This is a genomic window from Nocardia sp. BSTN01 (genome assembly GCF_015354405.1).
Classification (GTDB): domain Bacteria; phylum Actinomycetota; class Actinomycetes; order Mycobacteriales; family Mycobacteriaceae; genus Nocardia.
Genome location: NZ_JADKYP010000044.1, coordinates 1 through 55660 on the forward strand (window position 1 = coordinate 1; position 55660 = coordinate 55660).

Sequence of the window (55660 nt, forward strand, 5' to 3'; positions counted from 1 at the left end):
CATCACCACACCGGCGAGCGCGATGATCCACATCCACGACGCGGCCATCTCGCTGTAGAGCCGGCCGGTATCGCCGAGATGCAGGTTGCGGTGCAGCACATCGATCCAGGTGCGCAGGGGCAGCGCACCCGTGCTGCCGTAGACGACACTGTCGCCCACGGAGGTCGCGGTCGCCGGGTCGACGAAGACCGCGCGCCGCTCGGATTCCCCGAGGCTCGGATCGGTGAAGATCACGCGCGTGGTGTCGCCCGCGTGCTGGGCCGGGTCGACCGCGACCAGCTTCAGCGTCGGTTCAGCGGCCACACCCGCCGCGATCTGCTCCGACAGCGGCCGCGCCGGACCCGTCGAATCGACGTGCAGCAGGTCGCGATTCACGATCGACTCGATGCTGGGCGCGACCGCGTACAGTGCCCCGGTCACCGCCGCGATCAGGATGAACGGCGCGACGAAGAGGCCGGCGTAGAAGTGCAGCCGCATGGCCAGCGCCTGTACGGCCCGCGAGGGGCCCGACCGAGCGGGTCGCGACCGGTCCGAGCCGGGTGGTGATTCGTGCGCCGCGTCGGGCGGCGACTGCTCCGGCTGCGGCGGCTCGGTGCCCGCGGCCGGAATATCGGTGATGCTCACTGGTAGTGCTCCTGTTTCGAGGGCACCCACATTGTTGTGCGCGACATCGCCTCGCCGGAGTCCGGCCGACCGCACCGGCTGAGATGAATCAGCTGCGGTGCCACCGGATCGGCCGCGCGTGGTCCTGGAGTTCCGCCGCACTGGGACTGTGGCGGTACTGCGGGCCGCGGGCCATCGGCAGTGCGCTGCCGGCCGCTGACGCGTTGCGCGCACCGGCGCCGTTCGGAGGCGCCGAATCAGCGCGGGCCGACCGGGGATCGAAGGCGGCGTCGGAGCCCGACGCCGGCGATCTGCTGCCCGGACCTGCGCGGCAAGCGCCCGAGACGGTGCACCGACCGTCCGAAACTCGGTGTCGGCGAGGATGATTCGCGAATGTGGGTGTTGAGATGTCTCAGCAGTACGCAGGGAGCGGCGGTCCGCGGGTGCGGAAGGTTTCGGTGGGGAAGATCCGCAGGATCACCCGGTCTCGGTGGACGCTGCGGGGAAGAATCGGTTCGTCGATCGCCGGGAGGCTCACCGGGATCGGCAGGACACGCGCGACCGCGGTACCGATCCGGTAGGCGGCCTCGGCGCCGAGAATGACGACGGCGGCGCAGACCGCGCCGACCAGGTGGGCAACCAGCATGGCCGGTGTCCACAGCGGCATATCGGGCATCTGCGCCATATCGGCCGACATCACGAGGTGGCCGATCAGCTGGCCGCCCCACAGCGCCGTGACCAGTCCGACGGCGGTGGTACGCAGCGGTGCCAGCCCCGCGACGAGCGCGCCGACCACCGTGGAGGCGGCCACCAGCAGCATCAGCGTGCTGGACTGCACCGGCATCCCGCCCGCCGCCCAACCGTGCGCGGCGATCGACAGGGCTCCCGACACGGATCCGGCCGACGCGCCCCGCAACCGCGCCACCGCGGCCCGACGCGTACGCGTCGACACCTGGGCGCGGGCCGATACGCGGCCGGACGGGGGAAACACGAGCTGAATGATAGCTGACCGCTTCGAAGCCAATTCACAGATACGTCGAACTCATTCCGCGTGGAAGCTCCGCGGAAACGCCATCGGCCCGGGAGTCGCACTCCCGGGCCGATGCGTGCCGGACGACTCAGTCGGCGGTGACGTCCATTTCCGTCAGCGGCTTGCGCAGCAGCTTGCCGGTGGCGTTGCGGGGCAGCTCGTCGAGGAAGATCACCTCGCGCGGCACCTTGTAGCGCGCCAGGTTCGCCTTGACGTAGTCCTTGATCTCCTGAGCGTCGCGGGTGGAATCGGGACCGGGAACGACGAAGGCGCGCAGGCGCTTGCCGAATTCCTTGTCGTCGACGCCGACGACCGCGGCCTCCTGCACGTCGGCGCGGTCGGCGATGAGGTGCTCGACCTCCTGCGGGAAGACGTTCTCGCCGCCGGAGACGATCATGTCGTCGTCGCGGCCGTCGATGAACAGCAGCCCGTTCTCGTCGAAGTGCCCGACGTCGCCGCTGGACATCATGCCGTCGATGGTCTCTTTGGTGCGGCCGTCGGTGTAGGCCTTGAACGAGTGCGCGTTCTCGATGAAGATCGTGCCGGTGACGTTCGGTTCGGTGATGCGCTTGCGGTTCTCGTCGAACAGCGCCAGCCGGATGCCGAGCGGCGGACGGCCCGCGGTGCTCGGCGACTTGCGCAGATCCTCCGGGCTCGCGACGGTGATCAGCGCGCATTCGGTGGAGCCGTACACGTTGTAGAGCACGTCACCGAAGTAGTCCAGGCTGCGCGTCACCACGTCCGGCGGAATCGCCGAGCCGGCGGCGAAGATCATCCGCAGCGAGGACATGTCGTACTTGGCGAGCGTCTCGGGCGGCAGGTCCAGCATGCGCTGCAACATGGTGGGCACCACCACCAGCGACTCCGCCTTGTACTTGTCGATGTTGGCGAGCGTCTTCTCCGGTTCGAAACGCCGCTGCTGGAAGATCATCCGGTTGCCCAGCGAGAGCCCGAGGGTGAACTGCGACAGTCCGGTGGCGTGGAAGACCGGCGCCGCGACGACCATGGAACCGTTGCGCGGCAACGGAATTCGGTCCAGGAACTGCGCGGAGATGAACGGGCTCACCTTGTCGCGCGGCGCGCCCTTCGGGGTGCCCGTGGTGCCGGAGGTCAGGATGACCATGCCGCCCGGCTTCGCCGGCGCGGCCACCGCGTCGGGGGAGTGGCCCGCGCGCAGCGAATCCACGGTCGGGATCGCGGGATCGACGTTGTCGGACTCGTCCACCCAGGTCAGGATGCGGGGGATCTCGTCGGGGATGGCGCTCATCAGGTCGAAGAACTCGCTGTCGTGCAGCACCAGTTTCACCTGCTCGCGCGTGGCGACGTCGGCGAACTGCGGCTTCGCGAAGCCGGTGTTCATCAACACCGCGCGCACACCGAGCTTGCCGGTGGCGGCCAGGCTCAGCACCATGCCGCGGTGGTCGCGCGCCAGCAGCGCCACCACATCACCCTCGCGCAGCCCGTGCGCCGCCAGGCCGCGCGCCAGCTGGTTGGACTGCTCGTTGACCTCGGCGAAGGTCAGCTCGCCCCGCTCGTCCAGCAGCGCCGCGGACTTCGGATTGGTCTTCGCGGCGTGCATGATCACGCCCGCGAAGGGTCCGAATTTGGTGACGTTGAGCGCCGAGCTGACCGCATGGTCCGGTCGCAGCGGGCTGAACAGCCCGCGTTTGCGCATGACGTTGACCCCCAGAGCCAGATCTCCGGCCTTTCGGAGGGCAGTGCTTGCTGACGGAAGGACAGCTGACATAGGTACAACCTTCCGCGGATTCCGCCAGGCAGGCGGGACCGCAACATCGAGATCCAGTGCCTGCTAACCCTAGCAAGCAGGGGTGCGTGAATGTGGTTCGCGTCTCTGTAACCGACGGTACCGTACAACTGGTCGGGTGACCGCTTAGGTGATCTGGTATTCCACCAATTCCCGGCGCAGCAGCTTGCCGGTGGCGTTACGCGGCAAATCGTCGAGGAACACCACGTCACGCGGCACTTTGTAGCGGGCGAGGGTGCCCTTGACGTAAGCCTTGATCTCGTCGGGATCCAGGGTGACACCCGGCTCGGGCACGACGAAAGCGCGCAGGCGCTTGCCGAATTCCACGTCGTCCACGCCGACCACCGCCGCGTCGAAGATGTCCGCCCGCTCCAGCAGCAGGTTCTCGACCTCCTGCGGGAAGACGTTCTCGCCGCCGGAGACGATCATGTCGTCGTCGCGGCCGTCGACGAACAGCAGTCCGTGTTCGTCGAAGTGGCCGACGTCGCCGGAGGACATATAGCCGTCGATGATCTGCTTGTGCCGTCCGTCGGTATACCCGCCGAACGGCGCGCCGGAGCGAATGAAGATGCGCCCCTTGACATTCGCGCCGTGTACGCGGTTGTCGTTCCCGTCGAACAGCACCACTTCGCATGTGATGGGCGCGCGGCCGGCGGTACCGGGAGCGATGGCCAGATCCGCCGGCTGGGCCACCGTCGCCACCGCGCATTCGGTGGAGCCGTACAGGTTGTAGAGCACCGGGCCGAACGCCTCGGCGGCACGCACCGACAGCTCCGGAGACAGCGCCGAACCGGCCAACACGATGGATTTCAGTGAGGACAGGTCGTAACGCTCGCGCACCGCCGGATCGAGTTCGACCATGCGATGCAGCATCGTCGGCACCGCTACCAGCAGGTCGACATCGTGTTCGGCGATCAGGGCCAGGGTGCGCTCGGCGTCGAAGCGTCGCATCATCACCGTCGTCGCGCCGAGAGCGGTGGCGACCAGCCAGGTGGCCTGGCCGGTGCTGTGGAAGATCGGCGAGACGATGAGCATCGTGCCCTGCGGCGGGAACGGGATCCGATCCGCGATCTGCGCCGAGGAGATCGGCGAAACCGCCTCGCGGGGAGCGCCTTTCGGCAGGCCCGTGGTGCCGCTGGTGAGGATCACGAAGCCACCCGGCTTGGCCGGCAGCGGCAGCTCGTTCGGCGGGTGGGCGGCGATCAGTTCCTCGATCGTTATTGCGCCCGTGGGCAATTCGGCGCCGTCGTCGACCCAGGTGATCACCCGCGGCAGTTCCGGCGGCAGCGCGTCGAGCAGGCCGACGAATTCGCTGTCGTGCAGCACCACCTTCACGTGCTCGCGTTCGCAGACCTGCGCGAACTGCGGTTTCGCGAAGCCGGTGTTCATCAGCGCCAGTCGCGCACCGGCCTTCCCGGCCGCCGCCATCGCCAGCAGCAGTCCGCGGTGATCGCGCGCGAGAATGCCGATCACTGTTCCTGCTTCGACACCGAGCGACTGCAACCCGCGCGCCAGCCGCGTGGAATTGTCGTCGAGTTCGCGGAACGTCATACTGCCGTGCTCGTCGACCAGCGCCGTCCGCTGCGGCCACATCCGCGCGGCATGGCGCACCATCGTCGCCTGCGGCCCGAGCCGGCGCCCCTCCTTCGCCGACAACACCGTCTCACCCAGATTGCGCGGATCGATGAACCCGCGCTCCCGCAGCACATTCAACGCCCGCACCGCCTCGGTCACCTCGACCGCCTTGCGCGCAACCCCGTGCAGAACCGACCCGATATCGACGCCCACGTCAACCACCTCCACACGACCCGACCGCGTGCTGGGGACGGTAGCAGCCGCAAGTGTGACGTGGTACACACTTCCGGTCAACAGCTGGCCTCGATTGTGGGTCCTACAATCCCCGCGTGGCAGCACCGGACGACTTCAGCGATCGCACGGCTCGCACCGCTGAGCTGGTTACCCGATTGCACGAGATCGTCGCGGAACTCGAGGTACTGCACAACGGGCGGAAGTTCACACCCGATGGTCACCTCGTAGGCTCGATCGCCGAGGCTCTGTTCGATATCACTTTGCAGCCACCATCGACCGCCGGACATGACGCTGTCGCCGGGGACGGTCGCGCGGTCGAAATCAAAGGGACGTACGGCCGGGCGGCGGTCGCGATCCGGATGACATCGCACGCCGCCGCCGAGGCATTGATCGTATTGGCCCTCTCGCGGGACCCCGCTGTGCCGCACGAGGTGGTCTACAACGGTCCGCTGCGTACAGTTGCCGGCGCGATCGGACGGCCTGGATCGAATGGCCAGGCACGACTTTCACTGAACCGGTTGCGAACAATGAACGGCACTGTGCCCTCCGGAGAGCGAATACCTCACCGCCGCAGGAATATCGACGCCGATGAGTGATTCGGCAGCACGCGACGAACGACGATTCGGTTCCGGCGAGACCGCGAATTCCGCTGCCGATTCGGCCGATCAAGACCTGAGCGTAAGCACGAAAAGCCGGTGCGGGTCGTGAACCCACACCGGCTTTTCGTTGTCCCGCGACCTACTTCAGCTGTGCGGCCTCCGCCTGCCCGTTATGGCCTGCCCTTCTCGCGTAGAGGCTCCGGGGTCAAGGGTCGGCGGATGCCCATTACGTAGTGACGGGTGGTGCCCTCGAGGCTGGAGGGGCGCGGGAAGACAATGCAGGCCGACACCACCAGGGTCACGTGGCCGATGGACACGCATATCGGCAGAGGATCGTAGAGCTGTCCGGCGTTCGGTATTGGTCTTCTGACCAGCAGAGATGCGGGATGTGCGCGTAACGATGCCTGGTGCAGACTCCGATGATTCAAGTGGGGGCAAAAAGAATCCATTTTGAAGGAGATGAGGACAATGGGTTCATTCGGACTCGACCTGGGTGTCGGATTCACTGCGGCTGTGAAGTGGATCGAGCTGATGTTCGGCATCGATCTTGGCGTCCACTGACGGCTCGTCACAGGCCATTGACCGCCGGTCGAGCGACTGCCGGCGGTCAGTCCTTTGAGGCGGGCGCTCTCCTTCGGAACAGCGTGTCCGGGAACGAAAGAACCGGTGCGAGTCACGAAGCGGACCCTCACCGGTTTTCCGTTCTCCCGCAACTACTTCAGCTGCGCACTGCTCAGTTCCAGCACGCGCCGGGCCACGATCAGCTGCTGAATCTGCTGGGTGCCTTCGAAGATGTCGAGGATCTTCGAGTCGCGGCTCCACTTCTCCAGCAGGGTGCGCTGGGAGTAGCCCACCGCGCCGGCGAGTTCGACGGCCTTCAAGGTGACGTCGGTGCCCATGCGGCCGGCCTTGGCCTTGGACATGGAGGCTTCGAGGGAGTTGGGCTTCTTGTTGTCGGCCATCCACGCCGCGCGCAGGGCGAGCAGGTAGGCGGCTTCCCAATCCGATTCCATCCGAAGGAATTCCGCGGCGGCGGCGGTCTGGTTGTTGGCGGGGATGTCGTAGGAGATCTCCACGCCGGACTCCTCGAGGATGGTACGCAGTTCCTCGAGGGCGGCGCGGCCGACGCCGATGGCCATCGCGGCCACCAGCGGGCGGGTGTTGTCGAAGGTCTGCATGACCCCGGCAAAACCCTTCTCCACGTTGACTTCCGGGCTGCCGAGGATGTTGTCGGCCGGAATGCGGCAGTCCTCGAGGCGCAGTTCGGCGGTGTCGGAGGCCTTGATGCCGAGCTTGTGCTCGAGGCGAGCGACGGTGAGGCCCTTGGCATCTCGCGGCACCACGAACGACTTGATGGCCGCGCGGCCCTTGGACTTGTCGACCGAGGCCCACACCACGATGTGGGTGGCGCGGGAGCCGGCGGTCACGAAGATCTTGGTGCCGTTGAGAACCCACTCGTCACCGTCGAGCACCGCGGTGGTCGACACGGCCGCGGAGTCCGAACCGAAGGACGGTTCGGTGATGGCCATCGCCGCCCACACCTTGCCGAAACGCTCGAGCTGTTCGTCGGTGGCGACCGCGGCGATGGCCGCGTTGCCGAGCCCCTGATAGGGGATCGACAGCATCAAACCGACGTCGCCCCAGCAGGTTTCGAGCGCATTGAGCAGTGCGGACATGTTGCCGCCGTTGCTGTTGCCGAGCAGTTCGGTGGAGTGGCTGTCGGCGGCCTCCGCACCGGATTTGGCCTTGCGGCCGCCGGTGGCGCCGGAGATGTCCTGGGTGCCGGAGTCGGCCAGGCCCTCCACCATGGCGGCCATGGTGTCGAGCTCCACCGGGTACTCGTGCTCGGCCAGGTCGTATTTGCGCGAGATGGGGCGGAAGATCTCGGCGGCGACCTGGTGGGCCTGGTTGGCGCTGGCCCGCAGCTTCTTGGGGAGTTCGAGATTGATCATCGGAATGTCTCCATCAATACGGTTCAGGGGGTCGAGGAGACCCGGATCAGATCAGGACCACACCTTCGGCGACGCCGATCGCCCGCAGATCGCGGTACCAGCGCTCGACCGGGTGTTCCTTGGTGTAGCCGTGACCGCCGAGCAGCTGCACGCCGTCCAGGCCGATCTGCATGCCCTTGTCGGTGGCGAACTTGCGGGCCAGCGCCGCCTCCCGGGAGAAGGACAGCCCCTGCTCCGCGCGTGACGCACCCCGCAGAGTCACGAGCCGCAGGCCGTCGAGTTCGATGGCGATATTGGCGACCATGAACGCCACCGCCTGCCGGTTCGCGATCGGCTCACCGAACGCCTCGCGCTCCTTCACGTACGGCTTGACGTAGTCCAGCACGGCCTGGCCGGTGCCGACCGCGAGCGATGCCCAGCCCAGGCGGGCCAGCCGCACGGCATCGGCGTACTCCTCGGCGCGCTGGGCGGCGTCGCCGTCACCCAGGATGGCCTCGGCCGGAACCGCGACGTTGTCCAGGATCAGCCGGCCCAGGCCGGCGGCGCGCAGGCCCATGCTCGGATCGGCCTCGATCACCACACCCGGCGTATCCGATTCGATGATGAAAAGTGCGGGGCGGCCGTCGATTTCGGCGCCGACGAGGAACAGCTCGGCGTCGGCCGCCGCCGGAACCAGGCTCTTGACGCCGTTGATCCGGTAGCCGCTGGGGGAGCGGGTGGCCTTGGTCTGCAGCGCGAACGGATCGAACAGTGCCCTCGGCTCGCTGATCACGACCGAGGCCTGCGGCACGTTCTCACCCGTGAAGGCGCCCAGGTAGGTCTGCTGCTGTGCGTCCGAACCCCACTGCGACAGCGCGACGGCCACACCCGACGGGGCCAGGATCGGCAGGGTCAGGCCCATATCTCCGTGCGCCAGCGCCTCGGCGACCAGCGAGTTGGTGACGGCGCCACGCTCGGTGGCCGCACCCTCGAGTTCCTCGGGCACGTTGATCAGCGTGATGCCCAGTTCGGCGGCGCGCTCGAGCAGATCCTTGGGCGCCTGGGCCGCGCCGTCGGCCTCGTAGGCCGCCGGGCGCAGGATCTCCGCGGCGAACTCGCGCACCGTCTCGACGATCATCTGCTGTTCGTCGGTCGGGGTGAGGTCGAAGTAGTCCTTGCTGCGGGACTCGTTGGCGGGCAAGCGCTTCGGCTTACCACCACCGGATACCTTGCCGAATGCGCGGGTCGCGGCGCCGAGCGTACGGAAGCCGGTCTTGGTGCCCTCGTAGGTCAGCCGTTCGATGGGCTTGCGCAGGTTGTACTTCTCGGCCAGTTCGGAACCGGTAATGGTCGTCATGACCCGCATGGCCGCGCCCATCCAGTCGCGCTTGACCGGGTTGAGGCCGACAGCGGAATCCGGACGTCGCTTCGTTGCGGTGTCTCGAGTGCTCATAGTCACCAGTCTTCTCGGGTGTGGGTTTCGGGTGATCGGTCCCAGGATCTTACTTTCGAGTAAGTCTATCTTACTCCAGAGTAAGAACGCAGTCGAGAGGCTGCGGATATCGCCGTGATCTCGATCCCATCGCCGCCTCGGCAACCGCCCCGCACAAGCAGGGCAATTGACCAGGACGGCCACCGAGTACCCAGGTGAGGAGGAGGCGAACGCGCACACGGTCGAACGGCGAACGCCGCATCGGCCGGAGCTTCGGCGCAATGCGGCGTTCGGTTCGGTGGGCTGTTGGATTCCAGGAGTTGTTCGAGAAAGGCGGGCGGACCGTGCCGACGTGGCACGGGTGCCGGGCGGCCGTCCTCAGGGACGCAGCGCGGCGAGTACCGAGTCGTGCAGCAACCCGTTGGTGGCGACCGCGCTACCGTGATGCGGTCCGGGGGTTCCGTCCAGGGCGGTGAAGCGGCCGCCGGCCTCGCGCACCAGCACATCGAGGGGCGCCAGATCCCACAGCGAGACCTCCGGCTCGGTGGCGATATCGACCGCGCCCTCGGCGAGCAGGCAGTAGCCGAAGAAGTCGCCGTAGCCGCGGGTGCGCCACACCTGATCGGTCAGTTCGATCAACTGGTCACGCAGGCCCAGGTCCCGCCAGCCGGACAGGCTGGAGATCGCGAGACTGGCCGAATTCAGGCCGCCGACCTCGGACACCGTGAGCGGCTTCGGTTCCCCGGCCTCGAAGCGGGTCCACGCGCCGGAACCCGTTGCGGCCCACCAGCGTCGGCTCAACGCGGGCGCGCTGACGACGCCGACGACCGGAACGCCGTCCTGCAGCAGCGCGATCAGGCTGGCCCACACCGGAACTCCGCGCACGAAGTTCTTGGTGCCGTCGATCGGGTCGATCACCCACTGCCGTCCGATGAATTCGGCCTCACCGCCGAACTCCTCACCCAGCACGGCATCGTGCGGGCGGCGCTCGATGAGGATTTCGCGCAGCGCCCGCTCCACCGCCAGATCCGCATCCGAGACGGGAGTCAGATCCGGTTTGCTGTTCACCTTCAGGTCGAGGGCGCCGAAACGATCACGGGTGATCGCATCGGCCGCATCGGCCAACAGCAGGGCAAGTTCGAGATCGCCGGCATGATCGCTCACACGGCAACCGTAATCGGCGCATCCGATCGGAGCCATTCGGCCTCGCGGCGGCCCACTTACTGCTGCGGATTCCAGACCGCGGGCCAATCCTTCCCGCGGAAGGCCGCATCGATACCGCCGTCGCAGAAGATCACCGAGCCGACGAAGAAGCCGGCCTTGTCCGACAGCAGGAAGGCCGCGAGGTCGGCGATCTCCTCCGGGCGTCCCGGCCGCCCGATCGGGGTCATGGCGAGGAACTGTTTCATCCCCTCGCCGGTGAGCGCGTCCTTGCTGCCCTCCTGGGTCATCGGGGTGTCGATGATGCCGGGCGCGATGGCGTTGAGTCGGATGCCGTCGGCGATGTATTCCGCCGATTTGGTACGGGCGTACCAGGCCAGGGCCGCTTTCGTCGCCGGATAGGCCTGGATCGCGCCCAGGTCGCCGAACGATTCGGCGATGCCGCGGGCCCCTTCCTCATCGCCGGCCAGGCAGGCGTCGGCCAGCTCCACCGGCCAGAGCGGTTGTGTCGTCGTGGAATTCGACGACACCAGTACCACCGACGCGCTGCCGGATTCGCGCAGCAGCGGCCGCAGCCCCTCCAGCAGCGCGATCGCGCCGAAATAGTTCACCGACACCACGAGCCCACCGGGACGCCCCGTCGCGGCCGCGACCCCGGCGAAGGGCAGGAATCCGTCCAGCCGGCCTTCGCTGATCCGGGTAACCTCGGCGACCGCATGCGCCCGGCCCTCGGCCGTGGCCAGGTCGGCGGTCACTTCGGTGTCGCGCAGATCGACACCGATCACCCGGTGCCCTTCTTTCTCCAGGTGTGCGGCGACGGCCGCCCCGATCCCCGACGCGCTCCCGGTTACGGCGATGGTCCCCATCGACCCTCCTGTTTCGGCTGGATGAAACCGCGAATCCGACTTCGAAATCGAGGCTAGTGGCCGACTCCGGTCGCGTGGCGTTCCGTTCCGCTGAGCGGGCCTGCCGGACTGCGTGCGGCCGGCCCGCGGGACGGCAGCGGCGCCGATTCGTCGGTATTAGGGGTTCCATCGGCGCTGAACTAATCGTGCAAACCGCGCCGCATCAGGCGGTTTTCGCGTTTTTCCGTCGAGGTTTGCACGATTGGTTCACCCTTCGCGGGCTTCGAGCCCGCGTCAGCCGTTGTTCACGCCGCGACCCGCGCCGCGGCCAAAGCATTCGCCCACCAGTGCAATTGGTCGAGCATTCCCGCTGCCGCCGCCTCGGACTCGCTCGGCGCGGTCCACCCTCCCTCGGCGTCGAACTGCTGGTAGTACCGCGGGAAGGACACGTAGTCCCGGATCGTGTGCGCGTTCAGCTCGGCGAACACCTGCCGCAGATGCGCGATGGCGCTCAGCCCGCCACTCGCCCCGCTGTAGCCCACGAAGCCGATCGCCTTGCGGTCCCACTGCGTGTAGTGCCAGTCGATCGCGGTTTTGATCGATGCCGGGTAACTGTTGTTGATATCCGGCGTGACGACGACCATTGCGTCGGCGGCGTCCAAACGCGCGGTGAGATCGAGCATTCCGGCCGGACGCTGCGGATTCGGTTCGATCCGCGGTGAGACGGCCGGCAGTGCGACGGGCAGCTCGGCGTCGGCGAGATCGATCAGGTCGACCTCGAAGCCGTCGTGCCGCCGGGCCTGCTCGGCGAACCACTCACCGACCACCGGCCCGAAGCGGCCCTCCCGGACGCTGGCGATGACAACTGCGAGCCGCAGTGTGCTGCTGGACATTTCGGATCTCCTTCGGAAAGTGTCGTTCGCTGTCGTCGACTCTGCCGTCCGGGCGCGCGGCCAGGGAGCCCGCTGTGAGGGTGGTAGTGAGAGGGATACCCTCGGCGCGCCCGGCGCTGTTAGCGTCGATCTGTGAGCGATAACGAGCTGGGGCTTTTCCTGCGTACGCGGCGGGAGGCGGTCAGCCCCGCCGAGGTCGGGCTCTCGGCCGGACCACGCCGCCGCACTCCGGGCCTGCGCCGCGCCGAACTCGCGACACTCGCCGGAGTCAGCGTCGAATATCTGATCCGGTTGGAACAGGGCCGCGACCGGCATCCGTCGACGGGGGTGCTGTCCGCACTGGCCGATGCCCTCCGGTTGAGCCCGAGCGAACGCGTGCAGCTGCATCGGCTGGTCAAGGCCGCCGACCCGGGATTCAGCTGCACCGGCGGCGCGCTGCCCAATCGCCTGGTCCGGCCCGCGGTGCAAGCGATTCTGGACCGTCTCGCCCCGGCGCCCGCGGCCGTCTTCAACCGGCTCGGTGAGATCCTGAGCTGCACCGATGGCTACCGTGCGCTGGTCGGCGGTACCGGCTTGCTCGACCACGGCCTGCCCGCGGGCTACCCACGCTGGCTGTTCACCGATCCGCGGGCCCGCGTCGTGTACCCGGAGTGGGATCGTCGTGCCGACCTCGCGGTGGCGAATCTGAAGGCCGGTCCCTTCCGCTCGGATCCGACCATCGCCGCGCTCGCCGATGAGTTGACGCTGCTGGCGGGTGCGGAATTCACCCGTCGCGTCGCCGACATCGCCGGACTGCCCGATACCAGCGGCATCAGCCGGATGGACCATCCCGAGGCCGGCCCGCTGCGGCTGGCCTACGAACGGCTGGACCTGTCCGCCGACGACGACCAGTACATCCAGGTCCAGCTGCCCGCCGACGACGCGACCGCCGCGGTCCTCGACGCGCTGCTGGGCCGCCGCCCGGGTGGACTGCGCGCGGTATCGGGCTGAGCCGCGCTGCCGGCGCCTCGCCGCATTTCACCGCCACCTGCGCGAGCGGTAGATTGGACAACCGTGCATCCTGACGTTTCCGCTGATCTCGCCGAACTCGACACCACGTTGAAGACTGTCGAGTCGGTACTCGATGTCGACGAGCTGCGTCGTCGCATCGACGAACTCGAACATCAGGCCGCCGACCCGGAGCTGTGGAACAACCAGGAACACGCCCAGCAGGTGACCAGCGAGCTGTCGCACGCCCAGGGTGAGCTGCGTCGCGTCACCGAGTTGCGGCAGCGGCTCGACGATCTGCCGGTGCTCTACGAACTCGCCGAAGAGGAAGAGGGCGAGGCCCGCACGTCCGCGCTGGCCGATGCCGACGCCGAACGCGCCGCGCTGCACGCCGACGTCGAGGCGATGGAGGTCCGCACCCTGCTCTCGGGCGAATATGACAAGCGCGAGGCGCTGGTCAACATCCGTTCGGGCGCGGGCGGGGTGGACGCCGCCGACTGGGCGCAGATGCTGATGCGTATGTACGTGCGCTGGGCCGAGCGCCACAAGTACCCGGTCGAGATCTACGACACCTCCTACGCCGAGGAGGCCGGCATCAAGAGCGCCACCTTCGCGGTGAAGGTGCCCTACGCCTACGGCACCCTCTCGGTGGAGATGGGAACCCACCGCCTGGTGCGGATCAGCCCCTTCGACAACCAGGGCCGGCGCCAGACCTCCTTCGCCGAGGTCGAGGTGCTGCCGGTGGTGGAGGGCACCGACCACATCGAGGTCCCGGAATCGGAGATCCGCGTCGACGTGTATCGCTCGTCGGGCCCGGGTGGTCAGAGCGTCAACACCACCGACTCGGCGGTGCGGATCACCCATATCCCGACCGGCATCGTGGTGACCTGCCAGAACGAGAAGTCGCAGCTGCAGAACAAGATCTCGGCCATGCGCGTGTTGCAGGCGAAACTGCTCGAGCGCAAACGCCAGGAGGAGCGCGCCGAGATGGATGCGCTCAAGACCACCGAGGGCGCCTCCTGGGGTAATCAGATGCGCTCGTACGTGCTGCACCCGTATCAGATGGTCAAGGACCTGCGCACCAACTTCGAGGTGAACAATCCGTCCTCGGTTCTCGACGGTGATATCGACGGCTTCATCGAAGAGGGAATCCGCTGGCGGATGAGCCAGGACGGGTGAGCCCCGCCTATCACGGCACAATCACGGCATATCGGTCGGTGGGCGGTCGTAGTAACCTGTCTGGCGTGTGTTCGGGCGGCAGAACGGCTTGTGTCGGTGCACGGTTGATACCGGAAAGGATGCGCCGATGACGACGACTCTCGCGGCCGGAACCGGGGCGGAATTCACCTCGTGGCTGCGCGGCAGCGGCCTCGAGATCGTGCTGCTGATCGTGGGCGCGATGCTGTTCAGCCGCTTCGCCACCTTCGTGCGCGACCGGATCACCCGCCGCATCGACTCCGGCTTCCAGAGCAGCGATTCGCTGGTGCGCACCGAGGCCGCCAAACATCGGCACGCGCTGGCCCAGGTCATCACCTGGGTGGTGCTGGTGATCGTGTACTTCCTGGTATCGCTGGAAGTGTTGCGGCGCTTGGGCTTCCAGCTCAGCGGACTGGTCGCGCCGGCGGCGGTGCTCGGTGCCGCGCTCGGTTTCGGCGCCCAGCGCATCGTGCAGGACCTGCTCGCCGGATTCTTCCTGATCACCGAGCGCCAGTACGGATTCGGCGATGTGGTGCGCATCGCGGTCACCGGGCAGTCCGAGCCGGCCGAAGGTACCGTGGAGGACGTCACGCTGCGGATCACCACGCTGCGCAATCCCGACGGGGAGGTCATCACGGTGCCCAACGGGCAGATCGTGAAAGTGACCAATCTGTCGAAGGATTGGGCCCGTGCGGCGATCGATGTGCCGGTGCCCGCCACCGCCGACATCACCAAGGTCAACGAGATCCTGCACGAGGTGGGCGCCAAGGCATTTCAGGATCGCCATTTGAAATCGCTACTGCTGGACGAACCTACGGTGATGGGTCTGGAAGATCTCACCGTCGATCAGATGAACATCCGGATGGTGGCTCGCACACTGCCGGGTAAACAATTCGACGTCGGACGTGAGTTGCGCGTGCGTGTCGCCGCGGCGCTGCGTCGGGAGGGTTTGAGTGAAACCGCGTAAATCGACCGCGATCCTGCTCAGTGTCTGGGTCGCGACGCTCGTGTTGTATCTGTTCGTGAAACCGGCCACGCCGGATCATTCCGGTTTCAACATCGCGAATACCGTTTCCGGTTCCGCGCTGACGACCGCGCCCGCCCGCTGACCTCTCTGTGACAAGTCGCATGCCGCGGAGTGGGCCGAAGTGTGCCATGACTTCGCTGGCTACACTGGCACCTCGTGATCACCCTGCGGAACGTCACCAAGTCTTATAAAACCTCGACGAGACCCGCGCTGGACAATGTTTCGGTCGAGGTCGACAAGGGCGAGTTCGTCTTCATTATCGGACCGTCCGGGTCGGGTAAATCGACGTTCATGCAACTGTTGCTGAAAGAGGTCAAGCCGACCACCGGCGAAGTGCATGTCGCCGATTTCCGGGTCGACCGGTTGCCGGGACGGCGGGTGCCCAAGCTGCGCCAGCGCATCGGCTGCGTCTTCCAGGATTTCCGGTTGCTGCAGCAGAAGACGGTCGAACAGAACGTGGCATTCGCGCTCGAGGTGATCGGCAAGAATCGCAAATTCATCAATCGGGCGGTGCCGGAGGCGCTGGACCTGGTGGGTTTGTCCGGTAAGGCGGATCGCCTGCCGACCGAGCTGTCCGGCGGTGAACAGCAGCGGGTCGCGATCGCACGCGCGTTCGTCAACCGGCCGCTGGTGCTGCTCGCCGACGAACCCACCGGCAACCTGGACCCCGACACCAGTCAGGACATCATGATGTTGCTGGAACGCATCAACCGCACGGGCACCACGGTGCTGATGGCCACCCACGACAACCACATCGTCGACGCCATGCGCCGGCGCGTGGTCGAACTCGATCGCGGGCGCCTGGTCCGCGACGAGGCCACCGGCGTGTACGGGGTGGGCCGGTAATGCGCGCGAGCTTCCTGTTCGGTGAGGTCTTCAACGGCCTACGCCGCAACGTCACCATGACCATCGCGATGATCCTCACCACCGCGGTCTCGCTCACCATGCTCGGCGGCGGCATGCTGGCCGTCCGGATGGCCGACAAGACCGAGCAGTACTTCCTGGACCGGCTCGAGGTGCGGCTGTACCTGACCGAAGACGTCTCGGCCAACGATCCGGACTGCTCGCAGGATCCGTGCAAGGCGCTGATGTCGTCGCTCAAATCCGAGCCCGGCGTGGAATCGGTGCAGTACCTCAATCGCGAGGAGGCGGTCCGGGAGGCGAAGGAGAAGACCTTCAAGGACCAGCCCGAGCTGGCCAAATACGTCAGCGAGTCGCCGCTGCCGGCCTCGCTACGCGTCAAGATGACCGACGCCGCCCAGTACCCGCGCATCTTCAAGGACTTCCAGGGCAAGCCCGGCGTCGGATTCGTGCGCAACGACAAGGACATCGTCGACCGGCTGGTGAGCCTGTTCGACGGCCTGCGCAACGCGGCCTTCGGCCTGGCCGTGCTGCAGGCCCTGGCCGCCCTGCTGCTGATCGCGAATATGGTGCAGATCGCGGCGTTCACCCGCCGGGAGGAAGTCGGCATCATGCGCCTGGTCGGTGCGACGCGCTGGTACACCCAGCTGCCGTTCCTGCTCGAGGCGGTGGTCGCGGCGCTGGCCGGGTCGGTGCTGGCGGTGATCGGACTGATGGTCGCGCGACCGCTGGTCATCGACCGGGCCCTCGGCGATCTGTTCGCCTCGAAGGTCTTCCCGCGCATCACCGGCGACGACATCGCGGTGGTGGCGCTGACCGTGGTGCCGGTGGGCATCGTGTTCGCCGCGCTGACGGCCTACGGCACGCTGCGCTACTACGTGCGCGAATAGGGTCGTTCCGGGTTCCAGCCGGAGCAGAGCAGGTCGATGGCTTCGATGCGGTCGCCCGCGACGGCGAAGATGTGTTGTTCCGCGATCCGTGCGGGCGCGTCGGTGTCGACCGGCCACATGCGGACCAGATACCGCAGATACACCTTGTCGCCGACCCGGCCGGTCTCGCAGCTGAGCACCTCGAACGCGTCCGGGCCGCCGAACCAGTGCCGGAACCGGCTCACCGCCGCGTCGGCGGTGTCGGTGTCGAAGGGGCCCGGCGGAATCAGCCCGCGCATGCGGACGTCCGGAGCGAGGCAGCGCGACAGTGCGGTGAAGTCGCGGGCGGTCAGTGCGTCGAGGAAGCGGCCCGCTACCGGCCGATCCGTGGTGAGGGTGAGGGTGGGGGTGATCGTGGTCATATCTTTTTGTACGACCGCGGGGCTGTCCGCACATCGGGCGAACGACCGATCTTGCGAGACGGGTGCGCGGCGATCGGCGCTCAGTCCGCGCCCACCAGGCCGTGGCGCATGGCGAACATCGCCGCGGCGCCCCGGGTGGTGACGCCGATCTTCGTGTAGATGTGCTCGATGTGGGTGCCCGCCGTGCGCGGTGTGATGGACAACTGCGCCGCGATCTGTTTGTTCGACCGTCCTCGCACCAGCAGTTGAAGCACCTCGATCTCCCGCGCGGTCAGGCCGGCGACCTGCTGGACGCGGCGCGGCGCCCGCTGTCCGGCGGCTTCCAGAACACCGCGCACCGCGTCGGAGTCGAGCCGACCCGCGGCGACCTCGTCTCGCAGGATCGCGCAGCGCTGATCGAGGGCCATCGCCGCGCGATGGGGCCGGTCCTCGCCGAGCGCCTGAAATGTGTCGGCGGCCGCGATCAACCGCGCCGACGGCGGAATCGCCGCACCCGATACGCCGCGCGGATAGCCGGAACCGTCCATCCGTTCATGACACAGACCCGCCACCGTGCCGAGCCGGCGCAGCCGCGCACACCGCGACAACACGCGCTCGGTGAGATAGGGAACCATCCGGACCCGTTCGAATTCCGCCGGTGACAGCGCGGTCGTCTTGTTCCAGATGCCGGTGGAGACGCCGGTGACGCCGAGTCTGGACACCAGTGCCGCTCGCGTCACCTCCGCCGCCTCCTCGCCGGCCATCCCGCAGCGCAGCGCGGCGGCGCCGGCCAGTGCGGCGGTCGCGCGGGTGTGGCCCAGGAACCACGGCGACTTCAGGTCGGCGTAGTCGGCGAAAATTTCCAGCACCTCGGTCAACTCCGCGTCGGGCACCCAGCGATCCAGTGCGGCGCAACCGTCGATGACGGCACTCCAGGCATCGACGGCGTCGACGTCGTCGAGCACCTCGGGCCGTTGCTCGCACAGCGCCACCAGCTCCGGATCGAATTCGGTGCCGCTGCGCGAACGCAGCATCTCGACGGCCGCGGCGGGGCCGGCGAACCGGCAGTAGACCTCGGCGTCGTCGGCGATCTGCACCACCCGCATCACCCTCGTGATCCGCGCACCCGCGATCCCGTCCGGCACGCCTTTGCCGTCCCAACGCTCGAACGCCTGTGGCAGCGCGGCGCAGACCTCGTCCTGCAACCGCAACCGATCCGCGATATCGGCCGTCGTCTGACAGTGGGTCACGAAGGAATGCATCGCGTCCCGGAACCCGCTGGTCAGAAAGGCGCCGGTCAGCGCCATCCGTCGCATCGGCGACAACCCCGGCCCGATATGGCCGAGCAGAAACCCCATCATCGGCAGCCCGGCCTTGTCGACCCGATAGCTGTCCGCCCGGATCACCCGATCGTCACCGAACCAGTGCGCCATCTCGTGCGAATCCGCGACACACCCCACCCACGCGAGCAGCGACACATAGAACGCGGCCGCCTGCTCCGCACCGGAGAACCCGGCGGCCTTCGCCAGCCGCGTGGCGATCACCGTCTGCCGCAGCACATGCTCCTCCGGCTGCCCCAGACCGAGATCCGTGGCCAGCGACAGCGAGGCGACCAACTCGGCCAGCCGCAACCCGACCGGCGGTGTGTCCATAGAGTAATTGTGCTGTACTTTTGGCCTCCGCTTCGCTGCGGCGGGGTGCACGGTCTCGGAGGGCGCTCGTATTCGGGTCGGGTGGACGTCTACCGCGCGGGAGATCGGAGTGGCTGAGGCTTTGCCGTCCGGTGGGATCTTCGTGGACGGGGTGCAGCTGTGGATTGGGGGTTCGGATCGTCGGTGGGGGTCCGTAGGATGGCTGGCGTGAATTCCCCGGAGACGCTCGAGACGGCCGACGCTTCGTCGCGCACTGTGGAAACCGATGCGGCGCAACAGGTTCTGCAGCGCGTATTCGGGTACGACAGTTTCCGGGGATTACAGCGCGAGATCGTCGAGCAGGTCGTCTCCGGTGGTGATGCGCTCGTGCTGATGCCCACCGGCGGCGGCAAGTCGCTGTGTTATCAGATTCCGGCGCTGGTGCGGCCCGGGGTGGGTGTCGTCATCTCACCGTTGATCGCGCTGATGCAGGACCAGGTCGACGCGCTGACCGCGCTCGGGGTGCGGGCCGGATTCCTGAACTCCACCCAATACCCGGACGAGCGGCGCACGGTCGAGGCACAGTTCGTCGCGGGCGAGCTGGACGTGTTGTATCTGGCGCCGGAGCGGTTGAAGCTCGAATCGACCGCGGATTTGCTCGATCGCGGCAAGGTGTCGGTCTTCGCCATCGACGAGGCGCACTGTGTCTCGCAGTGGGGCCACGACTTCCGGCCCGACTACCTGGCGCTGTCGGTACTGCACGAACGCTGGCCGGACGTGCCGCGGATCGCACTGACCGCCACCGCCACCGAGGCCACCCGGCGTGAGATCGCCGAACGGCTCGACCTCACCGGGGCGAAGCATTTCGTCGCGGGATTCGACCGGCCCAATATCCAGTACCGGATCGAGCCGAAGAATCGCGCCGATCAGCAGCTGCTGTCCTTCATCCGCACCGAACACCCGGGGGAGGCGGGCATCGTCTACTGCCTGTCCCGCAATTCGGTGGAGCGCACCGCGGAATTCCTGTGCCGCAACGGAATCGAGGCGGTGCCCTATCACGCCGGCCTGGACGCGCGCACCCGTGCCACCAATCAGGCCAGATTCCTGCGCGAGGACGGCCTGATCGTCGTCGCGACCATCGCCTTCGGCATGGGCATCGACAAACCCGACGTGCGGTTCGTGGCACATCTGGATCTGCCCAAGTCGGTGGAGGGCTACTACCAGGAGACCGGCCGCGCCGGTCGTGACGGCCTGCCGTCCACCGCCTGGATGGTCTACGGACTCAATGATGTTGTGCAGCAACGCAAGATGATCGACTCCTCGGAGGGCGACGCGGCGCACCGGCGGCAGTTGCAACTACATCTGGACGCGATGCTCGCGCTGTGCGAGACCGTGCAGTGCCGTCGCACCCAGCTGCTCAACTACTTCGGCCAGTCCGGTGACACCTGCGGCAACTGCGACACCTGCCTGAATCCGCCGGAATCCTGGGACGGCACTGTCGCCGCGCAGAAGGTGCTCTCAACGGTGCTGCGGCTCAGGCGCGAACGCGGGCAGAGCTTCGGCGCCGGACATATCGTCGACATCCTGCTCGGGAAGTCGAACCCGAAAGTGTTGCAGCACAAGCACAACGAGTTGAAGGTCTTCGGCGTCGGCACCGATCTGCGCGATACCGAATGGCGCGGCGTGATTCGCCAGTTGCTCGCCCAGGGCCTGCTCGCGGTGCACGGTGAATACGGCGTGCTGACCCTCACCGAGGCCAGCGACGAGGTGCTGTTCAAGAAGCGCACGGTCCACATGCGCCGCGAGCCGGAACGAGTGAAGCCGCCGCGCGCCGCCAAGGCGAAGGCGTCCCGCCTCGCCGCGGCCGAGCTGGCGCCCGCGGCGGCGGATCTGTTCGAGCAGCTTCGCGCGTGGCGTGCCTCGGTCGCCAAGGAGCAGGGCGTTCCCGCCTACGTCGTCTTCCACGACGCCACCCTGCGCGATATCGCCGGCCGAGCGCCTTCGAGCCTGGCCGAACTCGGCGGCATCAGCGGCATCGGTGAGAACAAACTCGCGAAGTACGGCGAGGGTGTTCTCGAGGTGGTCGCGGGATTCGCGGCATCCGGTGCGGGCGGCTCCGACGGGGCTCCCGCGGAGGCAACGGTCTCGCGTCCGAACCGAGCCGAGCGACCGGGTGACCCGCGCGGTTCTTCCCCCGCAGCCGCGTCGAGGCCCCGAGCACACACCGAGCGGTCTCGTGGCCCGGTGACGGGGTCGAGGTTCGAGCCCGCGGCACCGGCAGCCCCGAGCGATTCGGTGAACTGGGACATTCCCGACGATTTCGAGCCCCCGCCGGACGACTTCTACTGAACCGCCCGGTGAGCCGGCCTGCCCGCTCACCAGCGCGGTCGGTTGTTGCCGAGTCCGCGCGGGCCGTGTAGACCGCCACGCCGCCTTGGGGGTGATTCCCGTTCCACGTTTATCCCTCCGCCCGGCGCGGGTAACCGTCTCGCCGTGACGCATGGCCAGGGCGGAGTGACCGAGAGCAACGGGTTGCCGGGAAACCACGACACAACTGCGGACGCCGATTCGACCGTGGCCGCCACGCCGGATCCTTCGCGGCTCGGCGTGCGGCCCCTGGGCCGGATCGGCATGCCCCGGCGGCTGCGACGGGCCCGTACCGGTATGCGGCCGTCGACGGTGGCACTGCTTACCGTCTGGATTGCCGTTTTGGCGCTCTATCTGGCGGTGCGACCGGGCGGATAGCGGTAGCGTGCCGCTATGTCCCACGACCATCACGACGACCGCTCCGATCAGTCGTCGGATTCCGGCCCCGGCGGCGATCCCCCGGACGCCGCGAAACCCGGACCTCGCCGCAGCCGAGCGGATTCGGTCGAGGCCGGGTGGCTGCGCCCGCACGCGAGCCCGCTGGGTCGCCCGCGGGTGACGACCGTGATGCTGCTGCTCGCGTGGATCGCCCTACTGATTCTGTACCTGCAGGTCCGGCCCGGCGGCTGACCGCGCCTCAGCGGTCGGCGCCGACTCGCTCCCACATCATGGCTTCGTGCCAGCCGTAGCGTTGAAAGGCCCAGTCCTGCACGGTCTTTGCGACGAGTTCGAAGGCGGGGGAGTGCGGGGTTCCCCAGCGTGCGGTGTCGCGCACGCTGGCGCGGAACTGCATACCCGGCCCGCCCCCGCCGTACTCGACGATATAGCCGCGACCGTCGTCGGGATCGATGCGCCGATCCATCTCGACGCGCAGATAGTGTTGGGCCGCAGGCGAACCCGGGCGTTCGACGACGAGTTGGGGTTCTCGATAATCCAACTCGGCCAGGAGATCGTGTAGTTGCGCATCGGTCGGGTCGTCGAGTACACGATCCGAGGCGGTGCTCACTCTGAATCTGGGTACCGTTGTCACGCAACCATTTTGCGCGCTCGCACGGCGAAGGGCACACAGAATCGGTTCCCGGCGGTGGGGATGTCCGCATTCGTCCGCAGCCGACGTCCTCCGGTGCGGTGTGTTCTCTCCTGCGGCGCCGGCCTCCCGGCGGCCGGTGCCGGTTGCCGGATGTCAGCCGATCGTGAGCCGGATCACGGCATGTTCTCGGCCGGAATTTCGTTTTCCTTCTATTCGGCGGCCGTGTAAACCGGACAGGTCCGTACGCTCAGCGGGCATCGAGGCACAATGACAGCGTGGAGCGCCGCCGAGCTGCGCGGAGTCGAGGGAAAGGTGTACATGAAGGAGAAGGGGCGCAAGGTCATCGCCACCAACCGCAAGGCGCGGCACAACTACACGATCCTCGACACCTTCGAGGCGGGGATCGCGCTGGTCGGTACCGAGGTGAAGAGCCTGCGGGAGGGTAAGGCGTCGCTGGTGGACGCCTACGCCACCATCGACGACGGTGAGGTGTGGCTGCGTGGCCTGCACATTCCCGAATACGGGCACGGCACCTGGACCAACCACGCCCCGCGCCGCACCCGGAAACTGTTGCTGCACCGCCGCGAGATCGACAAGCTCACCGGCAAGACCAAGGAGAGCTCGCAGACCCTCGTCCCGCTGTCGATGTACTTCACCGACGGCAAGGTGAAGGTCGAACTGGCGCTGGCCAAGGGTAAGCAGGACTACGACAAGCGCCACGACCTGGCCCGCCGCACCGCGGAGCGCGAGGTGACGCGCGAACTCGGCCGGCGGGTGAAAGGCATGCGCTGACCGGCGGGAATGTATGAAGGCGAAGTGATGTTAATATGAACAGCCCGGCCCACCAGCCGGGTGTTCGACTGAGTTGACTACGGGGCTGATCGGTTTCGACTGCGTACGTCGATTCAGGGGAAGCGTGTCGGTGCAGGCAGGAGACCACCGTAAGCGTCGCTGTAACCCAATAAGCGCCGATTCTCATCAGCGCGACTACGCTCTCGCTGCCTAAGCAGTAGAGCGTGTCTGTCAGTCCGGGTTTGCTCTCGGCCCGGGTACTGGCATCAGCTAGAGAGCTTCACCGTCCGGCTCGGTCGCGGAGTCGTACGGGACAACAAACAGCGACTGGGATCGTCATCTCGGCTTGTTCGCGTGACCGAGAGATCCGAGTAGAGGCCCAGCGAACTGCACACGGAGAAGCCCTGAAGAAGCGGCGGAGGACCCGGGTTCAATTCCCGGCAGCTCCACCAAGGCCCCTCACCTGAGCCCCAGGTGAGGGGCTTTTTCCGTCGCTGCGGCTCGTGTCGCGGAACCTGGGGACATCTCGAGAAGCGATGGCTCGGCTGTCGGTGGTGGCTATGAAGCGTTGTGCCGGTCGGGTGGCGCGGGAAGCAGTGGACGCATGAAGGTGCGCTCGTAGCGCAGCACGCATCCGCTGTCGTCTCTGATGCGATCGACCAGGTCCATCCAGCGACGCGCGAAGCGTTCGAAGGCGTCGATCCCGGCCGGATCGATCACGTATTCCACAACGCAGGTGATCATGACCGAGGGGTAACCGGCATGCCGAGGGGCCACACCGAACGTCGCGAACGCAGTTTCGGCTTGCGTCTGTCCACGAGGGTAGAACTGAGGTCGTGACGCGGTATGCATTTGAGCAGGGGGCCGGCGCTCTTGTCGCGAGTTGGGGGACCGGCAGGGGAGATGTGGCCGAGACGATCGCGACTCTGCCGGAGACGGTGGAGGCGGAGGTCGCGCTCGCGCTGGCGGCGGCGCTGACGAAACTGTCGGAGTATCAGTGGCGGACCTATACGCATCCGGCGTCGGCGGCGGGGGATCCGGAGGTGCCGAACAGTGTGGCGTGGCATCGGGCCGAGGAGCGCAATCGGTTCCGGGAGGTGGAAACGGCGCTGCGGGAACCGAATCTGCCGGACGCGGACGGGATGATGGCGGTCTCCTACAGCGTGATCGAGGAGGCGGCGCATCGGATCGGGCGGGTGGCGCATCTGATCGGCGACGCGGCGCTGGTGGATGCCCTGGTCGGCGAGGTGCGCACGGAGCAGGCGGCGATCGAGGCGGCGGAGCTGGGCGATCTGTCCGGGCGGGCCCGGCAGGCGGTGGAGTTGTCGCGGGCCGACATTTCGCCGGTGCAGGTGCACGCGGCCGATGCGCTGCTCTACGCCGACCCGCTGGCCTCCATCGACCGGTTCACCGATATCGACCCGGCCGCCGCCGCGGTGGCCGCCGCGCGCTGGCTGTACCTCGCCGCTCAGGTCGCGGCCGAGGCCGCGGAGGTGCATCCGGTGCACGTGGTCGCGGAAGCGGACAATCTGGAGGCGCTCCGGGTGGAGACGCCGACGCTGGTGCTGGAGCGGTTGTGTGCCGGCGAGAGCCCGACCGCGGTGGTGGTCGACCTGATCGCCGACGCGCTCGCCGCCGCCGAGGGCCGGGTGCGCAATCCGGCCCGGATCGTCGAAGCGGCCGAGGCGATCGAAAGGCGTTTGCGCGGAGACGAACTCGACGAGGAGGGCCTGACGGCGCTCACCGACGAATTCCGGATCTCGTGCCTCGACCCGGCCCGCCCGGCCGTCGATCTGCTGGAAGACCTGCTGGACGCGATCCGCGGCTGCCGGCTGCTGTACTGCGAGGAGTACGAGTCGGGGTTCGAGGAGGCGGTCCGGGCCGAGGCCGACGATCAGCGCCCGCCGCTGCTGTAGCCGCTCAGGCGCCGGGTTCGCCGTAGGCCGCCGCGATTTCCTTGGATCCACTCCACCGGCTGTAGGTGGGCGATTGCGGCCATCCCTGCGGCGAGTCCTGCCATTCTTCCTGGCGGCCGTAGGGCAGCAGGTCGATGAGGGCGAAGGTGTAGCCGAGCTGTTCGGTGCCGCGGCCGTCGGTGTGCCAGGTGCGGTAGACCGTGTCGCCGTCGCGGAGGAAGACGTTGACCGCGAAGCCGCCGCCGGGAGGTGCGCCGACGTCCGCGCCGAAGGAACTGTTCGCGGTCGAATACCAGGTCATCGTGTTGCCGACGCGCCGCTTGTAGGCCAGCGCCTCCTCGATCGGTCCCTGGGTGACGATGACGAAGCGGGCGTCCCAGTTGTCGAGGAACTCCAATCGGGTGAATTGCGAGGTGAATCCGGTGCAACCGGGGCATTGCCACGTCTCGCCCGGGAACCACATGTGGTTGTAGACGATCAGCTGCGACTTGCCGTCGAAGACGTCCGCCAGCCGAACCGGCCCCTCCTCGCCCTCGAGGGTGTAGTCGGGCATCCGCACCATCGGCAGGCGACGGCGCGCGGCCGCGATCGCGTCGAGTTCCCGGGTCGCCGCCTTCTCCCGCACTCGCAGCGCGTCGAGTTCACGCTGCCAGGTCTCGGCGTCGACGACGGGCGGCAGTGCTGTGGTGCTCATGGGTCCTCCCTGACCGTTCGGCTTGCGAGCTGTAGATACAGACGTGACCCCGCTCCGGAACTCATCGGTCGATTCACGAACGGGTGCGGCGGAAGGTGGTGCGGTAGTCCCCGGGGCGTTGTCCGGTGTGTGCGGCGAACAGGGCGGCGAAGGTGCCCGGATCCCGGTATCCGACGGCGCCGCAGATGTCGGCGACCGTGCGGTCGGTGGTTTCGAGCAGGTGGCGGGCGCGGCGCACGCGCGCGGACTGCAGATAGTCGAGTGGGCTCTGCCCGGTCTCGTCGGCGAAGCGCCGCAGCAGCGTGCGGGTGCTCACATGGAAGGTGTGCGCCAGTGCGGTGAGGTCGTAGCGGGTGGAGAGAGTGCGGTCGAGGTGACGCATCACCCTGCGGGAGAACATATTTCCGGGTTGCGGCAGCAGGTGGGCGTCGACATACGGGGTCTGTGACGAGCGGGCGTCGTCGACGAGGGCGATCCGGGCGGTGGTCCGCGCGACCCGCGGGCCGCTGTGGCGTGCGATCAAGTCCAGCGCGAAGTCGTACATGGCGCTGAACGCGGCCGTCGTCGTCACACCACGATCGGTGACGACCAATCGATCGGGCCGGATATCGGCCTCCGGATACTGTTGGGCGAGTTCGTCGGCGAACAACCAGGCCGTCGTCGCCTGCCGGCCCGCGAGCAGACCTGCCCGGGCCAGCAGGAAAGCGCCCACGCAGATCGATACGACGGCGCCGCCCGCGGCGGCATGGTCGCGGATCGCGGCGATCTCGGCGGTGAGCGGTGGCAGCCGGGCATCCGGATCGAGACCCGGAACGAGTTCGAAGCCCGGCACCACGAGGATGTCGACCTCTCGCAGCGGCGAAACCGACAGTGCCACACCGCCGGAGGCCACCACTCGGCGCCGCGGCGAGACCACCGTCACCTCGTATCCCGCGCGCTCCGGACCCGCGACATGCGCGGCCATCGTCAGCAGATCGGGAATCCCGAACACCTCGGACGCGAAGCAGCCCGGATATGCCAGCACACCGACCCGATACGCGCTCATGACCCGCCTCCTCGTCCGATGGCGAGACTACCCCTGGATCTGGCGATTCCGCCGATCGCTTTCCCGCCGAATCCGGCCGACGCTGACCGAATGACTCTCGACGACAACCCGATCGCCGCCTTCGCGCCCCGTCTGGTCGACGTGGACGGGGTGAGCAAGACCGTCTACACGGCCGGATCCGGCCCGGCTGTCGTGGTGATGCCGGAGATGCCGGGCATCAGCCCCGATGTTCTGCGGCTCGCGCGCTGGATCCGCGATGCCGGGTTCACCGTGTATCTGCCGTCGCTGTTCGGCGTCGACGGCGCCTATCCGACGGCCGACGACGGCGCCGAAGTCGTGCGGCGCGCCTGTGTGAGCGCCGAATTCCGCGCCTTCGCGGGCGGGGGCACCAGCCCCGTCACCCGATGGCTGCGCGGACTCGCGCGGCTGGCCCACGACGAATGCGGCGGCCCCGGAGTGGGCGCGCTCGGACTGTGTTTCACCGGCAACTTCGCGCTCACCATGACCCTCGAACCGGCCGTCGTCGCGCCGGTGGTGAATCATCCCTCGCTGCCGCTCGACGATCCGGCCGGGCTCGAGCTGAGCGACGAGGACGCGACCGCGATCCGCGACCGTATCCGGCGCGACGGGCTCTCGGTCCTGGCCTACCGTTTCGACAACGACCGCTGGTGCACCGGCCGCCGGTTCGCCGCCTACCGGGCACTGCTCGGCGACGCCTTCGACGGCCGGGTGCTGGCGGGCGATTCCGCCAACCCCGCCCCGCCGCCGTTCTTCCGCGACATCGTGCAGACCCCGCACAGCATCGTCACCGCGCACTTCGTCGACGAGGAGGGTCACCCCACCCGCGCGGCCCGCGACGAGATTCTCGAGTTCCTCGGCGCGCGCCTGCACACACCGGCGACGGAGTAGCGCCACGATCGGCGCCGTCCTCGACCTTTCGGAGTCCGAGACCCCGTCGCACCGGATGCCGCCGGGAGCGCACGCACGCGCCGCGCCCCGCCGAATTTGCCGGGCGATAGCGGTTCGCACCCGGAAATCTCTCCGCCGCACCGGATTCTGCGTCCGCACGCGTAGTCGGTTACAGTTCCGGGAACTCTGGAAGTGATGGGGAGCACTCACGATCGGGGATGGCAATGGCGGACCGCGAGCGCTATATCCGCAAGTATCTGAAGGCGTTGCGGGCGGTCTACGTTCCGGATGAGCGACCGCGGATTCTGCCCACCGTGGTGCGCCGCCGGAAGAATCGGCGCCTGCCGCCGCCGATCGTGCGGTTGATCGCACCGGAGACAACCGAATTCGATCGCACCACCGGTCTGCTGCCGCGCACGGGGGAGTGGCTGGCCGAACCCGGGGGTCGGCGGGCGGTGCCGCGGGCGGTGATCGACGTCGCCGACGCATTGCCGGATATGTTCACTCCCGGCTTCGCGCCCGCCGGCGATCAGGAGATGGAGGGGCACTGCCTGCCGATCCTGCACGACCTCTACACCTGCTTCGCCAGTGACGATACGGCCATGGGCCCCATCCCATTTCCGCGCTATCGCACCGCCGACTGGCTGACCAGGCAGCGATTGCGGGGTTCGGCGACCGACGCCTCCGATGAACTGCGGGAACGGCTGCCACAGCTGCTGCGGGGGAAGGCGTCGGCCGATCGTTCCGCGACCGCACTGGGCGCGGTGGGCGGCACCGTTGCCCGGATCCTGACCGTGCTGTTGTCGGTCTGGCCGGTGGTGCGATTGTGGTTGTTCGTGAGTTCGCATATTCCGGGACTCTCGCGGGTGAGCTACTGGTTCATGCACCAGCGCTACCTGTCTCCGGGGCTGTCGCACAGCTTCGTCGGCTTCGGAGTCCGTCTGACCGAGCCGATGCGCGCCCGGGAGAACAAGGAACAGATCGCGAAGCTGCTGTTGAACGCGTTTCTCGAGGATTTGCGTGCGGCCTATCGACGCGCGCCGTGGCGGCCTTCGGGGTGGCGGCGCACCGCTTACCCGGTCGCGCTTCTCGACGGCGTCACCGCTGACGACGGCGCCGACCGAATAATCCGATTCCTCAACGAGATCCGCAACGAGACAGGGCTTTTCGATCCGCTGGTGATCGTGGCGCGGATCGAGCATTCGACAGAGTCACCGGATGCCCGATTCGACGATCTCGGTGTCACGGTCGACGGTGAAACCCAGGATCCGCTGCTCGCGTGGCGCGACGATATCGACGAGAGCCGCCGCCATCGCAACACCGACAGCTGGTATCTCACGCTGCCCCTTCCGGAGTCGCTGAGCACATCGCTGTCGCGGTTCGATCGGTCCGAATTGGCCTATCCACCCGCACCGCCGTGGGCGGCCCGCCGGTCGATGGTGGCCGCGGTGGCGCTGCTCCCGGTCGTCGCCCTGGTGGCGGCCGCGGTTGCCGTCGTGCAGCCGCGGCTCGTCGCCGGATGCACCGCGTCGCCGTGGCGGTCCGGGGTGGATGTCAGCGTGCGCGGCACCGAATGTGTCGGACTGAGTAGTTCTGCGGCACAGATCTTTTCCGACGATCTCGAACTCGGCGAGATGCAGCGCGAGGTTTTCCACCAGAACGAGGTGGCCGCCCGGTTGCGCCACGACAATCCGCGCCGGCCCCTCGTCACGCTGGTCTACTTCGCCGGGATGACCTACGTCGATCGCAACGGGCGCTACCCCCACGCCCAGGCCGAGGAGCTGGCCGGATTGGCCGTGCGTCAGCGCTGGGCCAACAAACAGAGCGGTGCGTCCGAGCCGCTGCTGCGCATCGTGATAGCCAACGGCGGGACGACGATGCGGTACGCCACCTGGGTGGTCGACCATCAGATCGCCCGGTTGGTGCGTTCGGATCCGACCGTGGCCGGAGTGATCGGCCTGGATCGCAGTACGGCCGAAACCCGCAGGGCGATCGCGAGATTGGGCGAGCTCGGCGTTCCCACCATGGCGACCACCCTGTCGGCAGACGGGCTGGAGGAGGTCTCACCGCTGTATTTCCAACCCGTACTACCCAATTCGATGCAGGCGAAGTTGGTTGCCGAGTATGTTCTCGGCGCGCGGAATCTCGATGGCAGCCCCCGCTACGGCAAGGTGAACGTCTACGTCTCCGACGACCCGTCCGATATCTACGTCCGCACGTTGGAGAGCGATCTGCGCCACGAGCTCGGGGACCGGTTCGGCGAGATCGAACCCTGGTCCGATCAGGGCCAGATCCCCAGCCGGCGGATGCCCTGCGCGCCGGCCGGCCATGCGCAGCCGAGCGATCTGCTGTTCTTCGGCGGCCGCAATCCGGATTTCGGGCCCTTCGTCAGTGCGGTGGCCCAGCACTGCGGTGCCGACATGCCGCCGATCCTCGCCAACGACACCGCCACCCGTGCGGTGTCGGACAAACTGGTCCAGAATTCGGCGCCGACCGGATTTCCCGTGCACTATGTCGCCAAGGGCGTGCCGGCATTGCTGGCGGGCAGAAACTGTGTTCGCGACGGCGAACCCGTGCGGCCCGCGAGCCCGAATATGCACACACTGTGTTCGGAGCTGCGCGATCTCCGCCGAACGCTCCCGCATTTTCAGGTGAGCTGGCCCGGTGACCGCACCGGTATCGGATTCGACGTCGCCGAACTGTTCTTGGGAGCGGTCAAGCGAAACCGGGCGCGGCCGGAGTATTCCGGTGCGGTCGTCAACCGCGCCGCCATCGCGCTCGAACTGCGCCGAGGTGAACTCGACGCCGACACCGTGACCGGGAACCTCCGTTTCGACGGCCCCCACGGGCTGGTCAGCGGCGCATCGATCGCGATCCTGATGACCTCGGATCTCAACGACGCCGAGACCCCGCCGACGTGTCTGCTGCAACTGCCGTTGCCGCCCGACGGCGGCAACGGCTGCCCACCGGGCACCGGAAGCGAGACCGAAACGTGGGTGCGGCCGGGTTGAGTCCACACCACCGCATCGTCGGCATGTGCGGTGCGGTAGTAAGGATCCATGGAGGCCTTCTATCGACCCGATCCCTCGGATCCCGCGCTGTTCCACTCCACCGAGCTGACCCGCGGTCCGTGGTCGCCGGATGCGCAGCACGCGGGGCCGCCGTCGGCGCTGCTCGGGCATGTGATCGAGCGCTGTGAGCCGCGGCCGGGGTTCCGGGTCGGCCGCGTGGCGGTCGAAATTCTGGGGCCCGTTCCTATCGCGCCGCTGCGGGCCGAGGCGCGGGTGGTGCGGCCGGGGCGCAGTGTGGAGTTGATCGAGGCCACCGTCGCCACCGACCGCGGACCGGTGTTGAAGGCGAACGCGTGGCGGTTGCGGGTGGCCGATCCGGAGATCGAGGTGCCGGCGGATGCGGTCGCCGTCGGCGCGTATCCCGGACCGGACACCGTGGCACACAGTGGGGAGTTCCCCAGCAACCAGCCCGTCGGATTCCATACCGGGATCGACTACCGCTTCGTCGCCGGCTCCTTCCGGCAGCCCGGACCGGCGGTGTGCTGGATCAAGCTGCGGTATCCGATCGTCGCCGGAACCACGCCGAGCCCGCTGGAGCGGACTCTAGCGGCAGCCGACTCGGGTAACGGTGTGAGCGCGGTATTGGATTGGGAGCGTTACCTTTTCATCAACACCGACCTCACCGTCACACTGCATCGTGAACCCGTGGGTGAGTGGGTCTGCCTGGATGCGGTCACCTATCCGGAACGCAGCGGCATCGGGATGGCCGAATCCAGGCTCTACGACGAGAAGGGACCGGTCGGCCGCAGCACCCAGACCTTGCTGATCGGGAACCGGTAACGGGCGGCCCCGCTGCGATCCTTCCCGTCACGGGTGACTCCGAATCCCTCGGCTACCGTGGCGGCGTGGACGAGTGTGGCGCCGGAACCTGGTGATGTCGAGGGTGTTTCGCTGGGCAGCGGCCGTTCTGGCGGTGGCGGCCGTGCTCGTCACGTCCGGCGCGGCAGTCCCGTCGCCCGTCACCGGCATGGACCGCTTCTACCGGCAGCAGCCGAAGTGGAAGCCGTGCGCGGTGGAGACGCTGGATGCCGCCGGAGGGTCCTGCGCGGCGGTGCGGGTACCGCTGGACTACGCCGATCCCGACGGCCGCACCCTGAACATCGCGATATCCCGGGTGCCCGCGACCGATCCGGACCACAGGCATGGTGTCCTGCTGGCCGATCCCGGCGGGCCCGGAGCATCCGGGCTGGACACCGTCGATCTGCTGGGTGATGTTCTCGCGCCGGAGGTCCGGGCACAGTACGACCTGATCGGAATGGACCCGCGCGGCGTCGGGCGATCCGACGGCGGCCGGACCTGCGGCTGGCCGATCGGCGAGATGATCCGCTCCGCAGGCGTCGGACCGGCCGGATTCCTCACCGACACCGCCCGTGCCGCTCGTCTGGCAATGGCTTGTCTGACAGGCGATTCCGCTTCCCTGCGGCAACTGACGACCCGCAACACAGCGCGCGATATGGAGGTGATCCGGCGCGTCCTCGGAGAACCGTCGCTGAGCTACTACGGCGTCTCCTACGGCACCTATCTGGGCGCGGTGTTCGCACAGATGTTTCCGCGGTCGCTCGATCGCATGGTGCTCGACAGTGCGATCGATCCCGACCGATATTGGAACGGAATGGTGCACGACTGGGGTCCCGCCGACGAAGCGGCACTGGACGACTGGGCCGGGTGGGCCGCTCCCCGCGACCAGGACTATCACCTCGGCACGACGGCCGCGCAGGTCCGCGCCGCGGTCGAGCAGTTGATGAACGACATTGCCCGGCAGCCGATCACGGTGAACGACTTCGTCATCGACGATCATTGGCTGCCGTTTCTGCTGCACAATCTGCTGGGCAACTTCCGGCTGAACGAGAAGATGGCCCACACCGTCGCCGAACTGCGCGCCACGGCCAGCGGAACGCCACCGGCCGGGTATACGCCCTGGTTGACGGATACGCTGGATTCCCTTCGGCAGTACGAGGATTCGGCGCTGGCTTTCGTCGCCTGCGGTGATGATGCCGCGCCCGAGGATCCGGTGCGCTACTGGTCGGAGATCGAACAACGCCGCGCCACGCAGCCGATCTTCGGTGCGCTGGCGGCGAACATTCAGCCCTGCGCCTTCTGGCCGCGGCCCGTGGAAAGCATTACCACGGTGCGGAATTCGGTTCCGGCGCTGATCGTGCAGGCGACCGGCGACCCCCGCACCCCCTACGATCACGCCCTCGCGCTTCATCGCGATCTGAGCGCGTCCCGCCTCGTCACACTGGCGGATGTGCGGATTCACATGACGTTTCGTCCCGGCCTCAGTCGCTGCGTCGGCGCGGCGATCAACGGGTACTTCGCCGACGGCGTGTTGCCCGCGACCGATGTGGTGTGCGCGCCCGACACCGGAGCCGACCCCTAACGCGCACAAAGGCCCGGCTTCCGAGGAAGCCGGGCCCTCGCGGACGAAATCAGCGCGGCGCCATGCGGATCGCACCGTCGAGGCGGATGGTCTCGCCGTTGAGCATCGGGTTCTCCACGATGTGGCGGGCCAGGGCCGCGTATTCGGCAGGGTCGCCGAGACGGGCCGGATGCGGGACCTGCGCGCCGAGGGCCTTGATGGCCTCCTCGGGCAGGGTGGCGAACAGCGGGGTGTGGAACAGGCCCGGCGCGATGGTGTTGACGCGGATGTTCACGCTCGCCAGGTCGCGGGCGATCGGCAGGGTCATGCCGACGATGCCGCCCTTGGAGGCGGAGTAGGCGGCCTGGCCGATCTGGCCGTCGAAGGCCGCGACCGAGGCGGTGTTGATGATGACACCGCGCTCCTCGCCCTCGAGCTCGGTGGCGGCGATGCGCTCGGCGGCCAGGCGGATCACGTTGAACGTGCCGATCAGGTTGACATTGATGATCTTGGTGAAGTCGGCCAGCGGGAACGCGCCCTTCTTGCTGACCGTCTTGATCGCATTGCCGATACCGGCGCAGTTCACCGCGATCCGCAGGGTGCCCAGCTGCGCGGCGGCGTCGAGCGCTGCGCTCACCTGCTCCTCGTTGGTGACGTCGGTCGCGGCGAAGACCACACCGTCGCCCAGCTCCTTGGCGATCGCCTCACCGTTGGACGACGGCAGGTCGATGATCACCACCTTGGCGCCCTGGCCGTGCAGCTCCTTCACCGTGGCCAGGCCCAGACCCGACGCGCCACCGGTGACCACGGCGACCGCATTCTCGAGCTTCATACGAGGTCCTTTCTGATCGGTATCGGCGTCAGACTAGCCGCCGCACCACCCATAAGTAAATAGCGGTTCGCCTCTCTGCTCACGATGAAGCAGGAGGCGATCCGCGGTTCGTTCTTTTGTTACACCAGCTCACAGCGATCCATCCGGGGCGTTCCTGGTCGGTCGCGCAACCTTGATGTTCTGCCGAGTTCGCTAGTTATCGCCAACCGGGCAAGTATTGGAACATGTTACAGTTTCGGTGGAAGCGGCGGCAACCGTCGAGGTCGGCGCTAGGGTCTGCCGTAAGGCGCTGACCGCGGCGGTGACGGCCGCGCCGCCGGTGGTCCACGCGGTGCCGGCGGGCTGGGTGGTGAGTACGACGACCACGTAGCGGCCGGGCTGGGCCGGATCGGTGGAAACCAGGCCGGTCGTATTCATCGTCGTGGAGTCGTCCAGCGTCATCCAGCCCTGTTTGATCGCCCAGTCCGTCCCGGTGAGGGCGTCGGGGATTCCGAAGTACTGATCGGTTCCGTCGGCGGCGGTCGCGCTCGCCCGGTGCAGCGCGGTGAGAATCAGTTCGCGGGCGGGCTGCGGGATCTCGGCACCGATGTAGTGATAGATCCGCACCACATCGGCCGGGGTGGTGAGTGTTTCGCCCCACTGCGCCGGATCGTCCGGCGGCTGGGTGGCGCCGAGTCCGATGTCCGCCGCGACGCGGGACACGATGTCCGGGCCGCCGTCGGTATCCCACAGCGCGTCGGCGATATCGTCGTCGCTGGCCGACAGCATCTGTGACAGCTGCGCGGCCGTATCCGAATCCGGCTGCCAGTTCAGGCTTTTCAATTCGTCGAGGGCGATCAGCAGTTTGACCACCGACGCCGTGTAGAACTGCTGGTCGGTGTTCAGTCCGGCGAGCGTCGTCCCGGTGACCGTGTCGACCACGTCGATGCCCACCCGACTGCCCGGTTCGGCGGTGAGGATCGCATCCTGCATCTGCTGCGCCGGCGGATTCGGCGAAATCGGCTGAGCCGCAACGGTGGTCGCGCCGACGGTGACGGAATCCGGGTGTGCCGCAGCGGTTCCGGTCGCCACATGTGCCACCGCGATCCCCGAAATCGCGAGTACCACAGCGAATGCCACGACAGCCAGTACGCGGCGCCGACGGCCGGACAGAGTGTTCATATCTTCCAGAAACCGCGTGCAGCTGTGTACAGCTCGAGGGGCGGTTGGTAGAACGCTGTCGGTTCACAATGCGGCCGCTCGGGCGTGTTGGTGGACGCGCACCCGGTCCCTGCGCCACGATCGTCGGGTGACCAAGAGCTCCTACCATCACGGAGATCTGCGGGCCACGCTGCTGACGGCGGCGGCCGAGCAGATCGCTGCCGACGGCGTCGACGCGGTGTCGCTGCGCGCGCTGGCCCAGCGCGCCGGCGTCTCACATGCCGCGCCGGCTCACCATTTCGGCAATCGGCAGGGTCTGCTCACCGCGCTCGCGATCCGCGGATACGAGCTGCTGGCCGACGAATTGCGAGGCGCCCGCGACGACTTCCGGGAGATGGCGGTCGCCTATATCCGCTTCGCGCGCCGCCACCCCGGGCATTTCGACGTCATGTTCCGCCACGACCTGCTGCGGGCCGACGATCCGGAGCTGATCGCGGCGCGCACCGTCTCCGGCGAGGAGTTGCGTTCCGGTGTAGCCCAACTGGGTGTCGCGGAATCCGCGCGACCGGCGACCGAACTGGCGGCCTGGTCGCTCGTGCACGGCTTCGCGTCGCTGTGGCGCGAGGGCGCGCTCACCGACTCCGAACTCGGCGGCGCCGATCCCGAACAGCTGGCCCGGCAGATGGTCGCCACCGTCGACTTCGTCGGAGCGAAAATGTAACGACGACACCGAGATTCGGCTCAGTGTTCGTGAACCATCTCGGCCACCCGGCGCTGCGCTTCGGTCGCGTCGGTGTCGACGAGGGCGTCGGTGGTGGCGGTTTCGTTCCGGCCGGCGAGCAGATCGCGGATTTCGATCAACAATTCCGTTTGCGTGGGCACGGCCTTCTTCTTGCGGCTGAACCGTTTCTGCAAGGTGTTCATCGGAAGAATGAGCACGAAATACAGCACCGTCGCCACCATGAGGAAATTGATTCCCGCACTGATGATCGGTCCGATCGCGATGAATGTGGCCGGTTTCCCGGCGACCAGTTGCACGCCCAATCCGAGCTGCCCGTTGGTGCCCACGACCGCCAGCAGCGGCTCGACGATTCCCTTCGTCACCGACGTGACGATCGCGGTGAAGGCCGTGCCCATCACCACCGCGGTCGCCAATTCGATGACGTTGCCGCGCATCAGGAAGTCTTTGAACCCTTTGAGCATGTCAGCCTCACGATCGATCCGAACACATCAACGCTGTCTCGGACGGGCAGTCTAACGGCGAGCAGCGAACCAGCAGCAACTCGATGTGGGCTCGATCACGCGTTCGGATCCGAATCCGTCGGTCCCGGACGATAACCTTTCCGGCGTGGCCGAGAATTCGCCCGAGTTCTATCGCGAACGCCGCTCGCGGGCGTCCGCGGGTGCGATGGTGTGGCAGCGGGAGGTGACGGGGGAGTCGGCCACGGTGTTGCCGGACGGCTGTATGGATCTGCTGTGGCTGGGCGGCCGGCTGGTGGTGGCCGGGCCGGATACCCACGCCTACCGCAGCGGCGCCGCCGCGCAGACCGTGTACGGAATTCGCTTCGCGCCGGGTACCGCGCCGGCGCTGCTCGGCGTGCGTGCGCCGGACCTGCTCGATCGCCGCGCCGAGCTGGACGAGCTGTGGTCGTCGCGGCGGGCCCGCGTCATGGCCGACGTGGTCGCGGCGGCGCAGGATCCGCTGCGCGGACTCGAGGAGGTGGCCCGCCGCTGTGCGGCGGCGACCGCCTCGCCCGACCCGGTGGTGACACAGATCGTGCGCCGGCTGGATGCGGGGGAGACGGTCGCGGCCACGGCCGACGCGCTGGGGCTGGGTGCGCGGCGGCTGCATCGGCTCTCGGTCTCGGCGTTCGGATACGGGCCCAAGATGCTGGCCCGCGTGCTGCGGATGCGCAGGGCCCTGGATCTGACTCACACGGGCGTGGGTTTCGCCGAGACCGCGGCGCTGGCCGGATATGCGGATCAGGCCCATATGACCCGCGAGATCCGGGCGTTGACCGGTCGATCTCCCGGCCGTATCCGAGGCGCGGCCGTGCGCGCCGAGAGCGCTCAGCCCAGCGGCGCGTAGAGGTCGACGCCGTTGCCGTCGGGGTCGTGCACGGTGGCGTAGCGCTGGCCCCACACGGCGTCGAAGGGCTTCGTCTCCCCGTGGTATCCGGCCGCGACCAGATCGTCGAATATCACGTCGACCTCGGCCGCCGAACCGCATTCGACGGCCAATCCGATCCGGCCCGCCGCGGCGTTCCAGTGCCGATCGCCGCCGGCGTCCCGGGCGATGTTCTCCTCGGAATCGAGCATCAGCCGGAATCCGCCCGGTAGCGGCGCTTCCACGTGCCCACCACCGACGACCTCGCCGAATTCGAGACCGAGCCGCCGGTAGAAGCCGAGTGCGGCCGTCAGATCGGAGACGACCACGCCGATTGCGTTGAGTTGAGGTGCCATGGCGTCACCGTAGAGCGCCGCCGGCAGTGCCGTCTTGAACGAATCGGACGGCGTGGCTGGTTTTGTCACAATTCGGGATCGAAAGCCTGGTGACCAGGATCAATCTATTGCCGCAACGTGCTGACCACCACAATCGGAGTGAATTTAGGTCGAAACGCTGGTCGGAGTGGTTAGCGTTTCCTCCAACGTGTTCGGGGACGCGAATGAGGGCAGGAGGGATATGGGTACCGACCAGACATTGCTGCATCGTTTCGTGATCTCGCAGATGACCGACGCCGGGATCGATCGTGACCGACTGCTGCGCGAATGCGAACTACCGGAATGGACCCTGGCCGGCGAAGGCGTTCATGTGCCCGCGCGGGTCTTTTCCCGGTTGTGGGAGATCGGTGAGAATTGGCTCGATGATCCCGACGTGGCGCTGCATGTCGCCAGCAGATATCAGCTGGCCGCCACCCGGCTCTACGACTATCTGTTCGCCAGTGCGCCGACAGTGGGCGCCGGCCTGGCGACCTGCGGTCCGTACGTCACCGCGGTGACCACCAATCATCGTTTCGATCTGGTGGTGGAGAACGAGGCCGAGACCACGCTGTACCTGGACATGATCGAGGGCGAGGGCCGCGGCCGCGAACTTGTGCAACTGTGGGGGCTGGTCGCCGTGCTGACCCGTGCCCGCCGCGTGGTGGCCGCGCCGTTCGACCCGGTCCGGGTCTCCCTGCGACAGCCGGCTCCGCGGCGCCTGGCGGCGTTCGCCGAGGTATTCGGTTCGGCCGGCGTGGAATTCGGTGCCCCGGTGGATTCGATGACCTTTCGGTCGGCCGATATGGAGTTGCCGCTGACTACCGCCGATCCGGTGCTCGCGGATGTGCTGCAACCGTTGGCCGCCGCGCTGCCTCCGCCACCGCCGCTGGCCTCGGCCTGGCCGGAGCGTGTGTCGCGAGCCCTGGCCGACGCCTTCGCCGAGGGCGAGGTATCGCTCGAGCAGGTGGCGCGGCGGCTCGCCATCAGTCCGCGCACCTTGCAGCGGCGGCTGTCCGAGGCGGGGACCACGTGGCGGCGGGAATTGGATCGGGCTCGCTTGGCCCGGGCCCAGGCCGCGGGACCGCTGAGCCGGGAGCGGCAGGCGGTGTTGCTCGGCTATGCGGACGCCGGCTCGATGCGGCGTGCGGCGCGGCGCTGGTCGATGGTGGCGCATACGCGCACTGCGGGATCGGCCGACTGTCAGGCCTAGTCCACCGGATGTGCCCCTGATCGCGGGCTGCGAAGCCGCGGAGCGCTTCGCTCGATCACCGGCCTCGGCGTGCGGGTGTAGCGACCGTCGCCGAGATGGGTGATCGAGCGGCACCGCGGGCTGCGCTATGCCCGCAGATTGCTCGCCGCGATACTCCAGAACGTATGCCGGTCCAGTGCCTGGAAATCCCAGCTCTCGGCGATGGCGTGGGAGGTGGCGACGATGGCCGGTACATCGAAGTCTTCGCGGGTAGCCGTGCCCTTGGCCTCCAGTTCGGCGATCACGTACTGGGTGGCGGTTTCGAAGGTGTACAACACGGTGCTCTCCCATCGGTCGTAGCTACACATCCGGAACGCGCTGCGCGTACTTCGCCAGTCTTGTCACGCGGTCACAATCGGGCCAGCGCCGAACGCGCCACATCCGGGCAAATGTGCCATTTTCACATTTCGACGGCCGCGAGGAATCTGCGTGAGAATTCTGTACCCGCAGGCGGTTTCGGCCAAACTATTCACCGAAAGTGTAGCGCCGCCGGCAAGCCTCCGGCGGCGAGCAACTCATCGGCAAAGCTGTGGCCAACCGCTAAACGGTCGGTTGTGCGAGGACGTCTTCGTAGCGGAATTCCTGTGCGATGCCGGTGCCGGCGGCATGGGCCGCCTCCTCGCGTTGCCGCAGCTCGACGCGGCGGATCTTGCCCGAGATCGTCTTGGGCAGTTCGGTGAATTCGATCCGCCGCACCCGCAGATACGGTGCCAGGTGATCGCGCGCGTATTCCAGGATGGCCCTTGCGGTTTCGCGGTCGGGCTCCCAGCCGGCGGCCAGCGTGACGTACGCCTTGGGGACGGCCAGGCGGGTGTCGTCGGGTTGCGGCACCACCGCGGCCTCCACCACCGCCGGATGTTCTATCAGCACACTTTCGAGTTCGAACGGCGAAACCTTGTAATCGGAGGATTTGAACACGTCGTCGGTCCGGCCGATATAGGTGATGTAGCCGTCTTCGTCGCGTGCCGCCACATCGCCGGTGTGGTAATAGCCGCCCGCCATCACCGCCGCGTTCCGTTGCGGGTCCTGGAGGTAGCCGTTCATCAGATTGACCGGATGGGCGCTCAGATCCAGGCAGATCTCGCCTTCCTCGGCGGGCATGCCGGTGACCGGATCGACCAGGACCACGGGCACACCCGGCATGGGGCGGCCCATCGAGCCGGCCTTGACCGGTTGCCCGGGGGTGTTGGCGATCTGCAGGGTGGTTTCGGTCTGCCCGAATCCGTCCCGGATGGTCAAACCCCAGGCATTTTCCACCTGGGCGATCACATCGGGATTGAGTGGTTCGCCGGCGCCGAGGATTTCGCGCAGCCCGGACGGACGCTCGCCGAGGTCGGCCTGAATCAGCATGCGCCACACCGTCGGTGGCGCACAGAAGGTGTTGACCTCCGCGCGCCGGAGCTGACCGAGCAGCGCCTCGGCGTCGAACCGGCCGTAGTTGTAGACGAAGATCGTCGCTTCGGCGATCCAGGGCGCGAAGAAGCAGCTCCACGCGTGCTTCGCCCAGCCCGGCGCGCTGATCGCGAGATGCACGTCGCCGGGACGGACGCCGATCCAGTACATGGTGCTCAGATGCCCGACCGGATAGCTGATCTGGTTGTGCTGCACCATCTTCGGCTTACTCGTCGTGCCGGAGGTGAAATAGACCAGCAGTTCGTCGCCCACCTGCGTCACGGTGGGGAAGGGACCCGCGGACTCCACCGCGGCAGCCTCCGCGTAGTCGTCCCAGCCCTCGACCGGGCCGCCGACCGCGATGCGCCGGTAGTCGCCGGGGACCTCGTCGAATTTCGCGGTGTCGCGGGCGTTGGTGAGGACGAACCGCACCTCGCCCCGGGTGATCCGGTCGATCAGATCGGCCGGCCCGAGTGCGCCCGTGGTGGGCATGACCACCGCCCCGAGTTTGGCGACGGCGAGCATCGACTCCCACAGCTCGACCTGATTGCCCAGCATCAGGATGACCCGATCACCTCGGCGCACACCGAGTCCGGCGAGCCAGGTCGCCACCCGATCCGAGCGCCGCGCCATCTCGTCGAAGCTCACCCGCAGTTCGCTGCCGTCCTCCTCGACGATCCACAGCGCGGTGCGGTCGTTGCCGCGTGCGATCACGTCGAACCAGTCCACGGCCCAATTGAACGCGCCGGTCAGCCGGGGCCACTGAAACGTCCGCACCGCGGTGTCGTAGTCGGTCGCCAGGTCGACCAGCCGGTCGCGCGCCTGGCGGTACGCCTCGGTGTTGGACGTCATCACTGCACTCCTGTCTGTTGCTGATCCTGTTCCGGCTCGCCGAACAGGCGGACCGAGGTCGCGCGGATATCGACCTTGCGCACCTTGCCGGTGACCGTCATCGGGAATTCGTCGACGACGTGGACGTAGCGCGGAATCTTGTAATAGGCCAGGCGACCGCCGCAGAACTGCGCCAGCGTCTGCGCGTCCAACCGGGCCGCGCCCTCGCGCATCCGGATCCAGGCCACCAGTTCCTCACCGTATTTCGGATCCGGGATCCCGACGACCTGAGCGTCGAGGATGTCGGGATGGGTGTAGAGGAATTCCTCGATCTCGCGCGGATAGATGTTCTCGCCGCCCCGGATCACCATGTCCTTGATCCGGCCGGTGATGGCGACGTAGCCGTCGTCGTCCATGGTGGCCAGGTCGCCGGTGTGCATCCAGCGGGCGGCGTCGATCGCCTCGGCGGTCTTGTCCGGATCGTTCCAGTAGCCGAGCATCACCGAATATCCGCGCGTGCACAGCTCACCCGGTTCACCGCGCGGGACGGTCAATCCGGTGTCGGGATCGACGATCTTGATCTCGAGGTGCGGGCCCACCCGGCCGACCGTGGCGGTGCGCTGGGTGACGGTGTCGTCGCGACGGGTCTGCGTCGACACCGGCGAGGTTTCGGTCATGCCGTAGCAGATGGAGACCTCCGCCATGCCCATCCGCTCGATCACCTGCTTCATCACCTCGACCGGGCACGGTGAGCCGGCCATGATGCCGGTGCGCAGCGAGCCGAGGTCGAAGGATTCGAAGTCCGGATCGGCCAGTTCGGCGATGAACATCGTCGGCACCCCGTACAGCGAGGTGCAGCGTTCCTCGGCGACGGCGGCGAGGGTGGCCCGCGGTTCGAAGGAGGCCGCCGGAATCACCATGGCCGCACCGTGACTCGTCGCCGCCAGATTGCCCATCACCATGCCGAAGCAGTGGTAGAACGGCACCGGAATGCAGATCCGGTCGGCCTCGGTGTAGCCGCACAATTCACCGACGAAGTAGCCGTTGTTGAGGATGTTGTGGTGCGACAGCGTCGCGCCCTTGGGGAAACCCGTTGTGCCCGAGGTGTATTGGATGTTTATCGGGTCGTCGGCGGCCAGCCGGGCTCCGGCCTCGGCCAGGCGCGCGGGATCGTCGGCGCGACCGGCGGCGACCAGCGCCTCCCACTCGGTGCTGTCGAACAGGATCACCCGCTCCAGCTCCGGGCATTCGGGCCGCACCCGGCCGATGATCTCCGCGTAGTTCGAGCTCTTGTGCGCCCGCGCCGAGATCAGCATCCGGATCCCGGCCTGGGTGATCACGTAGCGCACTTCCTCGCTGCGATAGGCCGGATTGATGTTGACCAGGATCGCGCCGATCTTCGCGGTGGCGAACTGCACCAGCGTCCACTCGGCACGATTGGGCGACCAGATGCCGACCCGATCGCCCTTGCCGATGCCGGATGCCAGCAGGCCGAGCGCGACCGCGTCGACCTCGGCGGCGAATTCGCGGTAGGTCCAGCGCACTCCGGTCACCCGGTCGACGAGTGCGTCTCGATCACCGTGGACGGCCACCGTGCGATCGAGATTCGCCCCGATCGTCTCGCCCAGTAGCGGCACATCCCATACCCCGTGCGTATAACTGACCGGCCGGACCCGGCCCATACTCGCGCTCACGGATATAGGATTCACGTCACACTTTGCTCTCCACCACCCCCGGAAAGGGGTAGCGCCGATGGCCTCCGCCGACCTGCTCCGCCCGCGCGATGCCGATGCGTTGCGGGCCGAGTTGCGGCAGGTCTCGGCCCTGTCCGGGATGCCGGTGGTGTTCGGAGGAGAGGTCTGCGACGGGGCGCTGATCCTGAGCGAGTTCTTCGGCACTCGGACCGCCGCGATGCGCGGACTGGTGGTCTCGCCGACCTCGGGGGTGGGCGGCGCGGCCGTCGCGAGCAGGCGTCCGACCTCGGTCGCGGACTATCGGGTGGCGGCGACCATCACCCATCACTACGACGCGCCGGTCTCGATGGAGGGGCTGCGTGCGGTGGTCGGGGTGCCGGTCGTGGTGGACGGGAGTTCGCGGGCCGTGCTCTACGTCGCCAGTCGCGAACCGGGGCCGATCGGCGATCGGATCGCCGAGCTGGTGCTGCGGTCGAGCCGGCGGCTGGCGGTGGAACTGGCGGTGCGCGACGAGGTGGACCTGCGGCTGCGCCTGCAGGCGGCGGCGCGCGGGACTGCGGAGGTCACCACCGGTCCCGCACCGGATTCCGTTGTCGTGGAACAACTTCGGGATCTGCACGCCGAGGTGCGCGGGATCGCGCAGACGCTCACCGACGCCGAGGCCCGCAAGCGGTTGCGCGCGGTATCGGACACGCTGGTGCGCCTGATGGGCGGGTCCGATGAGCCCGTGACGGCGGACGCCGCGCCCGGACTGTCCCCGCGCGAGCTGGACGTGCTGTCGTATATCGCACTCGGTAGTACGAACAGCGAAGCGGCGCAGCGGCTTTCGCTACGCCCGGAAACGGTGAAGAGTTATCTGCGCAGTGCCATGACGAAACTCGGCGCCCACACCCGGCACGAGGCGGTGGTCCGGGCGCGCCGCTGCGGTCTGCTGCCCTGATGCTGTCGGCCGCTGATCGACCTCGGATACGCGACTGCCGGCCCGGAGAACCGGACCGGCAGATGCTGTGTTCCGCCCGGCGGCGCGGCCGTAGCGGTATGACCGTGATCGGTGTGGACTAGGCCTGCGGCTCGACGAGCTGGATGTCGAGCTCGATGGCGACCTTGTCGCTGAGCATGGCGGTGGGCAGGCCGGGTGCGACGTCGAATTCGCTGCGCTTGATGGTGCCGGTGGCGGTGAATCCGGCGTGGCGACTGCCGTCCGCGAACGGCTGTACGCCGCCCCACTCGACGTCGAGGGTGACCGGCTTGGTCACGCCGCCGAGGGTCACCTCACCGGTGACCTCGAACTCCTCGGCGACCCGCACCGGCTCGACGGCCTTGAAGTGCAGGGTGGGGCGCTCGGTGACGTTGAGCAGCTCGGCGCTGCGGACGTGCTCGTCACGCTGCGAGTTGCCGGTGTCGAACGAGTCGAGGTAGATGGTGGCCTCGATGGTGGCCGCACCCGAGGCGTCCACGACGAAGCTGGTCTCGAAGTTGTTGAAGCGGCCGCGGACCTTGGAGATGCCCAGATGGCGGACGGTGAAGTTCACCGAGGAGTGGGCGGGGTCCAGGGTCCAGGAACCGGTAGCGAGAGTGGTCTGCTCGGAAGTGGTCATGTCCACCAGATTTGCGGACCGTGGTCCGGTTAGCCACACCGCGGTTATCCTGGGACTGCCAGGGCGTGGATAAGGGGGCCCGGACAGATACAGGATGGTGTGGTGGCACGATCGGAATTCGGCGAGTTTCTCATCGCGCGGCGGGCTCAGCTGCAACCCGAGGATGTCGGGTTGCCGGTCGGCCGCCGGCGACGCACCCCCGGACTGCGGCGCGAAGAGGTCGCGGCGCTGGCCGGGGTGAGTGTCGATTATCTCGCCCGCCTCGAACAGGGCCGCGACACCAACCCCTCGATGGCGGTGCTGGGCGCACTGGCCGAGGCGCTGCGGCTCAACGAGGTCGAACGCCACCACTTCGGCAATCTCGCGGTCGGTATGGAACACGCGCGCGAGTGCCCGTCCTCGGGTCAGGCGCGGGAGCAGGTCACCGACACCGTGCAGGCCGTCCTCGATGCGATGCATCCCACCCCGGCCTTCGTGGTGGGCCGGTGGCTCGACATCCTCGCCTGGAATCCGGCGTGGCGCGATTTCGCCGAACCGCTGGGACTGCTCGACGAGGTCGCCGAACACAATCTGGCCACTTATTTCTTCGCGCATCCGCAGGCGCCGCAGCGGTGGCGGGACTGGCCGGTCGCCGCGGAGATGATGGTGTCGACGCTGCGCTCGGCGCGCACGCACTGGCCCGACGATCCCGGACTCGACGCGCTGATCCAGGGATTGCACCGATTTCCGGAATTCTCCTGCCGCTGGCGGGAACATCGGGTCACCGAATTCCGGTCCGGTGCGCTGCACATCGATCATCCGCAACGCGGCGAGGTCGAGGTCGAGATCCAAACACTCAGTCCGGCAATCGATCAGAGTGTGCAGGTGTGGCTGGTCGACCGGCGCGCCGTGCGCACTCCCGCCTTGCGACTGGTCAACGAATAACCTCCGCGCCCGAGTCCGCTCAGCTGTCGATCCGGACACGGATTCCGCGGTCCGCGACTCGTGAGACGCCGATCACGCATAATCCAACGTGAGGATTCCTGCCGGCCGGTGTCTATCGATTCGAGCAGCGGAGGAGGTGCTGTGTGACCGAGGCGGCGACGGCACCCGAGGCAGCGCTGGACGACGCCACCCTGACCGGGCGCGCACGTGACGGCGATGTCCGGGCTTACGAGCAACTGGTGCTGCGATATCAGGGAGCGATGTTCCGGTTGGCGGCGCGGATGCTGGCCGACCGGTCCGAGGCGGAGGACGTCATCCAGGAGGTGTTCCTCACCGCGTGGCGCCGCTTGGCTCAATTGCAGGACGACAGCGCTTTCTCGGGGTGGTTGTACCGGATGACCACCAATCGCTGTCTCAACGTCATCCGGTCCCGCCCGGACCGCGCCGACGTGGATCTCGACACCACAGAATCGCCGCACCGTGCGACCCAGCCCGAACACGCGGCACAGGTGCACGACCAGATGGCCGCGCTCACCGCGGCGTTGCAGCGGCTGACACCCGAACAGCGTGCCTGCTGGCTGCTGCGCGAGGTGCACGGCCGCTCCTACGAGGAGATCGCCGAGATCGTCGGCACCAACACCACCGCGGTTCGGGGGCGGATCGCCCGAGCCCGGGCGCAATTGGCGGAGGTGATGAAGCCGTGGCGCTGAAGGAGATGACCGACAGCGACTACACGCTGCCCTGCGGGCGCAGCGTCGAACAGGTGTGGGACCGGCTCGACGCCGTGGAGGCGGGGCTGGCCGACGACCACGAATCGGAATGCCCGCACTGCACGGCCGCCCGCGAGAGCCTGCTCACGCTGCGCGCCGCCACCCGCGAACTCGTCGACGAGCCGGATCCACCGCCGCCCGCGATGTTCGACCGGATCATGTCGGCCGTACGGGCCGAGGTCCGGCGCGGCCGCATGGTGAGTCTCACCACGCCGCATCCGGGCTCGATCGAGGTGAGCGAGCAGGCCATCGCGGCGGTGCTGCGCTATGCCGCCGACACCGTGCCGGGTGTGCGCGCCCGCAGCTGCCGCATCGACGACCACGGGGCCGAGCCCGACGGCCGCCACGCGATCACGGTGGCGCTGTCGATCTCGCTGCGGCACGGCGACACCGCGGTCGAACGCGTCGTTCCCCAGGTGCGCGAACGAGTGCGGGCGGCGGCCACGGCCCGCGCCGGTCTGGCGCTGGAGCGACTCGACATCACCGTGGTGGACGTCTACCAGGAGGAGCCGTGAGCGCGGGATTCGCGGAGAAAGCGGAATATATCGCCTCCGATGCGGTAATCGCTGCAGTAGCGGCTCGGGCCGCGGCCTCGGTTCCCGGGGTGGCGCGGCTGGAGCCCGGTGTCCTCGGTTTGCTCGGCCATCTGGCCCGGACGGGACGGCAGTGGTGGAGCAGCCAGGACGTCGCACCCGGTGCGGGCGTGCGCGTCCGTCACAGCGGTGGCTGGCTGAAGGTGCAGGTCGACCTGTCGGTGACGGGTGGATGCCAGGTCGGCGAGGTCGGGCAGGCGGTACAGCAGGAGGTGGTCCGGATGGTCGCGCAACAGACCGGGATGCTCGTCGACGCGGTGTCGGTGGCGATTCTCGATATCGCACCGGGAGCGTCGTGACGGCGGCCGTGAGCGAGGACGAGCTGGCCGGCGACATCGTCGCCGCGATCGAATCGGTGGCGGGATTGCGTCCGGACGTGCCGCCGGGCGTCGACCTCGCCGACTGGGTGCCGCGGCTGGGCCCGCGCTCGGCGGTGGACGTGAGTGCCGAGGTCGTCGAGATCCGGGTGATCGCCTCGGCGCTGCCGCTGCCGCCACTGCTGGACAAGCTCGCGGCGGCCGTCGGCGAACTGCAGGCCGCCACCCGGTGGTCCGGCGCGCGGCTGCGGATCGTGGTCACCGATCTGGACGCGGAAGCGTTCGACACCGCGGTTACCTAGATCATCGGTCTCGCCCGTGACATTTCGCCGTCTGCGGTGTCGTAGCTAGTGAAGGTTCGTATCCGCTGTACCGCAAGGGAACTGAACTGGAGGTAATCATGACCAGCACGACAGCCGGTAAGGGCGCGGAGAACGCCAGGGCCGAAGCGGGTAAGGACACCGGGGGCGGCGCGGGCCAGGGCGCAGCCGCGGCCAAAGCGCCCGCCCGGACCAGCAGCGCGCTGGTCAGCGATCAGGGCACGACCGCCATCGCCGACGCCGTCGTCCAGAAGATCGCCGGGTTGGCGACCCGCGAGGTGCGCGGGGTGCACAACCTCGGCGGTGGCGCGGCGCGCGCGTTCGGCGCCTTCCGCGATCGCATCCCCGGCGCCTCGGCCAGTGTGGGACAAGGGGTTTCGGTCGAGGTCGGCGAGACGCAGGCGGCGGTGGACCTGGAGATCGTCGTCGAATACGGCGTGTCCATCGCCGAATTGGCTCGCGCGGTGCGCCGCAACGTCATCACCGCGATCGAGCAGATGACCGGACTCGAGGTGGTCGAGGTGAACATCAACGTCAACGACGTCTTCATCGAAGAGGACGAGGATCAGCCACCGGCCCGCGAACGGGTGCAGTGATATGAACGCCACCACGATCTGCCTGATCTTCGGTCTCTCCCTCGGGTTCGCCGCGGCGTTCGGCGGTTTCGGGGCCTTCGCGGTGGTGCTGATCTTCGGCGCGCTGGGACTGGTGATCGGCCGCTGGCTCGACGGCCATGTCGACCTGTCCGGCCTGATCCGTTCGGCGCAGGATCGGGGCCGGAAATGAGCGCCGCCGCGGAGACGGCGGCGACGTCGCTGCTCTCCGCGGCCGAGTTCCGGGGGCGCACCACGGTGTCCGAGCGTGCGGTGCGGCGCTTGGCGGCCCGGGCGGCGCGTGAGGTCGACGGTGTCGCCGGCGGCCCCGAGGTGTCCGCGCGCGTCACGGCCGATACCGCTGTGCTGCGGGTACGCCTGCCGGTCAGCTATCCGACGCCGGTCGCGGTGGTCACCGAGGCGTGCCGCGAGCACCTGATGCGGCGCACCCACGAACTGTCCGGACTGGTCGTTCCGCGGGTGGACATCGAGGTCTCCGAACTGGTCAACACGATCGAACCCGCCGGGGGGTTGCGATGAACCGCAGGCCCCGGCGCATCACCCCGGCCGTACTGGTCGCGGTGGCGCTGCTGGTGATCGCGGTCCTCGTGGCGGTGTCGCTGATCCAGAACCTGGGCAACGCGAAGGAATTGGTGTCCTACCACAGCATCGCGGTGCATCTGCACGACACGACCTGGCACAGCTACTGGGTGCTCGGGGTCGGCATCGCGCTGGCGGTGCTCGGTGCGGTGCTGGCGCTCGCGGCGCTGCTGCCGGGCCGGCGCGTGGTGGAAGCGCTGGATGCCGAGGAAGGGATGGACGCGGGAATCACCCGGCGCAGTCTCGACGGTGCCCTGAACGATGCGGCGGGCTCGGTCGCCGGCCTCGAAGCGGCGCGAGTCCGCCGCGGCCGCAAGAACATTCGGGTCAGCGGCCGTGCCGCGCACCCGGACCACGCCGATCTGGAGCAGACGATCAACGCCGCCGTCGGCGATCGCCTGGCCCGCATCGCCCCCAAATCCGCCCCGCCCGTCAGCACCCGCCTGCGCGCGGCGCAGCGGCCGGAGCGGGTGGACAAGCGAGTGCACGTTCGCAAGCAGGTGTCGTGAGCGACAATCGCGCAGCGGCTCGCGGCACCGACCGGGTGCGGGTGTCCCGCAGGTCACAGGAGGTGTCGTGAGTTCGAGCTCGGCCAATCGTCCTGCACGGCTCAATCGGGCGTTGCTCGCGCTCATCGGGCTGGCGCTGATTCTCGCGGGCGCCTATGCCATTCTCGCGTACGCCGGCGTGCTGCACTGGGTCGATCGGGACGCGCCGTTGGTGCCCGGCACCGCCGAGCCGTCGCAGTGGGTGTTCGTGGCGGTGGTGGCTGGTGCGGTGGTCGTGGGACTGGCGGCGCTGCGATGGCTGGCCGCCCAGTTCGCGCGGCTGCCGGCGCGGATGCGCTGGCATATCGGCACGGTCGGCAATTCCGGTGAGACGCTGATGGATTCGAATGTCGCGGCCGCCCCGGTGGCGACCGATATCGAGTCCTATCCGGAGGTGCGGTCGGCGCTGGCCAGGCTGTCGGGCCCGGGTCGCGCACCGAAACTGCATCTGGTGGTCACGGCGGAACCCGACGCCGATCTGACCGCGCTGCGCCGGCGCATTCTCTCCGACGCGGTGGGCCGGCTGCGGCAGGCGCTGGAGGTCGATGCCGTGCCGGTGTCGCTGGAATTGCGGCTCGCCGATCGCGGCCGCACCGCCCGGGCGAAATAGCGGCCGCACCACGGGGCGAAACGGCCTCGCCGCCACCGTTTCCCGGAGCCGGTCGAGGCAGTCCGTTCAGTCGATGGGTCCGAGAACCCGCTCGACGTAGCCGTTGGCGAAGCGCCCCTTCGGGTCCAGCCGCCGCCGCACGTCCTGGAAGCGATCCCACTCCGGATAGCGCCCGCGCAGCGTTTCCGCGGTCTGGAAGTGCCGCTTACCCCAGTGCGGGCGGCCGTGGTAGCGATCGAAAATCGCTTCGCAGGCACGGAAATACGGTTCGTAGTCCATGCCGCGGTATTGGTGCACGGCGATGTAGCAGGTGTCGCGACCTCCGGCGGGGGACAGGAACGCGTCGTCGGGCGCCACGAACCGTACCTCGGTCGGCATCGGCGAATCGAAGTGCTGACCGACGGCTTTGATTTCGCGAATGGCGTCGACGGCGTATTCGCGCGGGATGGCGTATTCCATCTCGGTGAAGCGAATCAGCCTGGGGGAAGCGAAGACTCGATAGGAGCGGTCGATCTGGCGGCGGTAGCTGCCGGCATAGGCCGCGCCCCGGTGGATCCACGGGATCAGGTTCGGCTGCCGGCGCGCGAGGCGGCACAGCGCGTCGAAGGTGTGGTTGGACATCAGGATGTCGGCGAACCAGTCCACGGCCCTGGCCCGGGGCTGTTCGGCGAGCTGCACGCGATTGTTGCGCTTGGTCATCGCCAGTGGGCTGTGCGCGAACATGTAGAACTCGAAATGTTCGTTGCCGTCGACGAATTCGTCGAGATCGGACAGCACCTCCTCGACCGGAACGGGCCGCTCGATTCCCTCGAGCACGAACGACGGCACCAGCTGCAGCGTCACCGCGGTCACCACACCGAGCGCGCCGAGGTTCACCCGGGCCGCGCGCCAGCCGTCGGGGTCGCTGCGTTCATCGAGTTCGACCACGCTCCCGTCGGCGAGCATCAATTCCACCGAATGCAGTGCGGCGGAGATGTTCTGCAGGGCGGCGCCGGTGCCGTGGGTGGCGGTCGCGGTCGCCCCGGCGATCGACTGCACGTCGATGTCGCCGAGGTTGGGGAAGGCCAGGCCGAGCGGATGCAGCGCGGTGCTCAGCTCGTTCAGCGTCGCCCCCGCCTCCACCCGCGCCAGGCCGGTGGCGCGGTCGACCTGCAGAATCCGGTTCAGCCGCGAGAGCTGCAGCAGAGTGCCGTCGGTGAGCACGGTGTCGGTGAACGAATGTCCGGCTCCGGCCACGCGCACGATATGGCCCTCGGTCTCGGCCCGGGCCAGCAGTTCGGCGACGTCGTCGCGTGTGCGCGGAGCGGCGTAGGTGGCCGGCGCGCACCGTTGATCGCCGGCCCAGTTCACCCACGAATTGGTCATGCGTCCAACTTTAGAACATGGCCGAACTGTGCGCCAGCCCTCGTTCGAGCGCGAACGTGTCCGATCACACGTCCGGGATCGGGACGCGGTACTTACGTTGCGGGGTGATCGCTCGGTAACGTTGGCGGGTGCCCGGTGCCGGACAGGGAATTACCTTCTGCGGCAGGCGAATACGGCTTCCTTCGCTTGGTCGACGTCGTCGTCGTTCAGCGGTGGGACCGTCAGCGGTTGCCGCGGAATGCAGTCGCCGCGCACCCCGTCCAGGACGATGCCCATATAGCGCCGCCAGACCTCGGGATTCACCGGCTTGGCGAAACTCGCGATCGCCTCCACCATGTTGATCATCGCGAAGAAGTCCGACGCGGCGATGCCGGGTCGCAACACGCCCTCGGCGACGGCCTTGTCGACCAAGCGGGTGACCATCGGCTTGATTCGCTCGCGGACCGAGACGAAGCGCTCCATGGCGTCGGGCAGTTCGAGCATCACCTCGCCGAAGCCGCGGTTGCTGGCCATATGTTCGCAGCTCCACTCGAACAGCCGGGTCAGTCCGTGCCAGGTGTCGGGGTCGGCGTAGGCGGCCTCGGTCGCCTCGGCCATATCGGTGACGGTCTGATCGAAGACCTCGCCGATGAGCTCCTGCTTGTTCGCGAAGCGCCGGTAGACCGTGCCCACGCCCACGCCGGCGGCCTCCGCCACGTCGTCGAGGGTCACCTCCAGGCCGCGATCGGCGAACAGCTCTCTGGCCGCTCTGAGGATCCGCGCGTGATTGCGGGCGGCATCGGCGCGCAGGCGCCGGGGAGCGGGAGCGGCCGTGGCGTGATTCACACCGCGATATTACCAAGGTCGGGGATTAACCGGAGGCGCTCTCTCCGTTATCGTGATAGCTTTCCATGCAAACGGAGGTGACTCCTCCACTTCAATCATCCACCTGAACCGCCGTCGGACAAGGAACCCCATGACTTCCGCGATCGATCTCGAAAAGAGCCGGTCGGACCTGCCGTCGAGGCATTCGTCCGGCTCCGCGGGCCGCCGTGGCTCGCATGCAATGCGCTGGTGGGTGCTCGCCGTGCTCGGCGTCGCCCAGCTGATGGTCGTGCTGGACGCGACCGTGGTGAATATCGCACTTCCCGAGGCCCAATTGGACCTCGGCTTCTCCAACGCCGACCGCCAATGGGTGGTCACCGGTTACGCCCTGGCCTTCGGCAGCCTGCTGCTGCTGGGCGGCCGGCTGAGCGATCTGTTCGGCAGGCGCACCACCTTCATCATCGGACTGGTCGGCTTCGCGGTCGCCTCCGCGGTCGGCGGCGCGGCCAACGGCTTCGAGATGCTCGTGGTGGCTCGTGTCGCCCAGGGTGTGTTCGGCGCGCTGCTCGCGCCCGCCGCGCTGTCGCTGCTGACGGTGACCTTCACCGAACCGTCGGAGCGTGCCAAGGCCTTCGGCATCTTCGGTGCCGTCGCCGGTACCGGTGGCGCGCTCGGCCTGCTGCTCGGCGGTGCCCTCACCGAATGGGCCTCGTGGCGCTGGGTGATGTACGTCAATCTGATCTTCGCCGCCGTCGCGCTGGTCGGCGCCGTGCTGCTGCTGGCCAAGCACACCGCCGAGCACCGGCCCAAGCTCGACATCCCGGGCACGATCACGGTCAGTGCCGCCCTGTTCGGCATCGTCTACGGCTTCTCGCACGCGGAATCGCACGGCTGGTCCAACGGGCTCACCCTGACCTTCCTGATCGGCGGCGCGGTGCTGCTGGGCGTGTTCGCGTGGCTCCAGACCCGGGTCGAGCACCCGCTGCTGCCGCTGCGGATCCTGCTCGACCGGACCCGGGCCGGTTCCTACATGACGGTCTTCGTCATGGGTATCGGGATGTTCGCGATCTTCCTGTTCCTGACCTACTACATGCAGCTGACGCTGGGGTACTCGCCGATCATGACCGGCGTCGCGTTCCTGCCGATGATCGCGGCGATGATCGCCTCCTCGACCACGGTGCCCTCGCTGCTGCTGCCCAAGATCGGCCCGAAGATCACCGTCGCCGCCGGCTTCCTGATCGCGGCCGGCGGGATGGCGTGGCTGACCCGCATCGGGCTGGACACCGGCTACGCCTCGCACATCCTCCCGGCGCTGATCCTGCTGGGCCTGGGTCTCGGTGGCGCCATGTCGACCGCCTTCCAGGGTTCGACCGCCGGTGTGCACCACGAGGACGCCGGTGTGGCCTCGGCGATGGTGAACACCAGCCAGCAGGTCGGTGGTTCGATCGGTACCGCGTTGCTGAGCACCATCGCGTCCTCGGCGGCGGCGAACTACCTGTCCGGCCGCCAGCCCACCCAGCTCGCGGTCGCCGAATCGCTGATCAAGAGCTACACCACCAGCTTCTGGTGGGCGACAGCGATTTTCGTGGTCGGCGCGATCGCCGCCGCGGTGCTGATGCCCAGCACCGCCCCGGCCCCGGCCGAGGGTGAGCCGGTGCTGGCGCACTGAGCACGGCCCCGATCGCGGGGTGAATCGCCCTGCGTGACAATCGGATACGGTGCCCCGGACTCGACGAGTCCGGGGCACCGTCGTCTCTCGGTCGGGATCGTCCGGGATGACGCCCGCGAACGGGTCCGTCCGCTACCCGGAACGCGTCAAGCGCAGGCCGCGTCGTCTCGTCGCCGGGGTCGCCGTCCGTCCGGCAGCGAGGATACGAGGGACGCGCCGAACGTCGTTCGGGTGGCCATTTTGTGCACGGGGCCGCGATGCGCCGGTGCCCATCCGGACAGTGACCGCGCGAATTCGGTTGCTGCTCTCCGTGCCGCTGGAGAGCAAACCGACGGCTAGCGGCAGGGCGGCGCTGGTGAAGCGGTTCGGGACGGGTGCCGCCGAGTCGTGTGTGGCACGGCGGATCGCGGATGGGAGCCGAACAGGGCAGGGCGAATCCGTCGCCCGGAGATCGGCCGGTCGGGGCCGCGCGGCCGGTGTGGCGGGCCCGCACGACCCGGACGCCGGGCCGCGGCTCGATCGCTGACAGTTAGCATGGCTCCACACATTCGGTCGGGCAGGGAGGTGCACCAGGTGGGTTCGCGAACCGGCGCCGCGGTGGTGGTCACGCCGGCGGGGCCGAGCGCGGCCCGGACGAGTTTTTGCTCGTCTCAAGCGAATCCGTTAGTCTGGACAGCTCTCCGTGGCATATGCGACCGCTGCTCCGCCCGATCGGACGACGCTCTAGACTGCACGGATCGGGTGTGGTGGGTCCGCCGCTCGGATCGGTGGGCGGACGGTGGTGACAGCGCGCGGCGCGGCAGAACGGACAACTGGAACGGCACGACGACAGGGGGTTGGCGATGAGTGAAGCACCGGACGAGTCCGCGATGCAGATCGTCACCGAAGCCGATGCGTGGCAGCCGGATCCACGCTGGCGGTCCGCGGCCCGCTTGACGGTGCTGCTCGGTGAGGACGACCACTACAAGCATCGGCCCCGCTATCACGAGATCGTGCGGCGGGCGCGCGACAGCGGCCTGGCCGGCGCCAGCGTCTGGCGCGGCGTGGAGGGCTACGGCGTCACCTCGCGCATCCACACCACCCGCATGCTGGATCTCGCCGAGAACCTGCCCGTGATGGTGATGATCATCGACGATTCGCAGCTGCTGCGCGATTTCGTGGTGGCCAACGCCGAACTCTTCGAATCCGGGACCGTGACCCTGTCCGCGGTCCAGGTGTGGCAGTCGGGCGGGGTGTCGCCGTGATTGTGATGACGAGCCGGGCGCAGGCGCCGAGGAAGGGGGGCCCGAGCATGGCCCACGATCGAGCCGGCCGACCGGCGCGGGCCAGCGATCTCGAGGATCTGCCGCATCTGGTGACGGCGTACTACAGCCGCATCCCCGATCCCGCCGAACCCGCCCAGCAGGTGGTCTTCGGCACGTCCGGACATCGCGGTTCGAGCCTCGATTGCGCGTTCAACGAGGCCCACATCCTCGCCATCACCCAGGCGATCGTGGAGTATCGCGCCACCCGCGGCATCACCGGCCCGGTGTATCTGGCCCGCGACACCCACGCGCTGTCGGAACCGGCGTGGACGACCGCGCTGGAGGTGCTGGCCGCCAACGACGTGACCGCCGTCATCGACAGCCGCGGGCGCTACACGCCGACCCCGGCGCTCAGTCACGCGGTGCTGCGCCACAATCGGGGCGGCACCCGTCATCAGGCCGACGGCATCGTGGTCACGCCCTCGCACAATCCGCCCCGCGACGGCGGCTTCAAATACAACCCGCCGCACGGCGGACCGGCCGACACCGTCGCGACCGACGCCATCGCCGAGCGCGCCAACGAACTGCTGCGCGGCGGGCTGGCCGGGATCAAACGCACCACGCTGCAGCATGCGCTGGCCACCGGTGTGCAGCGCTACGACTACCTCGACCAGTACATCGCCGATCTGCCGAACGTGTTGAATCTGGACGCGGTGCGCGGCGCCGGAATCCGGCTGGGCGCGGACCCGATGGGCGGGGCCAGCGTCGACTACTGGGAGGAGATCGGCCAGCGCTACGACCTGGAACTCGAGGTGGTCAATCCGTTCGTCGACCCGACCTGGCGGTTCATGACCCTCGACAG

Annotated in this window: 58 protein-coding genes and 1 other RNA gene (1 of these 59 cut by a window edge); 34 read left to right on the plus strand and 25 right to left on the minus strand. The window is 68.0% G+C overall.

Annotated elements, in window-relative coordinates; translation table 11 throughout:
- From IRT45_RS26855 to IRT45_RS26870, 4 genes are all read right to left on the minus strand, one after another.
- The coding region (locus IRT45_RS26855; protein ID WP_375540161.1) for a PepSY-associated TM helix domain-containing protein at positions 1-624 on the minus strand (624 nt) is incomplete at its 3' end.
- Positions 625-1015: 391 nt separating this feature from the next.
- Positions 1016-1594: a hypothetical protein gene (locus IRT45_RS26860; protein WP_309241166.1), complete on the minus strand. Its 579-nt coding sequence runs from the start codon at positions 1592-1594 to the stop codon at positions 1016-1018.
- A gap of 127 nt (positions 1595-1721) precedes the next feature.
- The gene (locus IRT45_RS26865; protein ID WP_194808650.1) at positions 1722-3380 is read right to left on the minus strand and encodes an acyl-CoA synthetase; all 1659 of its coding nucleotides are present in this window, start codon (positions 3378-3380) and stop codon (positions 1722-1724) included.
- Positions 3381-3524: 144 nt separating this feature from the next.
- On the minus strand, positions 3525-5186 hold the full coding sequence (locus IRT45_RS26870; protein WP_375540162.1) for an acyl-CoA synthetase: 1662 nt from the start codon (positions 5184-5186) through the stop codon (positions 3525-3527).
- Between the two features lie 116 nt (positions 5187-5302).
- On the opposite strand from IRT45_RS26870, the gene IRT45_RS26875 reads away from it, so the two are divergent.
- Entirely contained in the window at positions 5303-5803 is a 501-nt protein-coding gene (locus IRT45_RS26875; RefSeq protein ID WP_194808651.1) for a DUF6998 domain-containing protein, read from the plus strand.
- A 716-nt stretch (positions 5804-6519) separates the two neighbouring features.
- Here IRT45_RS26875 and IRT45_RS26880 read toward each other — a convergent pair.
- The 5 genes from IRT45_RS26880 to IRT45_RS26900 form a co-directional block, all read right to left on the minus strand.
- Complete coding sequence (locus IRT45_RS26880; protein WP_194808652.1) at positions 6520-7758, minus strand: acyl-CoA dehydrogenase family protein; 1239 nt, start codon at positions 7756-7758, stop codon at positions 6520-6522.
- A gap of 46 nt (positions 7759-7804) precedes the next feature.
- Entirely contained in the window at positions 7805-9190 is a 1386-nt protein-coding gene (locus tag IRT45_RS26885; RefSeq protein WP_194808653.1) for an acyl-CoA dehydrogenase family protein, read from the minus strand.
- Between the two features lie 357 nt (positions 9191-9547).
- A complete protein-coding gene (hisN, locus tag IRT45_RS26890) occupies positions 9548-10333 on the minus strand; it encodes a histidinol-phosphatase (protein WP_309241167.1) in 786 nt (261 codons plus the stop codon).
- A 56-nt stretch (positions 10334-10389) separates the two neighbouring features.
- Positions 10390-11196, minus strand: coding sequence for an SDR family oxidoreductase (locus IRT45_RS26895; protein ID WP_194808655.1), 807 nt, complete (start codon positions 11194-11196; stop codon positions 10390-10392).
- 284 nt (positions 11197-11480) lie between these two features.
- Entirely contained in the window at positions 11481-12068 is a 588-nt protein-coding gene (locus tag IRT45_RS26900; RefSeq protein WP_194808656.1) for an NADPH-dependent FMN reductase, read from the minus strand.
- A gap of 132 nt (positions 12069-12200) precedes the next feature.
- Here IRT45_RS26900 and IRT45_RS26905 point away from each other — a divergent pair, with 132 nt between their 5' ends.
- From IRT45_RS26905 to ftsX, 6 genes are all read left to right on the plus strand, one after another.
- Complete coding sequence (locus IRT45_RS26905; protein WP_194808657.1) at positions 12201-13058, plus strand: helix-turn-helix domain-containing protein; 858 nt, start codon at positions 12201-12203, stop codon at positions 13056-13058.
- 63 nt (positions 13059-13121) lie between these two features.
- The gene (gene prfB / locus IRT45_RS26910; protein WP_194808658.1) at positions 13122-14234 is read left to right on the plus strand and encodes a peptide chain release factor 2; all 1113 of its coding nucleotides are present in this window, start codon (positions 13122-13124) and stop codon (positions 14232-14234) included.
- Between the two features lie 127 nt (positions 14235-14361).
- Positions 14362-15219 carry a mechanosensitive ion channel family protein gene (locus IRT45_RS26915; RefSeq protein WP_194808659.1) on the plus strand — a complete coding sequence of 286 codons (858 nt, stop codon included), beginning with the start codon at positions 14362-14364 and terminating at the stop codon, positions 15217-15219.
- On the plus strand, positions 15206-15361 hold the full coding sequence (locus IRT45_RS26920; RefSeq protein ID WP_157104419.1) for a hypothetical protein: 156 nt from the start codon (positions 15206-15208) through the stop codon (positions 15359-15361). The genes IRT45_RS26915 and IRT45_RS26920 overlap by 14 nt, the downstream gene beginning before the upstream one ends.
- A 74-nt stretch (positions 15362-15435) precedes the next feature.
- Positions 15436-16125, plus strand: a complete 690-nt coding sequence (gene ftsE, locus IRT45_RS26925) for a cell division ATP-binding protein FtsE (RefSeq protein WP_039780105.1) — start codon at positions 15436-15438, stop codon at positions 16123-16125.
- Positions 16125-17030 (plus strand): permease-like cell division protein FtsX, encoded by a 906-nt coding sequence (ftsX, locus tag IRT45_RS26930; protein ID WP_036504252.1) that lies wholly within the window; start codon positions 16125-16127, stop codon positions 17028-17030. The genes ftsE and ftsX overlap by 1 nt, the downstream gene beginning before the upstream one ends.
- Here the strand turns inward: ftsX and IRT45_RS26935 are convergent.
- Both IRT45_RS26935 and IRT45_RS26940 read right to left on the minus strand, forming a co-directional pair.
- Positions 17015-17431 carry a nuclear transport factor 2 family protein gene (locus IRT45_RS26935; RefSeq protein WP_194808660.1) on the minus strand — a complete coding sequence of 139 codons (417 nt, stop codon included), beginning with the start codon at positions 17429-17431 and terminating at the stop codon, positions 17015-17017. The two genes, ftsX and IRT45_RS26935, sit on opposite strands and share 16 nt — an antisense overlap.
- 80 nt (positions 17432-17511) lie before the next feature.
- Positions 17512-19062: an HD domain-containing phosphohydrolase gene (locus IRT45_RS26940; RefSeq protein ID WP_194808661.1), complete on the minus strand. Its 1551-nt coding sequence runs from the start codon at positions 19060-19062 to the stop codon at positions 17512-17514.
- Positions 19063-19260: 198 nt separating this feature from the next.
- Here IRT45_RS26940 and recQ point away from each other — a divergent pair, with 198 nt between their 5' ends.
- From recQ to IRT45_RS26955, 3 genes are all read left to right on the plus strand, one after another.
- Positions 19261-21390: a DNA helicase RecQ gene (gene recQ, locus IRT45_RS26945; RefSeq protein ID WP_194808662.1), complete on the plus strand. Its 2130-nt coding sequence runs from the start codon at positions 19261-19263 to the stop codon at positions 21388-21390.
- Between the two features lie 144 nt (positions 21391-21534).
- Positions 21535-21786 (plus strand): hypothetical protein, encoded by a 252-nt coding sequence (locus tag IRT45_RS26950; RefSeq protein WP_194808663.1) that lies wholly within the window; start codon positions 21535-21537, stop codon positions 21784-21786.
- Between the two features lie 15 nt (positions 21787-21801).
- The gene (locus IRT45_RS26955) at positions 21802-22038 is read left to right on the plus strand and encodes a hypothetical protein (protein WP_194808664.1); all 237 of its coding nucleotides are present in this window, start codon (positions 21802-21804) and stop codon (positions 22036-22038) included.
- A gap of 7 nt (positions 22039-22045) precedes the next feature.
- Here IRT45_RS26955 and IRT45_RS26960 read toward each other — a convergent pair whose 3' ends face one another.
- On the minus strand, positions 22046-22414 hold the full coding sequence (locus tag IRT45_RS26960) for a hypothetical protein (protein WP_039780101.1): 369 nt from the start codon (positions 22412-22414) through the stop codon (positions 22046-22048).
- Between the two features lie 342 nt (positions 22415-22756).
- Between IRT45_RS26960 and smpB the strand changes: the two genes are divergently transcribed.
- A complete protein-coding gene (gene smpB / locus IRT45_RS26965; RefSeq protein ID WP_039780117.1) occupies positions 22757-23230 on the plus strand; it encodes an SsrA-binding protein SmpB in 474 nt (157 codons plus the stop codon).
- Positions 23231-23311: 81 nt separating this feature from the next.
- Positions 23312-23682, plus strand: a transfer-messenger RNA (tmRNA) gene (gene ssrA, locus IRT45_RS26970).
- A 106-nt stretch (positions 23683-23788) separates the two neighbouring features.
- Here the strand turns inward: ssrA and IRT45_RS26975 are convergent.
- The gene (locus tag IRT45_RS26975) at positions 23789-23974 is read right to left on the minus strand and encodes a hypothetical protein (RefSeq protein ID WP_194808665.1); all 186 of its coding nucleotides are present in this window, start codon (positions 23972-23974) and stop codon (positions 23789-23791) included.
- A 161-nt stretch (positions 23975-24135) separates the two neighbouring features.
- Here IRT45_RS26975 and IRT45_RS26980 point away from each other — a divergent pair, with 161 nt between their 5' ends.
- Positions 24136-25146 (plus strand): hypothetical protein, encoded by a 1011-nt coding sequence (locus IRT45_RS26980; protein WP_194808666.1) that lies wholly within the window; start codon positions 24136-24138, stop codon positions 25144-25146.
- A 4-nt stretch (positions 25147-25150) separates the two neighbouring features.
- Here IRT45_RS26980 and IRT45_RS26985 read toward each other — a convergent pair whose 3' ends face one another.
- Together IRT45_RS26985 and IRT45_RS26990 are read right to left on the minus strand one after the other, a co-directional pair.
- Positions 25151-25840 (minus strand): DUF899 family protein, encoded by a 690-nt coding sequence (locus IRT45_RS26985; RefSeq protein ID WP_194808667.1) that lies wholly within the window; start codon positions 25838-25840, stop codon positions 25151-25153.
- A 73-nt stretch (positions 25841-25913) separates the two neighbouring features.
- Positions 25914-26885: a GlxA family transcriptional regulator gene (locus IRT45_RS26990; RefSeq protein WP_194808668.1), complete on the minus strand. Its 972-nt coding sequence runs from the start codon at positions 26883-26885 to the stop codon at positions 25914-25916.
- A 90-nt stretch (positions 26886-26975) separates the two neighbouring features.
- Between IRT45_RS26990 and IRT45_RS26995 the strand changes: the two genes are divergently transcribed.
- The 4 genes from IRT45_RS26995 to IRT45_RS27010 all read left to right on the plus strand — a co-directional run bounded on the left by IRT45_RS26995 (position 26976) and on the right by IRT45_RS27010 (position 33245).
- A complete protein-coding gene (locus IRT45_RS26995; RefSeq protein ID WP_194808696.1) occupies positions 26976-27794 on the plus strand; it encodes a dienelactone hydrolase family protein in 819 nt (272 codons plus the stop codon).
- A gap of 218 nt (positions 27795-28012) precedes the next feature.
- A complete protein-coding gene (locus tag IRT45_RS27000) occupies positions 28013-30805 on the plus strand; it encodes an ABC transporter substrate-binding protein (protein WP_228535198.1) in 2793 nt (930 codons plus the stop codon).
- Positions 30806-30853: 48 nt separating this feature from the next.
- Positions 30854-31645: a thioesterase family protein gene (locus tag IRT45_RS27005; RefSeq protein WP_194808669.1), complete on the plus strand. Its 792-nt coding sequence runs from the start codon at positions 30854-30856 to the stop codon at positions 31643-31645.
- A gap of 94 nt (positions 31646-31739) precedes the next feature.
- On the plus strand, positions 31740-33245 hold the full coding sequence (locus IRT45_RS27010) for an alpha/beta fold hydrolase (RefSeq protein ID WP_194808670.1): 1506 nt from the start codon (positions 31740-31742) through the stop codon (positions 33243-33245).
- Positions 33246-33294: 49 nt separating this feature from the next.
- Here the strand turns inward: IRT45_RS27010 and IRT45_RS27015 are convergent, their stop codons facing one another.
- The gene (locus IRT45_RS27015) at positions 33295-34056 is read right to left on the minus strand and encodes a 3-hydroxyacyl-CoA dehydrogenase (protein WP_063012224.1); all 762 of its coding nucleotides are present in this window, start codon (positions 34054-34056) and stop codon (positions 33295-33297) included.
- A gap of 192 nt (positions 34057-34248) precedes the next feature.
- Positions 34249-35217: a hypothetical protein gene (locus IRT45_RS27020; RefSeq protein WP_194808671.1), complete on the minus strand. Its 969-nt coding sequence runs from the start codon at positions 35215-35217 to the stop codon at positions 34249-34251.
- 127 nt (positions 35218-35344) lie between these two features.
- Between IRT45_RS27020 and IRT45_RS27025 the strand changes: the two genes are divergently transcribed.
- On the plus strand, positions 35345-35917 hold the full coding sequence (locus IRT45_RS27025; RefSeq protein WP_194808672.1) for a TetR/AcrR family transcriptional regulator: 573 nt from the start codon (positions 35345-35347) through the stop codon (positions 35915-35917).
- A gap of 20 nt (positions 35918-35937) precedes the next feature.
- Here IRT45_RS27025 and mscL read toward each other — a convergent pair whose 3' ends face one another.
- Positions 35938-36399: a large conductance mechanosensitive channel protein MscL gene (gene mscL / locus IRT45_RS27030; protein WP_194808673.1), complete on the minus strand. Its 462-nt coding sequence runs from the start codon at positions 36397-36399 to the stop codon at positions 35938-35940.
- A 145-nt stretch (positions 36400-36544) separates the two neighbouring features.
- Between mscL and IRT45_RS27035 the strand changes: the two genes are divergently transcribed.
- Entirely contained in the window at positions 36545-37285 is a 741-nt protein-coding gene (locus tag IRT45_RS27035; RefSeq protein ID WP_309241168.1) for a helix-turn-helix domain-containing protein, read from the plus strand.
- Here IRT45_RS27035 and IRT45_RS27040 read toward each other — a convergent pair.
- Positions 37267-37659, minus strand: a complete 393-nt coding sequence (locus IRT45_RS27040; protein ID WP_194808699.1) for a VOC family protein — start codon at positions 37657-37659, stop codon at positions 37267-37269. The two genes, IRT45_RS27035 and IRT45_RS27040, sit on opposite strands and share 19 nt — an antisense overlap.
- 220 nt (positions 37660-37879) lie before the next feature.
- Between IRT45_RS27040 and IRT45_RS27045 the strand changes: the two genes are divergently transcribed.
- Complete coding sequence (locus tag IRT45_RS27045) at positions 37880-38887, plus strand: AraC family transcriptional regulator ligand-binding domain-containing protein (RefSeq protein ID WP_194808674.1); 1008 nt, start codon at positions 37880-37882, stop codon at positions 38885-38887.
- A gap of 125 nt (positions 38888-39012) precedes the next feature.
- Here the strand turns inward: IRT45_RS27045 and IRT45_RS27050 are convergent, their stop codons facing one another.
- The 3 genes from IRT45_RS27050 to IRT45_RS27060 form a co-directional block, all read right to left on the minus strand.
- Positions 39013-39204 carry a hypothetical protein gene (locus IRT45_RS27050; protein ID WP_030515537.1) on the minus strand — a complete coding sequence of 64 codons (192 nt, stop codon included), beginning with the start codon at positions 39202-39204 and terminating at the stop codon, positions 39013-39015.
- Positions 39205-39466: 262 nt separating this feature from the next.
- The gene (locus IRT45_RS27055) at positions 39467-41170 is read right to left on the minus strand and encodes an AMP-binding protein (RefSeq protein WP_194808675.1); all 1704 of its coding nucleotides are present in this window, start codon (positions 41168-41170) and stop codon (positions 39467-39469) included.
- The gene (locus tag IRT45_RS27060) at positions 41170-42831 is read right to left on the minus strand and encodes an AMP-binding protein (RefSeq protein ID WP_194808700.1); all 1662 of its coding nucleotides are present in this window, start codon (positions 42829-42831) and stop codon (positions 41170-41172) included. The genes IRT45_RS27055 and IRT45_RS27060 overlap by 1 nt, the downstream gene beginning before the upstream one ends.
- Before the next feature lie 70 nt (positions 42832-42901).
- Between IRT45_RS27060 and IRT45_RS27065 the strand changes: the two genes are divergently transcribed.
- Positions 42902-43783 carry a LuxR C-terminal-related transcriptional regulator gene (locus IRT45_RS27065; RefSeq protein WP_194808676.1) on the plus strand — a complete coding sequence of 294 codons (882 nt, stop codon included), beginning with the start codon at positions 42902-42904 and terminating at the stop codon, positions 43781-43783.
- Positions 43784-43901: 118 nt separating this feature from the next.
- Here the strand turns inward: IRT45_RS27065 and IRT45_RS27070 are convergent, their stop codons facing one another.
- Positions 43902-44441 carry a YceI family protein gene (locus IRT45_RS27070; RefSeq protein WP_194808677.1) on the minus strand — a complete coding sequence of 180 codons (540 nt, stop codon included), beginning with the start codon at positions 44439-44441 and terminating at the stop codon, positions 43902-43904.
- 102 nt (positions 44442-44543) lie between these two features.
- On the opposite strand from IRT45_RS27070, the gene IRT45_RS27075 reads away from it, so the two are divergent.
- The 10 genes from IRT45_RS27075 to IRT45_RS27120 all read left to right on the plus strand — a co-directional run bounded on the left by IRT45_RS27075 (position 44544) and on the right by IRT45_RS27120 (position 49716).
- A complete protein-coding gene (locus IRT45_RS27075) occupies positions 44544-45365 on the plus strand; it encodes a helix-turn-helix domain-containing protein (protein WP_036509958.1) in 822 nt (273 codons plus the stop codon).
- A gap of 143 nt (positions 45366-45508) precedes the next feature.
- Entirely contained in the window at positions 45509-46075 is a 567-nt protein-coding gene (locus IRT45_RS27080; RefSeq protein WP_194808678.1) for an RNA polymerase sigma factor, read from the plus strand.
- The gene (locus IRT45_RS27085) at positions 46066-46650 is read left to right on the plus strand and encodes an Asp23/Gls24 family envelope stress response protein (protein WP_309241170.1); all 585 of its coding nucleotides are present in this window, start codon (positions 46066-46068) and stop codon (positions 46648-46650) included. The genes IRT45_RS27080 and IRT45_RS27085 overlap by 10 nt, the downstream gene beginning before the upstream one ends.
- Positions 46647-47027 carry an Asp23/Gls24 family envelope stress response protein gene (locus IRT45_RS27090; protein ID WP_194808679.1) on the plus strand — a complete coding sequence of 127 codons (381 nt, stop codon included), beginning with the start codon at positions 46647-46649 and terminating at the stop codon, positions 47025-47027. Before IRT45_RS27085 ends, IRT45_RS27090 begins: the two co-directional genes overlap by 4 nt.
- A complete protein-coding gene (locus tag IRT45_RS27095; RefSeq protein WP_309241171.1) occupies positions 47024-47347 on the plus strand; it encodes a hypothetical protein in 324 nt (107 codons plus the stop codon). Before IRT45_RS27090 ends, IRT45_RS27095 begins: the two co-directional genes overlap by 4 nt.
- A 98-nt stretch (positions 47348-47445) precedes the next feature.
- Positions 47446-47961, plus strand: coding sequence for an Asp23/Gls24 family envelope stress response protein (locus IRT45_RS27100; protein ID WP_194808680.1), 516 nt, complete (start codon positions 47446-47448; stop codon positions 47959-47961).
- 1 nt (position 47962) lies between these two features.
- Entirely contained in the window at positions 47963-48151 is a 189-nt protein-coding gene (locus tag IRT45_RS27105) for a hypothetical protein (RefSeq protein ID WP_030515548.1), read from the plus strand.
- Entirely contained in the window at positions 48148-48498 is a 351-nt protein-coding gene (locus IRT45_RS27110; RefSeq protein ID WP_194808681.1) for an Asp23/Gls24 family envelope stress response protein, read from the plus strand. The genes IRT45_RS27105 and IRT45_RS27110 overlap by 4 nt, the downstream gene beginning before the upstream one ends.
- Positions 48495-49067 (plus strand): DUF6286 domain-containing protein, encoded by a 573-nt coding sequence (locus IRT45_RS27115; RefSeq protein WP_194808682.1) that lies wholly within the window; start codon positions 48495-48497, stop codon positions 49065-49067. Before IRT45_RS27110 ends, IRT45_RS27115 begins: the two co-directional genes overlap by 4 nt.
- 67 nt (positions 49068-49134) lie before the next feature.
- Positions 49135-49716: an alkaline shock response membrane anchor protein AmaP gene (locus tag IRT45_RS27120; RefSeq protein ID WP_194808683.1), complete on the plus strand. Its 582-nt coding sequence runs from the start codon at positions 49135-49137 to the stop codon at positions 49714-49716.
- 66 nt (positions 49717-49782) lie between these two features.
- Here IRT45_RS27120 and IRT45_RS27125 read toward each other — a convergent pair whose 3' ends face one another.
- Positions 49783-51081, minus strand: a complete 1299-nt coding sequence (locus IRT45_RS27125; protein WP_194808684.1) for a D-arabinono-1,4-lactone oxidase — start codon at positions 51079-51081, stop codon at positions 49783-49785.
- A gap of 150 nt (positions 51082-51231) precedes the next feature.
- Positions 51232-51906 carry a TetR/AcrR family transcriptional regulator gene (locus tag IRT45_RS27130; protein WP_194808685.1) on the minus strand — a complete coding sequence of 225 codons (675 nt, stop codon included), beginning with the start codon at positions 51904-51906 and terminating at the stop codon, positions 51232-51234.
- A gap of 130 nt (positions 51907-52036) precedes the next feature.
- Between IRT45_RS27130 and IRT45_RS27135 the strand changes: the two genes are divergently transcribed.
- From IRT45_RS27135 to pgm, 3 genes are all read left to right on the plus strand, one after another.
- Entirely contained in the window at positions 52037-53554 is a 1518-nt protein-coding gene (locus IRT45_RS27135; protein WP_194808686.1) for an MFS transporter, read from the plus strand.
- An 842-nt stretch (positions 53555-54396) separates the two neighbouring features.
- Positions 54397-54798 carry a DUF190 domain-containing protein gene (locus tag IRT45_RS27140; protein WP_228535200.1) on the plus strand — a complete coding sequence of 134 codons (402 nt, stop codon included), beginning with the start codon at positions 54397-54399 and terminating at the stop codon, positions 54796-54798.
- 47 nt (positions 54799-54845) lie between these two features.
- A protein-coding gene (gene pgm, locus IRT45_RS27145) for a phosphoglucomutase (alpha-D-glucose-1,6-bisphosphate-dependent) (protein ID WP_194808687.1) crosses the window boundary here: on the plus strand, positions 54846-55660 show its 5' portion. 841 nt of this gene lie beyond the right edge of the window; only the first 815 of its 1656 coding nucleotides appear in the window; the start codon lies at positions 54846-54848; the stop codon falls past the right edge of the window.

What these genes read in the sequence shown, in the direction of transcription:
- IRT45_RS26865 (WP_194808650.1), bottom strand. Translation starts at nt 3,380, where the DNA reads ATGTCAGCTGTCCTTCCGTCAGCAAGCACTGCCCTCCGAAAGGCCGGA.
- IRT45_RS26880 (WP_194808652.1), bottom strand. Translation starts at nt 7,758, where the DNA reads ATGATCAATCTCGAACTCCCCAAGAAGCTGCGGGCCAGCGCCAACCAG.
- IRT45_RS26885 (WP_194808653.1), bottom strand. Translation starts at nt 9,190, where the DNA reads ATGAGCACTCGAGACACCGCAACGAAGCGACGTCCGGATTCCGCTGTC.
- IRT45_RS26895 (WP_194808655.1), bottom strand. Translation starts at nt 11,196, where the DNA reads ATGGGGACCATCGCCGTAACCGGGAGCGCGTCGGGGATCGGGGCGGCC.
- IRT45_RS26900 (WP_194808656.1), bottom strand. Translation starts at nt 12,068, where the DNA reads ATGTCCAGCAGCACACTGCGGCTCGCAGTTGTCATCGCCAGCGTCCGG.
- IRT45_RS26915 (WP_194808659.1), top strand. Translation starts at nt 14,362, where the DNA reads ATGACGACGACTCTCGCGGCCGGAACCGGGGCGGAATTCACCTCGTGG.
- ftsX (WP_036504252.1), top strand. Translation starts at nt 16,125, where the DNA reads ATGCGCGCGAGCTTCCTGTTCGGTGAGGTCTTCAACGGCCTACGCCGC.
- IRT45_RS26935 (WP_194808660.1), bottom strand. Translation starts at nt 17,431, where the DNA reads ATGACCACGATCACCCCCACCCTCACCCTCACCACGGATCGGCCGGTA.
- IRT45_RS26940 (WP_194808661.1), bottom strand. Translation starts at nt 19,062, where the DNA reads ATGGACACACCGCCGGTCGGGTTGCGGCTGGCCGAGTTGGTCGCCTCG.
- recQ (WP_194808662.1), top strand. Translation starts at nt 19,261, where the DNA reads ATGGCTGGCGTGAATTCCCCGGAGACGCTCGAGACGGCCGACGCTTCG.
- IRT45_RS26955 (WP_194808664.1), top strand. Translation starts at nt 21,802, where the DNA reads ATGTCCCACGACCATCACGACGACCGCTCCGATCAGTCGTCGGATTCC.
- smpB (WP_039780117.1), top strand. Translation starts at nt 22,757, where the DNA reads ATGAAGGAGAAGGGGCGCAAGGTCATCGCCACCAACCGCAAGGCGCGG.
- IRT45_RS26975 (WP_194808665.1), bottom strand. Translation starts at nt 23,974, where the DNA reads ATGATCACCTGCGTTGTGGAATACGTGATCGATCCGGCCGGGATCGAC.
- IRT45_RS26985 (WP_194808667.1), bottom strand. Translation starts at nt 25,840, where the DNA reads ATGAGCACCACAGCACTGCCGCCCGTCGTCGACGCCGAGACCTGGCAG.
- IRT45_RS26990 (WP_194808668.1), bottom strand. Translation starts at nt 26,885, where the DNA reads ATGAGCGCGTATCGGGTCGGTGTGCTGGCATATCCGGGCTGCTTCGCG.
- IRT45_RS26995 (WP_194808696.1), top strand. Translation starts at nt 26,976, where the DNA reads ATGACTCTCGACGACAACCCGATCGCCGCCTTCGCGCCCCGTCTGGTC.
- IRT45_RS27000 (WP_228535198.1), top strand. Translation starts at nt 28,013, where the DNA reads ATGGCAATGGCGGACCGCGAGCGCTATATCCGCAAGTATCTGAAGGCG.
- IRT45_RS27005 (WP_194808669.1), top strand. Translation starts at nt 30,854, where the DNA reads ATGGAGGCCTTCTATCGACCCGATCCCTCGGATCCCGCGCTGTTCCAC.
- IRT45_RS27010 (WP_194808670.1), top strand. Translation starts at nt 31,740, where the DNA reads ATGTCGAGGGTGTTTCGCTGGGCAGCGGCCGTTCTGGCGGTGGCGGCC.
- IRT45_RS27015 (WP_063012224.1), bottom strand. Translation starts at nt 34,056, where the DNA reads ATGAAGCTCGAGAATGCGGTCGCCGTGGTCACCGGTGGCGCGTCGGGT.
- IRT45_RS27020 (WP_194808671.1), bottom strand. Translation starts at nt 35,217, where the DNA reads ATGAACACTCTGTCCGGCCGTCGGCGCCGCGTACTGGCTGTCGTGGCA.
- mscL (WP_194808673.1), bottom strand. Translation starts at nt 36,399, where the DNA reads ATGCTCAAAGGGTTCAAAGACTTCCTGATGCGCGGCAACGTCATCGAA.
- IRT45_RS27040 (WP_194808699.1), bottom strand. Translation starts at nt 37,659, where the DNA reads ATGGCACCTCAACTCAACGCAATCGGCGTGGTCGTCTCCGATCTGACG.
- IRT45_RS27045 (WP_194808674.1), top strand. Translation starts at nt 37,880, where the DNA reads ATGGGTACCGACCAGACATTGCTGCATCGTTTCGTGATCTCGCAGATG.
- IRT45_RS27055 (WP_194808675.1), bottom strand. Translation starts at nt 41,170, where the DNA reads ATGACGTCCAACACCGAGGCGTACCGCCAGGCGCGCGACCGGCTGGTC.
- IRT45_RS27060 (WP_194808700.1), bottom strand. Translation starts at nt 42,831, where the DNA reads ATGGGCCGGGTCCGGCCGGTCAGTTATACGCACGGGGTATGGGATGTG.
- IRT45_RS27065 (WP_194808676.1), top strand. Translation starts at nt 42,902, where the DNA reads ATGGCCTCCGCCGACCTGCTCCGCCCGCGCGATGCCGATGCGTTGCGG.
- IRT45_RS27070 (WP_194808677.1), bottom strand. Translation starts at nt 44,441, where the DNA reads ATGACCACTTCCGAGCAGACCACTCTCGCTACCGGTTCCTGGACCCTG.
- IRT45_RS27100 (WP_194808680.1), top strand. Translation starts at nt 47,446, where the DNA reads ATGACCAGCACGACAGCCGGTAAGGGCGCGGAGAACGCCAGGGCCGAA.
- IRT45_RS27105 (WP_030515548.1), top strand. Translation starts at nt 47,963, where the DNA reads ATGAACGCCACCACGATCTGCCTGATCTTCGGTCTCTCCCTCGGGTTC.
- IRT45_RS27110 (WP_194808681.1), top strand. Translation starts at nt 48,148, where the DNA reads ATGAGCGCCGCCGCGGAGACGGCGGCGACGTCGCTGCTCTCCGCGGCC.
- IRT45_RS27115 (WP_194808682.1), top strand. Translation starts at nt 48,495, where the DNA reads ATGAACCGCAGGCCCCGGCGCATCACCCCGGCCGTACTGGTCGCGGTG.
- IRT45_RS27125 (WP_194808684.1), bottom strand. Translation starts at nt 51,081, where the DNA reads ATGACCAATTCGTGGGTGAACTGGGCCGGCGATCAACGGTGCGCGCCG.
- IRT45_RS27135 (WP_194808686.1), top strand. Translation starts at nt 52,037, where the DNA reads ATGACTTCCGCGATCGATCTCGAAAAGAGCCGGTCGGACCTGCCGTCG.
- IRT45_RS27140 (WP_228535200.1), top strand. Translation starts at nt 54,397, where the DNA reads ATGAGTGAAGCACCGGACGAGTCCGCGATGCAGATCGTCACCGAAGCC.